This is a genomic window from Blautia sp. BCRC 81119 (genome assembly GCF_003184505.1).
In the GTDB taxonomy this organism is placed as follows: domain Bacteria; phylum Bacillota; class Clostridia; order Lachnospirales; family Lachnospiraceae; genus Blautia_A; species Blautia_A fusiformis.
The window spans coordinates 173,014-222,153 of sequence record NZ_QJHD01000003.1 but is presented as its reverse complement, the minus strand read 5'-3'; the positions used below and the strand labels follow the sequence as shown (position 1 = coordinate 222,153).

Genomic DNA, 49,140 nt, shown 5'->3' with positions numbered 1-49,140 from the left:
TGGATGATTATCTGCCTTGGAATCCTCTTGTAAAAGAATTCTGTCGATAACCGTTGACCTTTTAGTATAAAAGGCTGACGGTTATTTTTCTATACACTGTTTTATTTGACGCTTACAATTTTTCTACATCAATGATATGCGTCAATTTGCATTTAGGGCAGAAAAGAGGAAAATCTTTTAATACAGTATTATGAAATACTTGAACTCTCGTCTTTCCGTTACAAATCGGACATTTTATCCAATATTTTTTAAGCATTATATTTCACTCGTCCTTTTTACACAAAAAATGCAGGTCAATCCTCAACATGAGCATTGACCTGCATTTATAATGCACAGAGCAGTACAACAAAACTAAGGCATAGCTTGCACTATATCTATACGTCGTTAGTTTTTTGTATAGCATCCGCAAAATAAGCATGACAAAAAAGCCCATGTTGAAAATGGGAAAATCCTTTTTTTCAATGCTTATCTAATACGCATGCTATGCAACATAAACGCCGCCTCCTTTTACATAAATTTTATTTTATCAGAAAATCAGTCTACTGTCAATACACAACAGGAAGTATTTAACCTAATGATATGAATTGTGTGGACATATCCAAAAAGAAAGGTGAACTGTAAAATGTAACAGGGTGAATGAAAATGGCAAAAAGACCCGTACCATTGTACGACTTTAAGGCTTTCGGGGCAGCTATAAAAGCCGCGAGAAATGAATACGGCGAGAGCCGCAAAAAGGTAAGCGACGAGTTATATATTTCCCCGCGCTACCTTGCGAATATCGAGAACAAGGGACAACAGCCGAGTTTACAGGTATTCTATGACCTTGTAACCCGGTATCATATTTCGGTAGATCAATTTTTCTTCCCGAACAGCAATGCGGAGAAATCCACCGGGCGGCGGCAGCTTGACGCGCTGCTGGACGGTATGAGCGATAAAGGCATACGGATTGTAACCGCAACAGCAAGGGAGATAACGGAAGTCGAAAAAGCAGAGGATTAACCTCACAATATGAGAAATCGGGAGATTGCAGCGCATGGCGGCTGCAATCTTTTTTTGCGTCCAAAATCAAGGGAATGCGCAACAAATACCGCCTTTCGGTAGGGGTATGGAGTAGATAGCAAGCACAGCAAACGAGTACCCGTTTGCGAAAAATGCTTGTTGGGATAATCCCAAACCCTTATACCGAAAGGCGGCGCGGAAATGGAAAACCGAAAGAGAAATATCCAAATGAAGTTTTACGTTACGGAAGAAGAAAAGCGGCTGATCGACGAGAAGATGAAGCAGCTTCCCATAAAGCAGTATGGGGCATACTTCCGCAAAATGGCGATTGACGGGTATATCCTTGTCATTGACCGAAGCGACACGAAAGCATATATCCGGGAACTGCAAGCGGTGAGCCGGAACATCAATCAAATTGCCAAACGCGCCAACGCGACGGGGGCGGTTTACCAGCAGGACATTGAGGATATAAAAAAGGCGGTGGACGAGATATGGCGGTTACAAAGACGCACCCTATTAAATCAACCTTAAAGGCCGCAATAGACTATATCTTAAATCCCGAAAAGACAGACGGAAAGCTGCTTGCGTCCTCTTTCGGCTGCGGGCTGGAAACCGCCGATATAGAGTTTGCATGGACGCGGGAAGCTGCCGGAGATCGCGGCACACATTTAGGGCGGCACTTGATACAATCCTTTGCGGTAGGCGAAACCACGCCGGAAGAAGCGCACAAAATCGGCATGGAACTTGCGCAAGCGGTGTTAGGCGGCAAGTATGAGTTTGTTTTGACAACCCACGTCGATAAAGACCATCTGCATAATCACTTGATTTTCAACGCGGTTAGCTTCGTTGACTACAAAAAGTATCATTCCAACAAGCAAAGCTATCACGCTATCCGACGCACCAGCGACAGGATATGTAAAGAGCATGGGCTATCCGTCGTCGTGCCGGGACAGGACAAAGGGAAAAGCTATGCGGAATACACCGCCGAAAAGCAAGGAACAAGCTACAAAGCCAAGCTGAAAACGGCGATAGATACCCTCATTCCCCAAGTCAAAGATTTTGACGAACTGCTGCGCCGTTTGCAGGAAATGGGGTATGAAATCAAACAGGGCAAATATATTTCTTTCCGCGCTGCCGGACAGGAACGGTTTACCCGCGCAAAGACGCTCGGCGCGGCCTATACGGAAGAAGCCATAAAGGAGCGTATCAAGGGCGTATATATTGCCAAGTCAAAGCCGCTGCGGGAAGATAAGAAAATCCGGCTTGTCGTCGATATTGAAAACAGCATTAAAGCCCAACAATCGGCGGGCTATGAACGGTGGGCGAAAATCCATAATCTGAAACAGGCTGCAAAAAGCATGAACTTCTTGACCGAAAACAAGATTGAATATTACAGCGACCTCGAAAGCAAAATCGCGGATATTATGACCGCCCATGACGCGGCGGCAAGGGCGGTTAAGGAAGTGGAACAGCGTATGTCCGATTTATCGCTGCTTATCAAGCACACCACCACATACCGACAATTAAAACCGATTTACGAGGAATACAAGAAATCGCGGGACAAGGAAAAGTATCTGCGGGGGCATGAAAGCGAAATTATCCTGTTTGAAGCTGCGGCAAGGGCACTCCGGGAAATGCAGATAAAGAAGCTGCCCGATCTCGCCGCGCTGCGCAAGGAGTATAGCGGCTTAAACGACAGGAAAAGCAAATTGTATGAGGATTACCGCCAAGCGAAAAAGCAAATGCAGGAGTACGGCGTTGTCAAAAAGAACGTCGATAGTATTCTTTACCCGTCCCAAAGCAAGGCGCGGGAGCAGGAGCGATAAGGCGCAAAACAAGGGGTAGCAAGTGGAACATTAAGGGCTGAAAACGCCTGTGTTTCTGCGGCTTCCAGCGCGGGGAAACGGCATAGACGATACTTTATATTCAAACCCGCAAAAACAGCTTTCTAATTGTCCACGCAAGGACAAAAAAAGAACAGGGGCGCGGTGCCGGAAATCGGCAACCGCGCCCCTGTTTTCTATGGGCTATTCCTCGTCGGTCAAGATAAACTCCCGTTCGGAAAACTCGCTGTCCGTCATGGCTTGCAGCTTTTTCACCGCTGCGGCGGCAAGCTGGCGCATATCCTCGTCCATATAGGGCATGGCGGCAAGGATATTTTCAAGCGTTGTTTCCCGGCTGTCCTCGGCGTAAATCGCAATTATGTTTTCTTCCTCAATGGTAAAGCGGATATTCATACTATCAAACCTCCAAATCCTTTTTCTGCTCTTTCTGCTTGTCTTTCGGCTGCTGCGCCGCCTGTTTCTTGTACTCGTCCAGCTTCTTCAAAATGGACGGTTTCTTTTGCGGCTGCTCCCGTTTCTCGGCTTTTACCGCTTTCGCAAGGTCGGTAACGGAAATCGCTTCGCCCGCCTTTGCCCGCTGCTCCAAATCCGCGACGGTGGGCGTTTGCGGCGTATTATTGATAATCCCGTCAAAGTTGTTGTCGTTCTGCTCTACAATGTCCTCAACGTGCTTTAAGGGATTATCCCGCTGCGGCTGCTCGGCGGCTATGGCATAAGCCTGTGTGCCATTTCCCATAATGAGATACTTCCCGTCCTCCGACGCATGATGAAAACCAAAGCCCGCCGCTTCGATCTGTTCGCGGCTCATGTCGGTAATGTAAAAGTTCCCTCGCGGCGTTCTGACGGTTTCGCCCGTCATAAGGCTTTCGGGGGTCGCTTCCGGCTGCTGCTTTTCAAGCTGCCCGCCCTTGTAGGAATACCCTTGCGCCGCGATTGCTTCAAGGGTCTTGCCCGTAACGTCGCCATAAATCCGCTTGTCTGCGTCTACAAGCAGTTGCAGCGTATCTTTTACGGTATCGGATAGGGCTTGCTGCTGTTCGGGAGATAGCTTATCAAATACGGGGGTCTGCTGCGCTTGCTCCTGTAAAAACTCCGGCACCTGCTGAAAACCTATGCTGTCTACATAATGGGCGGTGTTCTCGCCGTTCTGATGAAGCACAACAATGTCGGAAACGGAAAGGCTATGCCCCTTGAAGTCGGCGGGGCGGTCGATATTAAACTTTTCCCAAATGCCGCCAAGCGTCATATCCTTTGTAAGCGGTGCGGTATAGACGAGTTCATAATTTGCCCGGTCAACGAAATGCCCCGTTGCTTGCAGACGGTCGAAAGGCTCAAAGCGCAAATCCATAGTTTCCTCTCTGCGGGCTAACTGATAAATCCCGTAGCTGTCCTCCTTGCCGTTGAGAAGCAAGGTTTCTTTTGTTTTCGCTTCCTGCTCCTGCTCGGCTTGCCGCTGCTGCTGCAATTCGGTAAAATGCCCCTCGATCTCGGTAATGAGTTCCTTTGCGGTTGCCTGTATCGTTTCAAGGGACGCTTTTAATTCGGTCATTTCCTTGCCGCTGCTCCACCCGGCAACATACCCGAAAGAGTAATCCGACGTATCAAGCCCGAAATGCTGACACACCGTATAGGCAACGCTTTCAGCCTGTACCTCGCGGCTGCGGCGGTCAACGCGGTTTTGTTCCTCCAGCGGGGCGTTTAAGTCCACGTCATGCAGCTTCGCATGGGCGATTTCGTGAATGGCGGTCTTAACCGCTTGCAGCTCGCTCACACCCTCTTTGATAGCAATTCGCTTATCGGTCAAACTGAAATATCCGTTTGCGCCGTTTGTGATCTGCTCAAAAGCAATCGGAACGGGGGACGCTTTTTCAAGGGCAGCGAAAAAGTCCTCGTACTGTTCCACATCGGCAAGCAGCGGTTTGACGGAGAGGTCGGGAAACTCCTTGCCCTCGGTCTGCGAAATGTCAAAGACGGTTACAACCTTAAAGGCGGGAACGGTAACTTCCTTTTCTTCCTTAACCGTCTTTCCCTCGCTGTCAAGTATGGGCTTTCTTGTGTCGGGGTCGATTTTATCCACCAGCTTTTTTACCTTGTAAGGTGCGGGGGCAAAGATTTTAATACCTTTCTCGCCGCTTTTCACATGGCGGTCAAACTCTTTCTGCCATTGTGAATAGCCCTTTACCAAATTGCCGCCCTGCATGGCGATTAGGATAGTGTTATTCAAGCTGTAATCGTGAAACTTTGACATAGCCGTTAAAAACTCTTTGTAGCGGTCGCTGTCAAAAATCGCTTGTATGCCCTGTTCCAGACGGGCGGTGATCTCCTTTACCTTGTCGCCGGGTTTTTCAGAAGAAAGGATAATCGGCACGACGGGGCGGGGCTGCTGCGGCTCTGCGGTCTGTACGGCTGCTTGCTGCGTTTCGGCTGCGTCCATATAGGCTTTGTCCTGTTCGCCGCGCTCCGGCTGCGGGTAACTCATAATGCGGTATTCCTCCGGCACTTCGCGCCCCTCAAACTGCCGTTCCCACTCGTCGCCGCTTTCCACGATATAGCCGTATTCGGTAAACGCGCCTTTTTCCTGCGCGGCGGCGTTCCTGCCAAAAGTAGTAAGGTCAATGCCGCCTTTCCATTCTTCGGGCATTTGTACCATGCCGGATTGATTTAAGTAATAGTCGCCCAAATCGCGGTAGGTATGTACTTCGGGAATATGGACGTAAAAATCCACGTTGTAGGTGAAGTCAATTACCTGTCCGATATTTGCAAGCCCGTTTTTCTGCTGCAAAGCTGCGTTCAGCTTGCCAACCTCGGCGGGGTCAAGCTGTTCGAGCCGCGCCGCAAGAAAATTGAGTTCGTCCACGTCGGCGGCGCATACCATTTCATAAGGCAAAGCAATATGTTTCTCTGGGTCGTCGGAATAGCCGCGAATGGAAAAATCCTGCGGGTTATCGGCGGTAATGCCGACGCTCTGCATAGCGGTCTGTAACTGCTCCTTTGTGGCGGGCATATCCAGCCAATAACCGCCGGGGTCGCCCGCTTCAAAACGGCTGCGGTTGCCAATCATAATAGAAAACTGTTCGCTCATGTGTTCACGCTCCTTTTGCTGCCCGGTAGTTTCGGGGATAGCTGCCGCCTGTGGCTGCTGCTGCGGGGGTTCCTCACCCTCAATGGTATAGCCCGGTAAAAGCATACCGTTTACTTTGAAATGCTCGGCGTACTCCTGCGGGATAGGCGGGGAGATTTCCGTAAACAGACGGTCGTATGCTTTGATACGTCCATTCAGATACTTTTCCATAGCCGCCTTATCGGAAAAAACCTTTCTGTCCTGTCCGGCAATCTTCGCTTGCCCGTTCCTGTTCGGGCTGTTGGTATAAACGCCCCATGTGAGAGAATAAGAGTAAGGGACGCTTTGCTGCTTCTCCCTGTCGTAACGGGTGTTCTCGTAAATGTGGTAGTTCATCTGATATACCCGGTTGCTGCGGGTATATCGGTCATATTCGCCTTTCTGCCACTCGTTAGAAGTGTGCTGCACAACGGTTGTCCTTGTGTATTCAATCGCTTTGTCAAGCAAAAGCGTTTTTCCCGCCTGCTGTTCCCAAGCGGCGGCGCGGGTTGAGAGATCGTTAAAAATCGCCTGTTCCGCTGCCGCGCTTTCCTCACGCATGGCGTGTAGCTGTTCCAGCGGCAAAGAAACATAGGGGGCAATATCCCCGTCCTTTGCTTCAAAATATATCCGGCGTTCTATCCGCATGGTTTCGGCGGTTTCCAATTTGTCATGGTCGTATGAAGAATACGGCATATTGTTTCATCACGTCCTTTCTCGATTTTTAAGGGTTTGGGACTATCCCAACAAGCAAAATGCCCGCGCTTCCCATAGAGCAGCGCGGGTATTTCTCGCAAACGGGTACTCGTTTGCTGTGCTTGCTATGTAGTTATTTTTATCCGTAAACGCCTGTTTCTCTCGCTTTCCGCTTTCTGCCTGCGGCGTATCTTTGCCGCACAATCGGGACAGTATTTCGCCCGATTGCTGCCCGCCGCAAACGTGCTGCCGCATACCGCGCAACGCTTCAAATCGGTTTCCCCGCTGCGGGTGATCTGTTCGCATAGCTGCCTGTCTGCGGGTAAAACCGCTTCGCGGAAATAACGGCATAACAGCGAATAGCTGATACTCTGCACACAAACGCAAGTTTCCCCGTCGTCCAATAGCAGACAGTTCCCGCAATCATTGTTGGCGCACGCGGCTCGGGCCATTTTCTTAACGGCTCGATACTGCTTTTCATCAAGCCTAATCATTTTCGGTTCTGCTCGACGCGGAAGTTTACATACTTGCCGCCTGTGTCGGCAAGCAGCACAACCCCGTCAAAGGTCTTTCCCGTTTTGGTGGAGTACATACCCTTGATTTTTACCTTTCCGTCTTTCAAAAGGGCGGCGGCAATCGCCTTTGTGAAAGTCTTTTTGCGCTGCTGAAAGAACAAGTCATTTTTCCACATGACAAAGCTGCACGCCCTGTCGGAACAGTAGTAGTTTTTCTTGCCCTCGTAAACCGCCGCGCCGCAACGGGGGCAAGTGCCGATTGCTTCCCGCTGCGGGGTAAACAGTTTTGCTTTATCCTCGGAAATCGCGGAATAGGTCTTGACAAGCCCCGCTGTCATTTCCTCAATCCCTCGCATAAAGTCGGCGGGGCTGTCGCTGCCCTTTGCAATCCCGGTAAGGCGCGTTTCCCATTCTGCCGTAAGCTGCGGGGACGTAAGGCTTTCGGGCAGAATGGCGACAAGGTTATACCCGTCCTTTGTGGGGATTAGCTTCTTGCCCTTGCGCTCGGCAAAGCCCGCTGAAATGAGCTTTTCAATGATACCCGCCCGCGTCGCGGTGGTGCCTAATCCCTTGCGTTCCGCGTCCTCCGGCGTTTCCTCCTTGCCCGCGTTCTCCATAGCGGACAGAAGCGTATCTTCGGTATATGCTTTTGGGGGCTGCGTGTAACGCTCGGAGATCTCCGCTGCGGTATTTTCAAAGGTCTGTCCCTCGGTAAGCGGGGGCAAAACCGCTTCCGGCTCTGCGTCCTCGTCCTGTTCCTCGGACGCGGCGCGGGATAATCTTTCAATCTCACGCCAACCCTCGCAAAGCGTTGTCCTGCCCTTTGCGGTAAAGGTATAGCCGCCGCAAGTGAAAACCGCCGTAACCGCTTCATACGCATAGGGCGCGGCTGCGGCGCAAAGCAGCTTTGCACACACAAGGGTCATAAGTTTTGTTTCGCTGTCGGCAAGGGAAGCAAAGCCCGCTTTCAAAAACTCGGCTGTCGGCAAAATAGCGTGGTGGTCGGTTACTTTGCTGTTGTCGCAAACCCTTATAAGGTCTGCTTGCAGCTTCACGTCCCGCATAAAGGGAAGCAGCGAACAAAGCCCGGTAATGAGTTCCTTTGTGCTGTCCTGCATATCGGAAGTGATATATTTGCTGTCGGTGCGGGGATAGGTCAAAAGCCGCTTTTCATAGAGGGCTTGCGCATAATCAAGGGTCTGTTTCGCCGTAAATCCATACAGGCGGTTAGCTTCGCGCTGTAACGCGGTAAGGTCAAACAGCTTCGGCGGGGCAACGGTCTTTTTCTCTTTTTTGAGGGAAGTACAAACGGCTTGCGATTTCTCGCAAGCCGCTTTCATCTGCTGCGCTGCCGCTTCGTCGTTCAGTCTTTCGGACAAAGCCGAAACACCGCCCGCGTCCAGACGGACAACATGATATTTTTCTTTCTTAAAGCTGCTGATCGCATAGTCGCGGTTTACCAGCATGGTAAGGGTGGGCGTTTGCACTCTGCCGACATTCAGCGTTTTGTGATAGAGGATAGAGAAAAGGCGGGTCGCGTTAATCCCGACAAGCCAATCTGCCTTTGCTCTGCAAAGCGCGGATTGATAGAGGTTGTCATAGCTGCGCCCGTCTTTGAGGTTTGAAAAGCCCTCGCGGATTGCGCTTTCTTCCATGCTGCTAATCCAAAGGCGGGAAAAGGGCTTTTTGCAATTTGCCTGTTCGTAGACAAATCGAAAAATGAGTTCTCCCTCGCGCCCGCTGTCGCACGCATTGACAATCTCGGAAACGTCGCTGCGGTGCATAAGGTCTTTGAGTACGGAAAACTGCTGCTCCTTGCCGCTGGCAACGATAAACTGCCAATCCTGCGGGACAATGGGGAGATCGTCATACTTCCATTTTCGGTACTGCTCGTTGTAGGTCGCCGCGTCCGCAAGGCTAATCAAATGCCCGATACACCAGGACACAAGGTAGCCGCTGCCCTCAAAATATCCGCTGCGCTTTTCATTCGCGCAAAGTACGGCGGCAATCGCCGCCCCGACGCTCGGTTTCTCTGCAATTACAAGTTTCATACTTCCTCGTCCTCCTGCTCGGTTTCTAATTCTTCCGCGTCCTCGTCGTCCTCGTCAAAGTCGAGATCGTCAAGGTTGCTGCTGCCTTTTGCCGCGTCCTTTTTGGGCTTCATAATCTTAAAGTAATAGAACGCGCCGCCGCCCGCTGCGGCAAGAAGCAGCACGACAAGCAGAATAGCACCGCCCATGCCGCCGCCTTTATCTTCCTCCGGCTCCGGCTGCTCGGTTTCTTCCAGCTCCGGCTCGGCTTCCTTGCCCGCGCACTCGCTCATGTTGACGCTGCAAACGGGGCAATCGGTGTTGATGCTTCCGGCAACGCATTTTTCAGTACAGCTACAAGCGGGGGTTTCGGTCTGTTCGTCCTCCATAAGCTGCAAAAGGTCTTTTTCATCAACTTGATTGAGGAAATGGACGGTGTTTTCTCCGTCCTCGGCTCGGTCAATGATGATGTAAAAATAGTTTCCGTTTTTCGTAACGACGGTAATAAACTGTTTATCGCCGGACGCTTCGCCCGTTATGTCGTCCACAAGGCTCATGTTGCCCTCCGGCGTTAAGGGCTGCGGCTCATAGCCGCCCGTCGTTTCTTCCGGCTCGGTTTCGGTTACGGGGGTAGGCGGCTCGTCGCTCACATCACCGCCGCCCGCAAAAGCGGTAACAGAAAAGCCGCCCATGAGTACAAGGGCGGCAAGCAAAGCGGTAACGCTGCGGAACAGTTTTTTATGCTTCATCTTCGGTTTCCTCCTGTTCGTCGGTATAGTCTGCGTCCGGCTGCGGCAAGGCAATTTCGCCGCTGGCGTAAGCGGAGAGGAACGCGGCAAGCTGCGCCCCGTCAAGGTGTACCGCTTTCACCATTTGAACGATCTGCGCGTTTTCTTCCTCGATTTTCTGCGCTTCAAGGTCTTTCAGCCTTTTTTGGTATTCAAGGATTTTCGCCCTCGTTTTCTCAATATCCCGTTCGATACGGTCAAGTTTCGTGTTTGCCATAGAAATTAACTCCTTTCAAAGTCAGTTGTAATGTAGCCGCCCATAGGCGTAAAAATGGGATTGCCAATAGCTTGTATCAAGTTTTGTGTATTGTATCGGGTCGCCACAATGCAGCATGACGGGGCTTCCGTCCCCGTCCTCGCCAACGTAGATACCCACATGAGATACCCCCGGCGTGTCGTATGTACCCGTAAAGAAAACCAAATCCCCCGGCTGCGGGTTGGAAACGCGGGTTGAAATGTTGTAAAGCCCCTGCGCCCCAAGTCTGCCCGTATTGTATAAGCCGCTGTTCGTCAGCACATAGCTAACAAAACCGCTGCAATCAAAAGAGGTTTCCGGGGTGCTGCCGCCCCACACATAGGGAAAGCCGACGTATTTATCCGCTTCCTCAATGAGCCGCGCAAACTTTTCATCGGAATTAAGCAGCGCGGCGGGTACTTCGTAATCGGCGGGCGGGTTTTCATAGTATTTTGACACATAGCCGGACGACGGGAACAAATCGGGGCGGTTCCCCAGCGACGACATATACATAGCGTACATGGATAGCTGTTCCTCGCCCATAATGTAGACGGGGACATGGGAAAGGTTGAAGTTTTCCAAATCCACATGAAGAATGTAATAGTTATATGGGACTTCAACCTCATATTCGTTGCCCTCGCTGTCCGTCCTCGTTTCGGTGCGGTAGCGTACCTCGACTTCCTCCGTAACGGTCAAGATATACTGTTTCTCAAAGAGCATTTCAAGGGTGCTTTGCGCTTCATCAAGGGTAAACACGCCCTCATGCAGCGCGGAAAGGATAGAGATTAGCACATAGGGGTCATGCTCGATCTCGTCTGCGTTCACCCGGTATTCGTCGTAGCCGGGGTATTCGCGCTCGATATTATTCAGCATATCCTGTAACTCTGCTTCCATATCGGTGTAAGCTGCTTCCGCGCCCGTAATATCCGCGTCCTCGGAAAGATAGGACGACGCAATCAAGCCGCTACCGCTGTTGCCGCCAAAGAGGGAGCAAGAGGACAAGCCGCCGAAAAGCAGCAGCACGATAAAGGCAATCCCGCCCACAAGCAAGCAGCCTTTCCAATGCCGGACGACAAAGAACGTCGCCCGTTTGGTTTCCTGCGCGGTTTTCTTCGCTGCCTTTGCGGTGGCTTCGGCGGTCTTTTTCACCTTGCCGCCCGCTTTCAGCGTCTTTGCATACTGCTTTTTAATGCGCTGCTTCTGCCAAAAACGGGAAATGGGGTTAGAGTGCGCAAGGGCGGGGTTATCGTGCAGCGCCTTTTGATAGAGGAAATCGGCGTTTGCCTTTACCGCCTTTCTCTCCGCTGCCGCCGCTGCCCGGTAGGGTTTCAGCTTGTGGCTGCGTATGCCGCGTTTTACCGTCCGCGCCGCCATGCCGCCCGCTTTCTCGCCCGCAAGTTCTACCCGGTGCCCGCTTTCCACACCGACGTTTTCTTTCTCTACCTCGTAGATTTTTCCATGTACGGTGCTGTTTAACTCCTGCGCCGGACGTGATAAGGGGTTATGCCGCAACTTGCCGTTTGGGGGCTTATCCGTCTTTTCAAAGGAAAGGCGCGTTTTTGCCCTGCCTTTCGCTTCGTTAAAAACGCGCTCTTTCTTGATTTTGGTATGCTTGGGGATAGCCGCCCGCGCCGCGTCTAAACGGTCTGCCGCCTTGTCCGACTTCCTAATTGCCTTTTGAAGTTCCGGCGTTGCCCGTTCCTCTGCGGAAAACTGCAAGCGGGAAGTATGGGTTTTAAGCTGCGCTGCGTCAAGGCTCTTTTTCTCCGCGCCCTTTTCTAAATGGCGGCTAACCTCTGTGCTGATACGTTGGGTCGCTTTTTCCGCTGCTCCCGCTGCGGGGGCTGAATAGTTTTCCTCCGGCGGTCTTTCGCTGATACTCGTCGTTTCGCCCGTCGTAAGGTTTTCCGCAATCGCCCCGTCGCGGGTCATTTTCTGCGTTACCTTGTCGGGGGCTTTTAATTCCTTGCTCAATGTTCATCACCTCCAATACGCTGTTTTGCAAGGGTGCAGTATTCGGGGTTGATCTCTATACCGATATAGCGGCGGGAAAGGCTTTTTGCCGCCGCTGCGGTCGTGCCGCTGCCTAAAAACGGGTCAAGCACAATCCCGCCGACAGGACAGCCCGCCAAAATGCACGTTTCCGCAAGTTTGGGCGGGAACGCTGCAAAATGCCCGCCGCGATAGGAAGTTGTGTTGATCTGCCAAACGTTGCGGCGGCTGCGGACGGGGGAAATCATTTCGTCGGTGTATGCGCCTTTCCTGCGGGGGCGGTTGATTTTCTGCGGCTGGTTTTGCCCCGGAACGGTAGCGGCATATTTGTTGCCTTTCCCAACTCCGCTTTTCAGCCGTACCGCCGTTGTGGGGGCTATCGGCTCGGCTACTGCCTGCCAATCGTAGTAATATTTCTTTGACTTGGTAAGCAGAAACACATATTCATAGCAGCGGGTCGGTCTGTCCCGCGTGCTTTCCGGCATGGCGTTTCCCTTGTGCCAAATGATAGAACTTCGCAAATACCAACCGTCGCCCCGCAAGGCAAGGGCTACAAGCCACGGAATACCGATTAGGTCTTTCGGCTTGCAGCCGGGGGCGCGGTGGTTTACCGCCACTTGCTGCCCGTTCCTGCCTTTGGGGTATTTCGGGTCTTGGTGGTCGGCTTTGCTGCCTGTGCCGCAATAAGTGTCCGCGATATTCAGCCAACAAGTACCCTCCGGCGTAAGCACCCGCTTTACCTCATGGAAAACCGCCGTAATGCGGGAAACATATTCCTCCGGCGTTGCTTCACGCCCGATCTGCCCGTCTGTGCCGTAATCGCGCAAAGCATAGTAGGGCGGGGACGTTACGCAACAATCCAAACAGTTATCCGGCAAGGTTTGAAGCACCTGCAAGCTGTCGCCGCAATAGATTTTATCCGTTTCTATCCTCATGCCGACACCTCGCCGGGCTTGGTCGTCATTACGCGGTAGAGCTCCGTATCTTTCGGAAAACGGTCAATAAAGGGCAAAATCACGTTGCCATAGAAGATAAGTCCCTCGCCCGCTTCGGAATGGGTTACATAGGTCATTTGCTGTTGTGAAATGTTAAGCTGCTTGGCAAGGATTTCCCGGTCACCCTGGGCTTGGTTGAGCATATAGACAAAATCGCTGTTTTCAAAAACATTTGAAACTTCTCTGCTCGTCAAAAGGTCTTTGACGTTCTGCGTGATACCTGTCGGAATACCGCCCCACTTCCTAAAACGCTTCCAAATCTCGACGCTGTATGCTGCGGTCTGTTCCTCTTTCAAGAGTAAATGAAATTCGTCGATGTAATACCGCGTCGCCTTGCCCTCGCTGCGGTTTACCGTTACTCTGTTCCATACTTGGTCTTGGACGATAAGCATACCGACTTTTTTAAGCTGCGTACCGAGTTCCTTAATATCAAAGCAGACAAGGCGATTATGAATGTCAACGTTTGTCCTGTGGTTAAAAATGTTCAAGCTGCCGTTTACATAGAGTTCCAATGCCGCCGCGATACGCTGCGCTTCCTTTTCCGGCTGCTTCTTGATCTCGTCGTAGAGGTCGCCCAAAATCGGCATATTCTCCGGCTTCGGGTCGGCAAGGTAGTTGCGGTACACGCTGATAACAGCGCGGTCAATCAAGGTCTTTTCGACAGCTTCCAGCCCGTTTTTACCTCCCATAATCAACTCACAAAAGGAAAGGATAAAATCGCTCTTTAAGGCTATGGGCGTGTCGCCCTCGCTGTAATTGAGGTTAATATCCATAGGGTTAATGTACTGCGTGCTGTTCTGCGAAACCTTGATAACCTGTCCTTTCAAACGTCCGACAAGGGGGTAATATTCGGCTTCGGGGTCGCAAATGATAATGTCGTCGGACGTGATAAGAAAAGCGTTTGTGATTTCGCGTTTTGCAGAAAAACTTTTGCCGCTGCCCGGTGTGCCGAGTATCAAGCCGTTGGGATTTTTCAGCTTCTTTCGGTCGCACAAAATCATGTTGTTGGAAAGGGCGTTTAAGCCGTAATACAATGCTTCGCCGCTTTGGAACAGCTCTTGCACCGTAAAGGGAACGAAAACGGCGGTGCTGCTGGTCGTCAAGCCGCGCTGGATATGGATAAGGTTTTCCCCCAACGGGATAGAGGACATAAGCCCCTGTTCCTGCCGGTAGTCAAGGCGGGTCAAAATGCAGTTGTATTTCTGCGCGATTGCCGCCGCTCCAAATACTTCGTTATCCAATTTCTGCTTGGTATCTGCAAGGTTTAAGACAAGCAGCGTAAGCAGAAACATTCTTTCGTTGCGGCTCTGCAAATCGCGGAGTAGGTTTTTTGCTTCCCCGCCGTAGGTGGCAAGGTCGGACGGAATAATATCCATGTCGTAGCCGCTGCGGATTGCTTTTTTCTGTTCCTCGATTTTCATACGGTCAAGGTCGGTAATCTTGCGCTTAATCGTCTTGATTGCTTCGTTGTGGTCGATACTCTGAATGTGCAGATTGACGATAATCCCGTTTTCCGCGTCCATGAAGTCGGCAAGCATACGGTCGGAGAGTTCCGGCGCGACGATCTGCAAAAAGGAAACTGCGCCAAACTTGCCGCCCATTTGAAACATTCGCCCGTCGCCAAATCGGAAAGAGGACGGCGCGATAAAGTCTTTGACAGAAAGACCGCTTGCGGGTAGCCATTCCCACGCAAAGTTAAAGCGTTCCCCGTCCGGGTGGAAAATCCCATGCAGCACTTCAAGACGCTGTTTCCCGTCCAATACCCGCGCCGCCGCGCCGATCACCTTAAAATGGTTGAGGGTGTCCGTTTCAATGCGGGCAAGACGCGCCCGCGCCGATCTAATGTCCTTTGCTTCAACGGTAAAGGTGAGAAACTTGGTCTTGATAAGCCCGTTGTTTCCGCGTTCAAGCTGCGTCCTAAGCATTTCGGTGTATTCTGCTCTGATACTGTCGAAGTCATCATTCTGCGGCGCAATCGTGATACTGTTCTTGAAATCGTCCTTGTTCGCATGGCGGCTGATTAGGGAAAGCTGCACGCTGATAGAAGCGTCGAACGAGTTATACATATCGCAAAGGGCTTCAAAAATGGCGGTTTTGTCGTCCGGCTGCGCAAGCTGATAGTTGATGTCCTCAAACTCAATGCACTTGGAATACCGCCCGTTTGCAAGGCGGCAAATCCCGTCCTTATACATTCGCTCAAACGGTATGCTGTCCTGCGCCGTATGGGGCTTCCCGTCGCCCTTTGCCTGTCGGATAAGGGTATCTATCTGTTTTCTTTCCTGTCGGGAAAGTTTACGCTTTTCGTTTTGGGTGTTTTTCTTTTCCTTTGACAATCGCCCGTACCTCCTTATCTAATTGCTCTTGCCGCGCAAGGGCGGCATAAAAATTGTTGGTCTGATAAGGTCGCTCTTTGGGGCGAAGAAACTTCACTTCCACAAATTGCCGAATAATCACTTCCAGCGGTTGCCCGTTTTTCTCGTACATGGCAAGCAAAAACATAGGCAGCATGGCAAGCACCATGCACAATGCCGCTGTGGTTGTTCCAACGCTGTCTTTTACCAAAAAGAACAGCGGCAGTCCGATTGCTACCGCCGCGCTGAAACAAATTAGCTGTCGTTTCGTAAGGTTGAACATTACCTTGCTTTTGATTTTTGTTAAGTCCTTTGGGACGGTTACATACGCCATTTCAAACCTCCTTTCTGCCCGGAATGTAATCTTCAAAACGGGGGACAGCATAGAAAAGCCGTTTGTTATTTACCCACCGTTGCAAATGGCGGGTAACAGGCGGGGCGGTTGGACGCTCGTAAATCATCACATACGGGTCAAAGCCCATAGCCCGCAAGGTGTTCACGCGGTATAAATCCTGTTCGTGAGTGCTGCCGTAGTTGGTAAGAACATACACGCGCCGCTGGCGGCTGCTCTTAATGGCGGTCAAATCCAAAAAACGTTGGAAATACCCGGTTAAGTCCTCGTCGGGATTATCCCATGCAAAATGTACCGCTTTTATCCGTACCCGATTTAACAGGCTGACATTATCCCTGTTCACAAGGCGAATATCCAGCCCTTGCGAAAAATCCACCCATGCGCGGCTTCGTATAAGCTGCTCAATGAGATTTTCATGGTCGGGACAGGCAAGCAGATTAGCGTCCATGATTTTTATTTCCGGCTGCCATTTCCAAAACTCGGACAAATCCGCAACCTTAACACTTTCGCGTCCCTCTTTACTGCTGACAATGCAAAACCCGCAATTTCTCGGACAACCCCGGCTTAAAAAGCCGTAGGCAATCCCGAAAAACTGCGGGTAGATAGAATAATCCGGGTAACTGTGTTCCACTTCCGGCAGCAAGCGGTTTTTCGTGTCGTAGCCCGTACCGCCGAAAATAACTTGTTCCGCGTTGGTAACGGTTATCGTGTCTTTGGAATAGGTGTCCGTAAAGACGCGGCTTTTATATACAAGGTCGTACCGCCCCTTTGCGTTCCACCATTCCACCGTATGCCCCTTTGCTTTATGATACGCGGATAGCTTCATCAAGCAGAGGTTGGGGAAATTATGGCTGTCAACGTCGATTAAACCGATTTTCAAATCATAACTCACCCCCTTAATGTGCCGAAAAGACGCTCTTTGCAAGGCTTCCCGTTTTGAAAAGCGTAAAGCACAAGAGGACGGTATAGCCCATGCAAGCCCAGATCGCGCCGGAAATGTCGTCGGTCGCTGCGATTGTTTGTATCAACACCGCATAAATGCCGACACACACCAAGATCAGAAACGCCTGAAAACCAAGCGCAAGCAAAGATTTTAAGTAATTCTGTCCCATGCTGCCCCATTCGTGATTTACCATTGTTGCCATAGGGATAGGGGCAACGCTCGTTACAAGATATATTTCAATCATGCGCCCATACACCACAAGCATAATGCAGATTGACAGGGCTTTCATGGTAAGCCCTACAAAGAGGGATTGAAACCATAACCCCAAAAGACCGCCCACGCTCATAGCGTCGAGTTTTGCTTCAATGTCGGTAATGACGGTGGTAACGTCTATGCTTGTATCGGATATGATAACCCCCGCGCTCTGATTGACGACGCTCTGCGTAACGTCGAAAACTCCCATGACGATGTTCCAAGTGTTTGTTACCAGCAGCACCGCAACAAAGGTCTTAAAAATCCATTTGAAGAAAATCCAAGTGTCGAGATCGTGCAGATTGTTTTTTTCAATTACAAGCTGGATTAGTTCATAACACATGACAAAGGTAATGATAACGCCCGCAATCGGTACAATGACGTTTTCCGAAAGGCTGCGTATCATGTTGAATATGCCCGCGTTCCACCCGGCGGGGGTCGTGCCGACTTGTGTTGCGATTTCTCCAACCTCTGTATTTACGCTGTCAAACAAGCCGGAAAGGTTCGATAAAATCCCGTCTGTCAAAATGCCGCGAAACCAATCTTCAATCATCTGCCATATCAAAAGTTAATCCCTCCTTTCCCGCGCCCTCCCGTTTCCGAGAGGGCGCGGCGGGTGGTATTTGTTTTAGGCATTATCCAAAAAGTTGAGAAAGCAGGGGAACAAGGGTGCCGCCGATCAAAGCGACGCCGCCGCCCGCCATGAGCTGCTTCATGCCCTGGCTCTTTGCGCCCGGATTGTCGTTGCCGTAACCCTCCATGAGGTTAATGGCACCCCAAATGCCAAGACCTGCGCCAAGCGCGATAACCAAAGTCTGCAATACACCAACTGCGCTGTTGAAAAACTCCATATAAACCTCGCTTTCTGCCGCTGTGCGGCTCAAAAAAAGTTGTTGAAAATGAAAATGCCGCCGTTATTCCTCGGCGGCTGCGTCCTCGTCGGACAAATCTATTTCGTATATGTCAAAGGCTTCATCGGGCTTTACGATTGCCGGACGGGTAGACATATACCGTTCCACGTCAAAAGCGTTTCTTTTGTCGAAGTCGGAAAGGTATTTGTAGTTCGGGTGTTTCGTGATGTCGTATTTGTCGCTTAAAAAGGGACGCACACCGCGTAGCTGCAAAATACATTTCCCACCGTCCATAACTGCTATTTCGTCCTGTGTCATCAGCTCCTTTCCTAATTTTTGATAAGTAAGTCCATGAGAAACCTGCGTGCCGCGATTTTCGGAAGTATTGAAACTGTCGATTGTTTCCCGTCCCAAGTTATCCGAAATATCCTTTGCATTTTTCCCACGTCCTCCCAAAAACAAGGTGCTGTCGGCATTATCAAGTATGATTTCTGCCGCGTCCTTGTAAATGGCTTTTAGTTGGCTCTGCGATTGCAGAATGATAGAAGCGGACATTTCCCTGCTGCGAATGGTCGCAATTAACTTATCAAAGCGGGGTATCTGCCCGATGTTGGCAAATTCATCAAGCAAAAACCGGACATGAATAGGCAATTTGCCGTTGTATTCGTCGTCCGCTTTATCACAAAGCAAATTGAAAAGCTGCGATTGCAGAATAGCGATAACAAAATTAAAGGTGTCGTCGGTATCGCTCATTATGAGGAAAAGCGCGGTTTTCCTGTCGCCCAATGTATCAAGTTCCAATTCATCATAGGACATGAGTTCCCGGAGTTCCTCTATATCAAAAGGGGCAAGACGCGCACCGCAAGAAATAAGGATTGACTTTGCCGTTTTGCCCGCCGCCAATTTGTATTTTTTATATTGCTTCACCGCGAAATGGTCGGGGCTGCGTTCTTCTAAATCGGCAAAGAGCAGATCAACGGGGCTTTGGTATTCCTCGTCGTCCTCGCGTGCTTCGCTTGCATTGATAAGTTCAAGCAGCGTTGTAAAGCTCATTTCCTCGGCGGGGGCTTCATACCAAATGTAGCCGATCAACGCGCAATATAATAATCTCTCGGCTTTCACCCAAAAATCTTCCGCGCTTTTTTCTCCCTCGCCTTTGGTATTGACAATAAGGGTATTGACAACCTTTAACACGTCCTTTTCGCTGCGGATATAGACAAAGGGGTTATAGTGCATACTTTTCCGAAAGTTTATCGTGTTCAGTACCTTAATGCGGTAGCCTGCCCGTTGCAGCAGCTTTCCGCACTCGATTAGGACGGTGCCTTTTGGGTCGGTCAAGACGTAGGAAGAATGAAGCTGCATTAAATTAGGCTTTACGAAAAACCTTGTCTTGCCGCTGCCGCTGCCGCCGATCACCACGACGTTTTTATTTCTCGCATATTTCGGCTGCTTCGGGCGGCTGTTCATGGTAAGGCGTTCGGTCTGCGTCAAAATGATGTTGTTCTGAAAATCCGGGTCGATGTAGGGCTTTATATCTTCGGCGTTGCCCCAACGTGCGCTGCCGTATTCTGCGCCCTTGCGGTATTTCTTTGCGTTTTTCCCTTTGACATAGACAATCAGACGAATAACCACCGCGCCGACAATGCCGATAAGCAAATCCAACGGGTGAACGCTCGGCAAGGCATTTGAAAACGCTTCGGAAAATCCCTGTGTGATATTGAGTATCTTTTCGGAAATATCCGCGCCGGGGGCAAGCCGCGTCGCCTGTCCTACTTTATCAAAGAGATAGACAAAGAACACATAGGGGATATTCGGGATTATCAGCTTTTTGTAGTTTATCTGCTTCATATCTCGCGCCCCCTGTCTATTTTCTTTACCTTGTCGCGGGCGGCGTTAAGCTGCTTCGCCTTGTCCTTTGCTGCGGCAAGGGCTTTGCGGATAGAGGGCTTTTTATCCCTGTTCAGCTTCTTTGCGGAAAACTCTTGAAACGCTGCGATCATAACGTCCGCGTCCCTGCCTTTGAAAAACACAAGGTAACGGGTCTGTTCGCCCTTAACCTTTTTCAGCGAAAAATCTATGTTGTACTTCTTCGCGGTACTCTCAAAGGCTTTGATATTGCTGTCGGTGATCTCGATGTTGGAAACACCCGCATTTTGCTTCATAAGCTGCCGCATGGTCTGTTTCCCATGCGGGGCTTTGCTTTTCTGCTCCAAAAACTTCTTGATTGCTTTTTGCAACGCCTGTTCGGTAAGCCTTGCCGCGCCTTTTCCCACATTGACGGATAGGGCAATCGTTTTTTGGGTTACTTCCTCCTGCAAGGTATCAACTCCTTTCCCGGTAAACTGCGGCTATGCTCATTTGCTGCCGTAAAAGTCGTGATTGACAAGGGCGGTATAATAGCTGTCAATGGTACTCGGCGCGTTGAACAGTACCGCTTTCAAATACTGCTTGATATTGCGCACTTTGGTTGTGTTCTCCCTCATGCAATCCAAAACAAACTCAATATGGCTGCTGTTCAGCTTCAAAAACTTTGATTTCACTAATTCGGCGGGGTAGTCGTCCCCGGCAATACGGATTGTCTTTCGCGCTGTGCAGACGGTTTCCAGCATAAGGTCAACTATCTCATTTAGGCGGTCTGCGTCAATTTTGCAGTTTTGAATGAGATGGTCGTATTCGATATTGTCCTTGATAATCTCCCTGTAAATCTCTACTGCGCTATTGCTTTTCGCTTCCGTTCTTTTCCTTTCCGGCGGCGTAGCCGCTTCGCCCTGCTCAAAGGGCAAGGGGTTTAGGGAATGGAATGGAAAGGAATGGGTACTTGATAAATCCGTAATTGATTGTTCTTTACTTGATATATCTTTATTTAATTGCGTTGGATTTTCCAACGTAGGTTTTTCCTGCGTAGGTTTTTCCAACGTTGGATTATCCAATGTTGGATTTTCCAATGTAGGTAAATCCAATATAGGCGGCTGTCCGCCGCTGGTAGCTGCTTCCGGCTCTCGCGGCTGCGGCTGCTCGTATATGACGTAATCCGCGCCCCGCAAGCGTCCCTTTTCGTCGCGCTCCCGGCTGCGCACGATATATCCGGCTTTTTCGAGTTCCTTTACCGCTTCGCGGATTGCGTCGATCTTCTCCCGGTTGATATGGGATAAGCCCGCAAGGGTATAATCCCAATCCTCCGGCAAAGACAGCATTTGCGACAACAAGCCCTTTGCCTTTAAGGACAATTCTTTGTTGCGCAAGTGGTGGTTGCTCATAACGGTATATCCCGTATTTCGCTCCACTCTGAAAACTGCCATATTTCCTCACTTCCTCTCTTGGTCTGCGTGGACAATTAGAAAGCCGTTTTCGGCGGTTTTGGTATTGCAATATGCCCTTTGCCGTTTTCGCGTCTGCAAAGCCGCATGGCACAAGGGCTTTTGCCCGTCTATTTGTCCATGCTGGCGGGCGTTTTCCGCGTCCTCTTGCCGGGGCAATAGGGACACTCTTTGAAAACGCAAAACTCATATTTCCACCCGGGGCGGTAGAAACGGCAAGTGCCGCAATCTTCATCATCTCCGGCACAACCGGATTGATAGCGGTCAAATCCCGGCTTCTGCTGCATGAGCAGTTCAAACGCCCGCTGCTTGCCCTTTGTGAAATACATTCCGGCTGCGCCTCCTTTCCTGCGGGCATAAAAAAACGCCACAACTTCTTTGAAGCTGCGGCGGCATATCCTACCCACTTAAAAACGCCATATCAAGGCTTGTCCAACCTTGCTACGGCGTTTTAGGTGTAATCATAGGGGCTGTTTAATTGTCTTTAAGATAGTGGAAAGCCGCATGGTTACGGCAATTTCCGTGTTGTGCATATATTGACGGAGCAGTAGGTCCCACAGGGCCTGGGCAGCCTCTTGCTCCACATCTGTCACATCCACAGGAACTATGATTTCCATAACAGGACATACAGGACAAATCCTCATGACTGTCCTGCTGCATTTCCATTTCCTTACGTTTTCGATGCCTGAACAGCATTCTTCGATCACCTCATAGGAAAATAACTTTCCCTACAGTATATGACAACAGCTTTTACCTGTGCATAGGATCCCCGCAAGCCTGTACCCTGCCAGGAAAATATAATAAATATGTCTTTCATTTTATGACAGACCATATTTTTCCCGGAAATATTTCTGGTCATACAATACTCCCGGATCTTCCGGCTTCAGTTCCATCGCTTTCTTATGAAAAAAGAATGCCTGCTCCGGGCATCCCATTTTATCATAACAAACGCAAAGCTGCATATATGGCACAAATCCATGACACTCAGCCATAAAAAATCCACCCTTTTTCTTATCTGAAGGCACAGTGAGCGCCTGCCCGTACCAGTAGGCAGCCTGTCTGGGAAGCTCTCTTTCCAGAAAAATCTTTCCGACCTCACAACAGATTTCCGCCCTCGGCACATCCATAGTCAGGCTGTACAGAAAAGCTTCCAGTGCGTACTTTTTTTCTCCCATTTTCCGGTAACACTGTCCAAGTACAAAACAGGCATCGATCTTATTTTCCAGCCATCCGGGCGGATTTTTCAGGAACTCCACCAACACAGCCTCTGTCTCCGGATAACGCTGATGATAATACAGTTCTCTCCCATAATAAAGCTGATGTCTGGGTTCCAGCGTTTCTCCTCCTGCCAGCATTTTTTCATAAATGCGAAGATTACGGTCCGGATCACCTTTTCCACATTTCCGGTGCCGGATCACCACATCTGAATAAATGATATTTCCCTCCGGAATCACAGTTTCATGAACTGCCCCATTCCATCTGAAATTTCTGGATGTTTTCATTATCCGCTCCCGAAAATAAGAAAATGTTGTTCTCCCGCTCTGGTCAAACCCTGCCGCATATTCCATCATTACAACATCTGTTCCGGGATCCAGAGTTTCTTTAAGACTCTTCAGTTTTTCCAGATTTTCTTCATCCAGGACATCATCCGCATCCAGCCACATCCAGTAATCGGTGCGGACTTTTTCCAGAAGAAAATTACGCGGAGCAGAAAAATCATCACACCAGGGAAAATCAAACACCTGCGACGTATACTGCTCCGCAATCTCTTTTGTTCTGTCTGAAGAACCGGTATCTGCGATCAGGATCGCATCCATCACCTGAGAAACCGGCTTTAAAATTCTCTCAAGAACTGCTTCTTCATTTTTTACGATCATACATAGACTGAGGGAAATCATATTTCAGGATCCTTCGGATTTTTATAATATTTATGCCGTTCCCGTCAGTCCTATGCCTTCTGTCAGTGTACAGCTTCTGCTTTCGGATAAAGCTGAGCTCATCCTCATATCACCAACTGTGGTATATCCTCTATATGTTCTGCAAGACGATCTGCTCCGTTCAGCTCCCCGCTCTCACCATATCCATACAGGCATCCTATAAATGGGCTTTTGCAGGCTCTGGCACATTCCAGATCCTGCCTCCTGTCTCCGACCACCAGATAAGGGCCTGTATATTCCCGGATGATTTCCTGCACAATTTCTGTCTTTGGACGGAATCCATACGATTCGCAGTCATAAAAATGATCGAACCATCGTTCCATCCCAAATTCCTTCCAGTGCGCCTCACGATAGGAAGCTTTACAGTTACTTAAGATCACAAGATGATATCCCCGGTTCTTCAAGGCTGTAAGCATCTCCTCTGCTCCCGGATACCACACTGCCTTATGCTTCCTGATCTGTCTGACCATCAGTTCTCCTACCATCCTGCTCGCCTGCTCTTTATAGCTCTGATCCAGCTCCGGCAAAAATGTATTCCACATCTCCTTACTGTTAAATCCCAGCCAGCCGGCAATTTCCGCCGAGCCTATCTCCCGTTCTTCTGCAGCCTTCTGTTCTGTCAGCCACTGATAGGTTTCACGAAATGCCGGTTCATAGATTCCAATGGTATGATGGATCGTTCCATCATAATCGAATATGATTGTTTTTGTCATCATTTATTTCCCTATCTATTAGAGCTGCTTCATCAGATTGACCATCTCGATCGCAGATAACGCACAATCATAGCCTTTATTACCTGCTTTGCTTCCTGCTCGCGCAATAGCCTGCTCGATATTCTCAGTCGTGATCACTCCGAATAAGACCGGGATCCCTGTTGCAAGTTCAACCTGTGCGATCCCCTTGGCAGATTCATTGCACACCAGATCATAATGTGAAGTATCTCCACGAATGACAGCTCCCACGCAGATAACTGCATCATATTTTCCTGACTGTGCCATTTTCTGTGCTGTAAGCGGGATCTCAAATGCTCCCGGCACCCATGCTGCAGTAATATTCTCTTCTTCTACTCCATGTCTTACCAGTCCGTCGACTGCCCCTCCCAATAATTTATTCACAATGATCTCATTGAATCTCGCTGCCACGATACCAACCTTCATTCCCTCCGGTGCTACTACTTTTCCTTCTACTAAATTGATCTGTCTCATTTTTTCTTCCTCCTGCTATTTGCTGTTTTTTATAAATTTATTTCCTTAAAAATATGACCCATCTTTTCCTGCTTCGTTTTCATATACTTCCGGTCATATTTTTGTACCGGAATCTCCAATGGTACTCTCTCATTGATCTTCAGCCCGAATTCGCCAAGCCCATAGACTTTATCCGGGTTATTGGTCAGTAATCTTAATGATTTCACACCAAGGTCTGACAGTATCTGTGCCCCAACCCAGTACTCTCTGAGATCCGGTGCAAACCCTAACTTCACATTAGCCTCCACGGTATCATATCCCTGTTCCTGAAGCGCATAGGCTTTGATCTTATTGATCAGTCCGATTCCTCTGCCTTCCTGTCTCATATACAGAATGATCCCTCTGCCTTCCGCCTCTACCTGGCGCATCGCTGTCTGCAGCTGCAGGCCGCAGTCACATCTGAGCGATCCGAATGCATCTCCTGTCAGGCACTCCGAATGTACACGGCAAAGCACATCCTCACCATCTCCTAGATCACCTTTTACCAGTGCCAGATGATGCTCTCCTGTAATGTCATTGATATAGCCATACATTTTAAAATCACCGTACTGCGTTGGGAGGTTTGCAGCTGCTTCCTCCTTTACATGCTTTTCATGTATTCTTATATAATCCTGCAGATCACGAATCGTAATAAATGTAAGGTTATGCTCTTTTGCCATTTCCCATAGCTGTGATGTACGCATCATAGTGCCATCTTCTTTCATAACTTCACAGCACACGCCGCATTCTTTCAGTCCGGCAAGTCTCATAAGATCTGTTGTTGCCTCCGTATGGCCATTTCGTACCAGAACCCCGCCTTTTCTGGAAATAAGCGGAAATACATGTCCCGGTCTTCTGAAATCCTCCGGTTTTGACTGATCATCCACACACTTCATAATGGTATAGGAGCGTTCTGCCGCAGAGATACCGGTGGTTGTATCTGCGTGATCCACTGCCACGGTAAATGCTGTGCTGTGATTGTCCGTGTTCTCAGCAACCATCGGCGGAAAATTCAATCTCGCCGCAATTTCTGCACTCATCGGTGTACAGATAAGACCCTTTGCATAAGTCGCCATGAAATTAATATTTTCCCGGGTCGCAAACTCTGCCGCACATATCAGATCTCCCTCATTTTCTCTGTCCGGATCATCTGTGACCAGAATTATTTTTCCTTCCTTAAGATCCCTAAGTGCCTCTTCAATTGTGTTGTACTGATAATTTTGTGACATACTGTATATCCTCCTGTTCTAAAACCCGAATTCTTCAAGAAACTCCATCGTAATTCCGGATTCTTTTTTCTCTTCTTCGTTTTTTCTGATGCCAAGCAATTTTTCTACATATTTTCCGATCACATCATTTTCCAGATTAACCAGATCCCCCGGCACCTTTTCCAAAAGGGTGGTTTCTTCTCCTGTATGTGGAATGACCGACACCTGAAAACCAGTTTCATCAACCCTTGCAACTGTCAGGCTGATCCCATCAATACAAACGGATCCTTTTTCCACGATCAGATGCAAGATCTGTGGCGATGTCTCAATTGATACCCAGATGGCATTTTCTTCCCGGAGCATGGAACGTATCACTCCAGTCCCATCAATATGACCGCTTACTATGTGTCCCCCGAACCTGCCATCTGCAGCCATTGCACGTTCCAGGTTTACCTGGCTTCCAGCTTTACAACTGCCAAGACTGCTTCTTCTGATCGTCTCTGCCATCACATCGGCAGTAAATCCGTCCGGCTGGATCGACGTAACTGTCAGACACACACCATTCACAGCAATACTGTCACCGATCCTTGTCCCTTCCAGGACTTTCCGGGCTTTCACTGCCAGGATCCCTGATTCTCCTGTCAGCTGTATATAACGGACTTTTCCTTTCTCTTCTACGATTCCTGTAAACATGATTCCTCCTGTTTTTTCTCACACACCTGACATCTTATCCGGATGTCCTCACCGATCTGGCAGATATCTGTATATTTCAGTTCTACTGCTTCAGACGGGAATTCAACTCCGATACCTTCTACCGGTGTCTTCCCGGCCACACCACCAAACAGCTTTGGTGCCACAAAAGCCTGTACTTCCTTTACAATTCCGGCTCGCAGGGCACTGTCATTTAACGTACCGCCTCCCTCCAGGAGGATGCTGTCAATACCCCTGTTTCCAAGATCTGTCATCAACTTTTTAAGGTCTATCTGATCCTTTTCATCCGGACAGTAAATGGTCTCAACTCCCATGGTATGTAATATTTTTATTTTTTCTTCTGTATTTTTCTGATCTGCATAAGCCACGATCGTCCGGTACTTTTCCGCACTTTTTACGATCTGACTGTCCGGCGGGATCCTGAGCTTACTGTCGCACACAATCCTGACAGGACTTTTCCAGCCTTCTACCCGGACGTTCAACATCGGATCATCTGCAAGCACAGTTCCAATACCTGCCATGATCCCCATGTACTGATGCCGCATATGCTGTACTTCTTTTCTTGCCGCTTCTCCGGTGATCCATTTTGATGCTCCTGTCTTCGTTGCGATCTTCCCATCCAGTGTCATGGCATACTTCATCACCACGTATGGGGTTTTCGTAGTAATATAATGGAAAAAAACCGGATTCAGCTGATCACATTCTTCTCTCATAAAATCTTCAACTACTGTTACACCGGCTTCCCTTAACATCTGTACACCTTTTCCTGCCACTTTCGGATTCGGATCTCGGGAACCGATCACCACTTTTCTGATCTTCTGTTCAATGATCGCTTCCGTACATGGAGGTGTTTTTCCATGATGACAGCAAGGCTCCAGCGTAACATAAATCACCGCACCTTCTGCTGATTCTGTGAGGGAAGCAATTGCATTACGTTCCGCATGAAGTTCTCCATACTTTTTATGATAGCCTTCCCCGATGATCCTTCCGTCTTTTACGATCACTGCCCCTACCATCGGATTGGGATTCGTCCAGCCTTCTCCTTTTTTGGCCAGCTGAATCGCCCGAAGCATATATTCCTGATCCGTCATTTTTATTCCTTCTTTCTTATTCCTGTTCTTTGCCTGGTGCGCCGAGGCTTTTAGACCTGTGCAATCGGATTCACAGGCAAGTGAGTGGTATATTTATTTCGAAAACGATGTGCCAAATACAAAAAAAGCCTGCAGAAATATCTGCAGGGTGGAATTGATCTGTTACATATGATCAATAAATGAATGTCTGATTATTTCCTACATAAAAAGCTCTGAAATGGATCACCATCTCAGAGCTCTGATACTACATTCATTCATACAAAAATCAACTGTACTATCATCTTCTTCCATCCAGACTATACTGTCGGCCCCGGAATCTCACCGGATCATACCTTTCGGCTCGCGGGCTCTACCGCCGGTAGGGAATCACACCCTGCCCTGAAGATATCTTTTTGTTTATTTTAATACTTTATCTGTCATTTGTAAAGCGGAATTTTTATTTTACTCATTCCATGCGGAATATTATCATTGAACGGTAACGAAACTAATCACTAATCCGCATACTATACTCATCTTTTTTTGTATATAACCAATTCAGGATTTTCACCGTCTTTCTCATATGTACATATCATAATAAAATCCATATTTGCCAGAATACCGAAGTATCTGTCCCCTCCGAATTCAGATTCCATTTGATTTCCCAGATAAGTTTTCTGGTCATCCAGAAATTTCACTTTTTGTCCATTTGGCAGTGCATATTCCAGATTTACATATTTACCTACAAGTGCATTCAGTCTGTCTACCCTTGGAAGTCCATCTATATGTAAATCATTTATTTCATTTATCAATTGCATTTTAAACTCTTCAAACTGCCCATTGTCACTAAGTTCATCATACCTTTTCCAGTAATCTAACTTTGGAAGCATTTCTTTCAGATAAGTGCGTGCCTGTTCTTCGGTAAAGCTTTCATTTACCATATTCTTTACACAAACATCAATCAATTCATCCATATCATTATATGTGTATGTTCCATCTGCATAGCACCACTTACAATACTCCTCATTTAATGTGCCATCCTTATCACGTCCCAATATGGAATCATCATCAATTGGCATCCCGCAGCACTGACAGATCAGCTTTCTGGGTTCTCCCAAAAGCGTATTGATCGATACATCAAATTCTTTCGATAAGAGCTTAAGTGTATCAGTATTCGGAACGGTATCTCCATTTTCCCAGCGTGATACAGCCTGTCTCGTTACCATGATTTTATCTGCCAGCTCGTCCTGTGACATTCCTCTTTCCGTTCTAAGTTTTAAGATTACATTTTTTGTTTCCATAGCCGTCACCTCCATTATCCTATTATAAAGATAGATCCATGTTCTGAAAAGCAACTTCCTGTTACTATAGTCTATCCATATTTTATAATGTAGTATATGAAGTGGATAATATAAGAAAAACCCTTGAAAATACTGGATTTTCAAGGGTTTTATGGATCTTATTAAAGATCTGCAGATATCAGATTATTTACCCATCTGCTTTGCAACTTCCTCAGCGAAGTTCTCTTCTTTTTTCTCAAGACCATCGCCTGTCTCGTAGCGAACGAAGCCTTTGATCTGGATCTTAGCGCCGTTCTCTTTTGCTACCTGCTCTACGTATTTAGCAACGGACTGTTTTCCGTCCTCTGCTTTTACGTATGTCTGGTCAAGAAGACAGATCTCTTTGAGCTCTTTCTTAATACGTCCTGTGATCATTCCCTCGATAACCTTAGCCGGTTTCTGGGACTCCTTCGGGTCGTTCTGAATCTGAGCCATAAGGATCTCTTTCTCATGCTCGATATAGTCAGCGCTTACTTCCTTGTCGCTTGTGTACTGCGGTTTCAGAGCTGCGATCTGCATAGCTACGTTCTTAGCCATCTCTTTAACAGCATCGTTAACAACATCTGTCTCAACGTCTACAAGAACGCCGATCTTTCCACCCATATGAGTGTAGGAAGCGATGAATCCGTTCTGCTCCTCAACCTGAGCAAATCTACGGATGTTCATGTTCTCGCCGATTACTGCGATCTGAGCTGCAAGAGCCTCTTTTACAGTCTTAGTTGTATCAAGTGCCCATGCCTCAGCAAGGAAAGCATCGATATCAGCTGCTGTTGTGTTAAGTGCCTGTGCTGCAACATCTGCAACATAGCTCTGGAATTTTTCGTTCTTTGCAACGAAGTCTGTCTCAGCATTAACCTCAACAACGACTGCTTTCTTTCCATCCTCTGTTACTAGAGTTTTGCAAAGACCCTCTGCTGCAATACGGCTTGCTTTCTTCTGTGCTGTAGCAAGACCCTTCTCACGCAGGAACTCAACTGCTTTATCCATATCACCATCTGTAGATGTAAGAGCTTTCTTACAATCCATCATTCCGGCGCCGGTCATCTCTCTTAACTCTTTTACCTGTGCTGCTGTAATAGCCATTGTTCGTTTCCTCCTGAAATATTCTGTTTATACGAATTATTCCTCTGTAGCTGCAAACTCCTCAGACTCAGCCTCGATCTCGCCATCTGCCTCAGCAGTTCCCTGCTTAGCCTCGATAACAGCGTCAGCCATCTTGGAAACGATGAGTTTTACTGCACGGATAGCATCGTCATTTCCCGGGATCACATAGTCAAGCTCTTCCGGATCACAGTTAGTATCGCAGATACCGATAAGCGGGATTCCAAGTGTATGAGCCTCCTGTACGCAGATTCTCTCTTTCTTAGGATCTACGATAAAGATAGCATCCGGGATTCTCTTCATCTCTTTGATTCCGCCAAGGTTCTTCTGAAGCTTAACAAGCTCTTTGCGAAGCTCGATAACTTCTTTCTTAGGAAGTACGTCGAATGTTCCGTCAGCTTCCATTGTCTCGATCTCTTTCAGTCTTGCGATACGGCTCTGGATTGTCTTGAAGTTTGTAAGCATACCACCAAGCCATCTCTCATTTACGAAGAACTCTCCACAACGCTCTGCCTCTGTACGGATAGCATCCTGAGCCTGTTTCTTAGTTCCTACGAAAAGGATGTGTCCACCGTTGGCAACGATATCTGCTACTGCATTGTAAGCATCGTCAACCATTCCTACAGACTGCTGAAGATCGATGATATAGATACCATTTCTCTCTGTGTAGATGTACGGAGCCATTTTAGGGTTCCATCTTCTTGTCTGATGTCCGAAATGAACACCTGCCTCTAAAAGCTGCTTCATTGAAATAACGCTCATGTCTTTTCTCCTTTTTGGTTAAATTCTTCCGCACAGGTCGCCTTCTCTCTGGACCCATCCTCACACCGTAGGGCACCATCCTTATAGAATCGCCGTGCGTGCTTATTTTTGCAACTTCTGAATTATAGCATAGAAAATCCCCTTATGTAAAGGGGATTTTTCCAATTTTTTTCTGTTTTTCAGCGGTTTCCGGCAGACTTCAGAAGCTCCAGCTCTTTTTCGGTGAGCGAACGATATTTTCCTGTCGGAAGATCTGAAGGAAGCGCCAGCGGCCCCATGGATAGTCTTTTCAAATAAGTTACTTTTTTTCCCAGTGCCTCCATCATCCGTTTTACCTGATGGAATTTTCCCTCGTGGATGGTAAGTCGGATCTCAGATTCCCAGTTCTTACCGGCTTCTGCAGATTCTGTGCCGGACTCCCAGGTAGAAAGGATCTCCAGCCTTGCCGGTCGTGTGAGATCTTTTTCCCCGATATCCACGCCTTCTGCCAGCTTCACGACATCTTCTTCTGTCACTTTCCCGGATACTTTTGCATAGTAGGTCTTATCCACATGCTTTTTCGGAGAAAGAAGCTCGTGTGCCAGAGGACCGTCATCTGTGATCAGAAGAAAGCCTTCTGTATCTTTATCCAAGCGTCCCACCGGAAAAAGACCCTTTCTTCTGTCTTTCTCTTCAATGTAGTCGAGAACCGTTTTATCTCTGAAGTCCTCCGTTGCGCTGACACAGCCTGCCGGCTTGTTAAAAAGATAGTATACATATTCCGGTGCAGCATGGAGCTCCTGCCCGTTCATAACCACCTGATCTTCTTCTGTTACCTTCAGCTCCGGTTTCTTCACAGATTTCCCGTTAACCTGCACCTGACCCTTCTGTATGTATTTTTTTACCTCGCTTCTTGTACCTGCGCCGGCATCTGCCAGAAATTTATCCAGCCGGACTGGTTTTTCCATTAATCATTTACCTCCCATTCTGTTACATGGGCTGCCTTTGCATCTGCTCTGATAAAATCCGGGATCTCACCGACAAATGTCATATAAAGTCCGGAATCCCCGCCGGTGCTCTCTTGTCCTTCCAGAACCACTTCCATTGTGGCATCTGCATTCCAGATAGTCCATCCGTTTACCAGCTGTGATGGACGGATACATTTTTTCAGGGCTTCCAGCTGTTCCTTTTTATCGTAACGGACTTTATAACCGTTCTCTGTTTCTTCAAGATCCGAAATGGGCTCAGTGTCGGAAAAAGCTTCATCATCTTCGCCGGCAGCTTCGGAGCTGAAGTAATAAACATCAATATACTCAACAGACAGCTCATCCATAGAAAGAGGATATCCTGTTTCTTCCAAAATTGCAAGTGTTCTCTTATATGACGGATACACCAGAACGGAGGTGGACACATTCTCTCCTTCCTGCACAGCCGGTACATTCATTCCCCATTCATCCATGTAGCCTTCTGACGGAATTCCCGTATAATCGAACATCAGCATTGCACATGGCTGGTCTTTTACTGTCTGACCGCCGTTTTCCAGAATGTCCTTTCTCAGTGCCTCTGCCAGTGCCTGACGCTTCTCTGCATTTTTTTCAAATAAAGAATGAATATCTCCGTCACAGAAAATACCGGTAACCTCTTTCAGATACTGTTTGTCCAGCTGGAAAAATGAATATCTGTCTTCTTTCCATGTCTGCTCATCATACAGGGCTTCCATAAGATTCTGTGCCTGTGCAGAGGATACAATATAGCCTCTGCATACACTGAATCCCTGTTTATTTATGTAGCGCACATACATGCGCCTTCCTGATTTTTTTCCTTTTTCATTCTGAAGCCTGATATCCTTCAGACTGTTATATAATGCTTTACTTTTCATCACCGGCTGATCCAGCAGACCGGAACTATTGTCTGAGGTGGCAGTATACCGGATCTTATAGATTCCGTTTTCTTTTTTTTCCACATTGCAAAGCTGCTCTGTATATGAAAGATTGCTTACATTTATCACAACTCCCTGAAGATTGTCATAAGCCGGAAAATAACTGTCATATCCCAGAAGATCCATTTTCATGGTCAGCGCACAGATTGCCACAACACCTCCAAGGATCATAAGCTGCACTTTTCTGCGGAAAAATCTGCGAAAATCCATTTCATAGATCACTTCCAGAATTCCATGGACCAGGATCGTTCCCAGTATCATTCCGAAGATCCACCATGCTGTTTTGGATGAATCTTCCGGAATCATATAAAAGATCAGACCGATCCCCAGTCCGGATGGTATTGTGAGCAGGGCACTTAAGACCGGCTCCATCCAGGTATATACCAGAGCTTTTCCGGTATTCTCTGACCTTCGTCTGCAAAATGCCATCCAGGAAAGTGCTGCCATGATAAACAGCGTGAGGATCAGTATCAGCAACTGCTTTCCAAAGCTTCCGCTGCTGTATCTATCTATAAAGCTTACGATCACCATAAGAGGAGATCCCAGATTCCGCACTGCTGCCAGAATTCCGTAACTGCCCTCGTACCAGGTATCAAAAAATAAATGTCCGCTTAACTGCAGCATCACTGCCAGAACGATACTGTAGGTAAACAGCCCTACCCATGCAAGTGCTCCCATCAACATGGTACCGGTGCAGGCGATCACCAGCACTGTGGAAAAATACACCAGAAGATACATCAGGAGATGGAGCACCAGCAGGATCAGTGCCTTTTTCATAATGGAAAGGCTGTAATATCCTCTGGCTGCCCCGATGCATACCGCAGCAAATTCCATGATCACATATGGCACCAGATAATAAAGAACAGCCAACAATACTCTGTGCAGAAACAGTGCACTTCGCTTTACCGGAAGGCTGTGATAGAAATCCACTTTTCTCGGGGAATACAGATACCAGAAGCCGCTTACTGCTGCCAAAAATGCGGTTACCGCAGCCACAGCTGCTCCCATTGTGAGAAAGTCACTGCTCCACAGGCTGGAATACAGATAGGAAAGCTGACTCTGAGTATAACTGCGCTCATTCCATTTTCCCATCAGAATAAGTTCCGCTACCGGAAATGCAAGGAGAAATGCGATCATGGCAAATGCCGGGATCCATCTTTGTCCTTTAGAAGAGGATTTCATATACTCACTGGAATAAATTTTTGACTTCATAGCCTGCCACCTCCGTTTCGCTGATAAATATTTCTTCCAGAGTCAGTGGGAGCACTTCGCAGAAAAGAGGATTTTTTGCCTGTATCTTCTCCATGATCTCTCTTCTTGTTCCCCTTGCAGTAATAAGCAACAGGGAGCCCTGATGCTCTGTTTTCAAAACCTCCAGCTCTTTCTTTAATTCTTCTTCTTTCTTTTTGTCAGTAAGTACACACTGGATCTTATGGATGTGGAATTTCATATCCTCCAGATCTCTGGAAAGGAGAATTCCTCCCTGATGAAGAAGCCCGATGTGATCGCAGATATCTTCCAGCTCACGGAGATTATGGGAAGCGATCACCGGCGTAAATTCACGACTCATGATCTCCGATGCAAAAATACTTTTTACTGCCTGGCGCATTACCGGGTCCAGGCCATCAAAGGTTTCATCACAAAACAGATATTTCGTTCCTGTACTGATTCCCAGGATCACCAGAAGCTGTTTCTTCATTCCCTTGGAAAAAGTGCTGATTTTTCGTTTTCCATCCAGATGAAACTGCTTCATCATTGTCTCAAAACGCGCCTGCTGAAATCCCGGATAAATACAACGGTAAAATTCTGCCATGTCCAGAGCATTGTAATTTGCCGGAATATATGCATCGTCCGGGATGTAGAAAAAATGCTCTTTGATCCTTTCATTTTCAAAAACCGGTTCTTCATCCATCAGCACCTCTCCTCTGTCCTGACGGATGATCCCGGCCATGATACGGAGCAGAGTACTTTTTCCCGCACCGTTGGAGCCAATCAGTCCAAAAACCTCCCGTTCCCCGATATCCATGGTGACCTTATTTACTGCCTGTATCTTACCAAAAGCTTTGCTGCAGTTTTTTATCTCAATCATTGTTTCCCTCCTTATAGCATAAGCGGATCACACCGATCATTTCTTCCTCCCCTACTCCCAGAGCCATTCCCTTTTCTGTGATCTTTTTCAGCTCACTTAAGGTTTCTTCCATACCGATCTGCCTGATCCTGCCGCTGTCTGTGACAAAACTGCCTTTTCCCTTCACCGGACAGATCAGCCCCTGCTGCTCCAGTTCCATATATGCCCGCTGGATGGTATTGGGATTGATGGATAATTCCACGGCCAGCTGCCGCACAGACGGCATCTTGGAAGATGGCTCCACAGCTCCTGACAGGATCAGCATCCGGAATTTCTCTACGATCTGCTCGTAAATGGGACGTCTGTCCTGATAGTCCAAGAATAACATACGACGCTCCTTTCTCTGTAATCTGTGTATTAAGTGTATTAATTCTTTTAATACACTTATGATAGCACACGATACAAAGGTACGCAAGAAATGGTCTCTTAAATAAATATAAAATCTATATAAATTTACCGGCAGCAAAAGATTCCGGCATATTTTTATAAAAAAAATCTGTAATGGCATCCTTATACTATGATTCCACTACAGATTCTCTGTAAAGCAAATATTCATCTATCACTCTGCCTGATCCAGTAGCAGGCAGATATTCGTGATCCACATTGGATCAAACAGCCCGGTAGCCACGTTTTTCTCCCCGGCGCGCAAAATACTGATATCCTCCGATCATCGCTGCCGCAAAAACACCATAGATCATCAGAAGGCTTCCTGCTCCGGCTTTTTCCACCAGAGTCTGGGCGTATTCACTGAAAATAAGTATCCAGGTATTGGCTCCGATGTGCATCAGCACACTGGTCCACTTATTACCGCCCATCTCCAGAAACCACGCAGAAATCCCTCCCAGAACAAACGCATACACAGCCTGCAGGACATTTCCGTGATAAATTCCGAAAAACGCCGCAGAGATCACAGCGGAAACCAGCACTGAAAAGTGATCCCGAAGTCGCAGATAGATCAGCCAGCGAAAGATCATTTCTTCTGCAACGGGCGCTATGATCCCCATCCAAAAGATCATCATAAACAAACTCTTTCCTGAGGTGATCTTCGTCATCGTCTCTCCATAGCTGGATGAGATCCAGTTCTGCAGAATCGCCACCAGCACATTGGCATACTGGGCAAATCCGGCTCCAGCAGCAAGAAGAAGCAGCATTTCAGGAATAGATAGCCTTTGTTCCTCAACGGAAGTCAAACCGCCGATCAGCCTTCCTATACGATCCTTCCGGTAAAAATATACTGCCGGAAACATAACCAGCACTCCGGTAAGTCCGGTGATCACCAGCGTATAACTATAGTACCTTTCCTGTGCGTTGCCGACATGCCCTGCCAGCCAGAGAAGCACGGCGCTTCCGAGGATCTGTCCGATAAGATAATGGATTCCTGCCGGATAAAGCTCCCTCCACACTATTTGAAAAATATTCTGTTTGTGCAGAGGGGTCAGACGAAAAAATTCAGAAGTTCATCTGCGGAAGCTACGATCTGAAGAGGCTGTGCCTTTTCCAGTTCTTCTATGCTTCCATATCCGTAAGATACAGCCACACACTGGATCCCGCATCGTCTGGCTCCAAGAATGTCATGTTCTCTGTCACCCACCATGATCACCTGGTCACGGTGGTCAGAAAGGCTCATTCTTTCCAGAGCTTCCTCGATCACCTGAGATTTGGTTACTTTCGGTCCATTGAGGTCCGTCCCGGCGATCACCTCAAAATACCGGCTCAGATTAAAATGGTCCATGATCTGTGTTACGTAAAAGGTCGGTTTCGCAGACGCCACAGCCATTCTGTAGCCACGACGTTTCAGTTCTGCCAGAGTGTTTTCCACGCCCGGATAAACGGTATTCTCATACATTCCTTTTTCTGAATACCGCTCTCTGTAATATTCGATTCCCTTCTGCGCTGTCTCTTTATCAAATCCCGCATATTTCATAAACTGTTCCAGAAGCGGCGGACCCACAAAAACCTTCAATGGCTCCAGCTCCGGTGCCGAAACTCCAAGCTTCTCCAGTGCATACTGTACAGATTTCGTAATCCCCTCTCCGGATTCTGTCAGTGTTCCGTCCAGATCAAAAAAGATTGCCTTATACATAAATTCCTCCTGTTGTATAAAATAATCAGTAAGTATGCCTATTGTATCACTGTTTTTCTGGTAAGTCCATGGTTTCATAGTACAGCTTCCCGGATTTCACAAAACCCATGAGTTCTGCTTTCCAGGGATTTCTGCTTTTTTTCGGTAATTCCGCCAGAAGCTTTTTTCCCTGCCAGTAAAAATCACATTCTTTTCCATTGATCCGAAATGAAAGGATCTGGAACGGAATATCCGGACTGATCTCTATCCGGATCCTGTTACCGTCTGTTTTCATTCGGATCACCGGTTTTTGCTCTTTTTCTTTTTTCCTATCCGACGTTCCTGTTGGTTCTGTCCGATAGTAAGATAATGCCGGATTTTGCTTCTTCTCCCTCTTTGATGCATCTGTCACTGACTTTCGAACTGGTTTTTGAGTCAACGTTACAGATGGACTTGCTGTCACTGTCTGTATGGGGATTGGTTGTTCAGTCAGTATTGGCAGTTTTGTTGGTATCGGCGTTTCCGTCAGTTTTTCCGCAAGCGTATCAGCTATCTCTGCTTCTTTCGGAATAGTTATCCCCGGATTTTCATCTTGTCTGATATCCGGTTCCTGAACTTCATAGCCTTCTCCCCCGACCCCCGGATCTTCTCCATTTTCCATAAAGCTTTCTTCCTGAGAACGTACCTCATCTGTCTGAAAATCTAAATTCCATTGTGCAGACTCCTCCTGATCATTCTCTGATTCTGCCCAGGCAGCGGAATACTCCTCAGTATTTCCTTCTTCTCTGTTCCAATTACTATCATCACTTCCTTCTCCTGCATAGCTTTCTTCCCAGTCTTCCGGTAGCTGTCCGGTTCCTTCTCCCACATTCATATCAAATCCGCCGGTATCAAAACTATCCATTCCTGACACATCAAATCCATAGACAGCAATGGAAGGGATCATCCATCTGCATAAGACCAGCAGAAACAAAACAATAAAACAGGTTTTCCTACTAGTAATTTTCATTTCTTTTGGTTTTTTCTGATCACTTTCTCTTCTTTTTCTCATTAATCTCCTCCCAAAGCTGCAGATTTCTGCTTTCACTGTCATCCAGTAATTCCGCTTTTTCTTTCTTTTTATAATCTTCCCACAGCTTTCTGCTGGCCTCTTTCTGCCCGGTCCGAATAAGAAACATCCCATATTCTCCGTAAGCCACAGGATATTCTGCATCATACAGAAGAAGATTTTCATAATATAAAGCCGCTTTTTCCGGTTCACACAAAAGCTCCGCATTCCATGCCAGCAATAGCTCAATACGACGCTGCTGTTCTTTTTCCCCATAATTTCTACTTAACCTCTGGAGTCTCTTTTCCGCTGCCATACAGCACTTTTCCCGATCTTTTGAGTCTTCCGGATACTGTCTGGCTTCGTAATACAAATCTGTTACTTCTGAGATCGCCACAGAAAATTCTTCCGTTTTCAGCAATCCTGCTATCAAGATCAGTGTTCCTATCAGAATCCCTGCAGCTGCCGCTTCCAGAAATCGTTTTCTCCAAGTGATCATCCGATATCTGTTTTCCAGCTTTTGGATTTTCTTCTGAACCACTGACATATCCGAATATCTGTATTTTTCCTGTTTTCTGGTACATCGGAACAGAAGCCAGAAAAAATCCGGATATAAAATCCACTGCCATTTCTTTTTTCCGCAAAGCTTTTCCAGGGTCTTCCCCAGAGCATAAATATCACTTCCCGGTCTTAAGTAGCCCTGATACTGCTCCGGCGCCGCATAGCCTTTCGTTCCTTCACAGATCTGTTTTCTTTTTCCATGATCGAACATGGCACTTCCAAGATCTATCAGATACAGATGCCCGGTTTCAGAAAACATAAGATTATCCGGTTTCAGGTCCCCGTAACAGACCGGTGGCTTCCGACTGTGAAGATATTCCAATACTCTGGCAATCTCCTTTCCCAGAGCAAGGATTTCCCGTAAAGAAAACCGTTTTCCTGAACGGAGAAGTTCTCCCAGCGACTGACCCTTGATATATTCCATGATCAGATAACAGTACTCCCCTGTTTCCACATAATCGATAATCTTCGGTATTGCAGGATATTCCAGATGCTGCATGAGTCTGGCTTCTTTTTTCTTTGCGATCGGTATCTCTTTCACTGCACGGCAGATACCAAGTTCCATATCTTTTGCCAGATAAAGGCTTCCACCTCCGCCATGTCCAATTTGTTCTACAATACAATAACGTTCTTTCAGAACATTTCCGATCAGACAGATCACCTTCCTCTCATTTCTGTCAGACAATATTTATGCTTACATTTCTTATTGATTTGGGATAATCCGGTGAATTCCGGTTTGAAAAAACAGATAACTTATAGTCAGGCAGATATTCGTGATCTGCCCTCGTTTAGGATAAGTCCTATTATAGCACGTCCTGTTCTTTTTGCAAAGAACTTTCTATATAAAAAAGTCCGCCGGATATAGCAGACAAAAATATCTCTTTATCCGGCGGTCTGTCATTATTCATAGTGTTTGTATCTGCAAAGCTATACCTTACATACGATCCGGTGCAGAGAATCCAAGAAGATCGATGCTTGTCTCAAGCACTCTTCTTGTAAGCTGGAGCAGCTGAAGGAAGGATTCCTTCTGTGCCTGATCCTCTTCGCTTAAGATCTTGGTCTCATGGTAAAAGCTGTTAAATGCATTGGATACCTCATAGATATATGCACAGATCTTATGTGGTGCTTTTTCTTCAAAAGCGTTCTCAACCATTGCCGCAAAGCCGGAAAGCTGAAGCATCAGGTTCTTCTCACTGACATTGACTGCCGGAAGGATCTTACCTGTACTTAAATCTCCTCCCTCCTGTACATAACGGTTCAGGATTGACTTAATACGAACGATAGTATAAAGGATATACGGACCTGTATTTCCCTCAAAGGATGTAAAGCGGTCAACATCAAAGATGTAATCCTTGGTCGCCTGGTTGGAAAGATCTCCGTATTTGATTGCGGAAAGTCCTACGATCTTGGCAGTATCCTTTGCATCTTTATCTTTTACACTGCGATTCTCCACGATCTTACGATACATTTCCTCATCAATATCTGCGATCAGGTTCTCCAGACGCATAACACCGCCTTCTCTTGTCTTAAACGGTTTACCGTCTTTTCCATTCATGGTACCGAAACCAAGGAAGGAAAGCTTGGTCTCCGGATTTACAAGACCGGTTTTTCTTGCGCAGCGGAATACCTGGATAAAATGCAGCTCCTGACGCTTGTCAACAACATAAAGGATCTCATCCGGCTGAAAGAGTTTCATACGCTCTACGATAGTAGCAAGGTCTGTGGTCGTATAGAGAGAAGCTCCGTCTGATTTCAGAAGCATACATGGAGGGATCTCCTTGGTATCACTCTCTTCTTTTACATCTACAACAAGAGCACCCTGGTCCTCATAGGCAAATCCTCGCTTCTTCATATCCTCTACCATATCCGGAATATATGGCTGTGCATCGGATTCTTTTTTCCAGAGGTCAAAATCTACGTTCAGATTCGCGTAGTTTCTCTTAAGGTCTGTTACAGATACATTCATGATGTGGTTCCAGAGAGCCATGTATCCGGGTTTACCCTGCTGAAGAAGGTGGGTTGCCTCCAGTGCCTCATTACGGTAAGCCTCATCCTCTTTGGACTTCCCACTGGCACATGGATAGATCTCTTCCAGCTCGCTGATGGTAAACGGTGCTTCTGCCGGATATTCACCGGTAAAGCTGTCATCAAAATATACCAGCTCCGGTTTCCGGTGTTTCAGCTCGGTGATGATCAGTCCCATCTGAAGGCCCCAGTCTCCAAGATGTACATCACCGATCACCTTATGTCCTACAAAACGTCCGATACGCTTGATGCTCTCACCGATGATCGCAGAACGGAGATGTCCTACGTGAAGCGGCTTGGCAACGTTTGGTCCGCCATAGTCGATAATGATCGTCTTCGGATTCTTGGCAGTCTCAACAGAAAGCTTCTCGTCCTCTGCCATCTTATTCATGTATTCTGCAACAAATTCCGGTTTCACATCCAGGTTGATAAATCCAGGCTTTACAACTTCTGCTCTGGAAAAGATCCGGCTGTCTGACAGCTGTGCTACCACATCATCAGCGATCATAAACGGTGCCTTGTGATATGCTTTGGCTCCTGCCATAGCACCGTTACACTGATACTCACATAAGTCCGGTCTGTTGGAAACAGTAACTTTTCCGTAAGACGGATCATAACCTGCTTTTTCAAATGCTGCGGAAAGTTCTTCCGCCATCTGTTCCATAATCTTCTTCATGTTTCAAACTCCTCATATCTTTGTTTCTGTATTTTATGCTTATAATGTCACTTTTCTTGAACATGCGACTGCAAGGGCACCATAACCGATATGGCAGGCAACACTTAAAGAAAGGGGATCCATATGTATCTCCATTCCCGGAAATACCTCCTGGATCTCTTTTTTAAATTCTTCTGCTTCTTCCAGATTTCCTGTATAAGCAGCCTGAAGACACATCTCACCGTCAGATGCGTATTCCTTAAAACGTGTTTCCCAATCATTCTTCATTGCCTTCAGCATGGCACGTTTGGCCTGCTTCTTGCCACGGACCTTGGCGTAGGCATCCAGCTTCTCTCCCTGGATCTGAAGTACAGGCTTCAGGTTCAGAACCGTTCCGATGGCTGCTGCTGCCGGTGTGATCCTGCCACCTTTTTTCAGATATTTCAGGGTGTCAAGTGTGATATAAATACTGGAATCGAGTTTCTGATCTGTAAGGATCTTCTTGATCTCTGCAGCACTTTTTCCTGCCTCGGCAAGCATCTTAGCATCCATTACAGACTGTCTCTGTGTTACGGAAATCCGCTGATTGTCCACTACCTGAACACGACCATTATAATCAATAGCAAGTCCCATTGCAGTAGAACAGGATGCACTCAGTCCGCTTGACATCGGAATATGAACGATTTCCTCATAATCTCTCAGAAGCTTGTCCCACAGATCACAGAGATCAGCCGGACTTGGCTGAGATGTGGAGATCGGTTCATCCTTCTTAAGCTTCTCATAAAACTCTTCCTGTGTGAGAGTTACACCTTCAAGATACATTTTTTCATTAATATAAAACGGCATCGGTATCACATAAACGCCAAGCTCTTCGGCCTGGGCCTGTGTGATACCGCTGTTGCTGTCTGTTACAATGGCAATTTTGCCCATTCTTTTCTCTCCTCCTGGTCTGTTATCTCACAGTTCAAAGAATTAATGCATCAGCCCCTGATGGACTAATTCTTTGAACTGCTGTAGAAATCCATGATGTTAGTGTATCATATTTTTTTCTATACCACAATTGGAAATTTTCTGTGACCTTCGCTCATAAAAAACACCTCGCGGAATATTACCAGTGAACAGTAACTAAAAAAAACAGCTGCCATACAAATATTTATGCACAACAGCTGTCACACTATTTATCAAAAATATCCTTATCTATTTATGATCTGTGTCTTATTTCATTTCTCTTACGATCTTTCGAACCGGAAGAACAAATGTCGGAGATACGGACAACTCATCCAGTCCCATCTCTACAAATCTCTCAGTAAGTGTAGTGTCCGCACCAAGCTCACCACAGATTCCGGCCCAGATACCTTCTTTGTGTGCATTATCCACAACCATCTGGATCATACGGAGAACTGCCTCATGATGGGAATCATAAATGTTGTCAAGCTTTGCATTCTGACGGTCAATAGCCAGTGTATACTGGGTCAGATCATTGGTTCCGATACTGAAGAAATCAACCTCTTTTGCAAGAAGATCACTGATCATAACAGCTGCCGGAGTCTCGATCATGATACCCTGCTCCACGTCATCACGGAACGGGATCCCCTGTTCCTTAAGCTCTGCTTTTACTTCTGCTACAATAGCCTTGATCTGCTTCACCTCTGTTACAGAGATGATCATCGGATACATGATGGAAATATTTCCGAACATGCTTGCACGGAAAAGCGCTCTCAACTGTGTCTTAAATACTTCCGGACGGTCCAGACAGATACGGATCGCACGATATCCCATTGCAGGGTTCTCCTCATGCGCCATATTAAAATAATCGATCTGCTTGTCCGCTCCGATATCCAGAGTACGAATGATAACTTTTTTGCCGGCCATATTCTGAGCTACGGTCTTGTAAACCTGGAACTGCTCTTCCTCTGTAGGATAGTCTTCTTTTTCCAGGTATACGAACTCACTTCGGAAAAGTCCGATGCCTTCCGCATCATTGGCAAGTACATTCGCAACATCACCTGTACTTCCGATGTTGGCATAAAGGTGGAGCTTACGACCGCTCTTGGTAACAGTTTCTTTACCTTTCAGCTCTTTGAGCATTGCACGCTGTGCAAGTTCATCGGCACGCATATCCTCATATTTTTTAAGGGTCTCTGCATCCGGCTCAACGATCAGATTTCCGCTCTTTCCGTCTACGACTGCCATCTTACCGTCCATGGACTCATCGTATTCAATATTGATCAGCGCCGGAATATTCATGGTTCTCGCAAGAATCGCAGTATGTGAGTTAGAAGAACCTTTTCTTGTGACAAAAGCAAGAACCTTGCTCTTATCCATCTGTACAGTCTCACTTGGTGCAAGATCCTCTGCAACTACGATCACCGGCTCGGATGCTTCAAGCTCTCCATCTCCATGGCCGGAAAGCACACGTACCAGACGGTCTGAGATATCCTTTACATCAGCTGCTCTCGCTTTCATATAATCGTCGTCCATCTGTGCGAACATTGATGAGAAGTTATCACCAGTTGTTGCAACCGCATATTCTGCATTTACAGACTCTGTACGGATAATGTTGTGGATGGAATCCAGATAGTCATCATCATCCAGCATCATCTGATGAACCTCAAAGATTGCCGCTCCGGACTCTCCAACTTCCTGAAGAGCCTTGTCATAAAGCTTCTGAAGCTGTGCCACAGCCTGCTCTCTGGCTGCCTCCACACGCTTTACCTCTTCTTCCGGATCCTCCACGTGAACACGTTTAACACTGGCGTCAACTTTCTGGAGGATCGAGATCTTACCGATCGCAATACCGGAAAATACAGATTTACCTTCCAAAACCTTCATGAAATTATCTCCTTCTGTTTTTATATTTGCCCACTTATGATGTATTATATCATACTATCCAAAGATTCTGCCACGATTTTTTTATGATCTCTAAAAAACCTGTAAAAACTCTATTTATACTTTCTTTTTTTGTCATATATACAGCAAAAGTGACAAAATAAAGACCGCAGAGCTTCATAAAACCTGAACAATACTTTCAGATATAAAAATAAGCATCTGCCGCCGGAATCCTTCCGGCAATTGCAGATGCTATATGTATGTATATCTTTTTATTCACTGCGAAGGGCATCGATCGGATTAAGATTAGCTGCCTTTACAGATGGGAGAAGTCCGAAGATCAGACCGATCAGCATGGAAAATACCACAGAGCCGATGATAGCCGGAACGCTGATGGCTGTTGGTGCTCCTGACACCTGAGACACCATTTTTGACAGGATGATTCCAAGGACCACACCAATGATTCCTCCGATACTGGTCAGCACCGAAGCTTCCGTCAGAAACTGTCCCAGGATCACTTTTTTTCTTGCTCCGATAGCTTTTTTCAGTCCGATCTCGCTGGTACGTTCTGTGACAGATACAAGCATGATATTCATAACACCGATACCACCAACAAGCAGGGAGATACTTGCGATCCAGATCAGCTGCTGATTGGTACTTTCGCTGAGCTTCTGGAGATTCTTAACCTTCTCCATAATGTCTTCCGCTTTATATTTAAAGTTCGATTTGTTTTTTTCATTCTGGATCCCTGTATTCAGAATATCCTCTGCTGCTTTTCCTACAGAACTCATATTATCTGTGCTGTCTGCACGGACTGTCACATTTTGCGGCTGATCAAATTTAAATGCAACAGGCCAGGTAGTATCCGGGATCATCACGCTTCCCATGATCGTCTGCGAATATTCCTCGTATTCAGAAATCGTATTGATCTTCGGCATGCTGTCCTCACTCTGAGTGATCACACCTACAATGATATACGGTTCTGATCCCACCTCAATGGTTTTCCCTACAGGGCTCTCACTTCCGAAAATATTCTGTGCAGCATTGGAATCCACAAGAGCAACCTTTCGGTAGCTGTCATAATCTTTTTGTACAAATCCCCGCCCGGACTGGACCAGGTATCCCATCGTTTTCAGATAATTGCTGTCGATCCCGTACACGGTTCCGCCCTGAAAGCTTGTGTTTTTATAATAAACACTGGCAGACTGGCTACTGTAATAAAATGTAGAACTGATCACATGATCCAAATCTCCGATCGCCGTTTTCTGGGAATCAGAAATAACCGGCGGTGTGGCCGAGCTTCCGTAAGAACCATAATCCATATCGTATGTACTGTCTCCGTCATAGAGCATAACCTGTACGGTATTGTTTCCGGACCCGATCAGATCTTCCTTGATCTGCTCACTGGTACCTTTGATCGTAGATACAATTGCAATAATAGATGCAATACCAATAATAATACCCAGCATGGTCAGAAAGGATCTCATCTTATGTGACCATATTCCCTGAAAAGCCAGGCGTATATTTTCAAACATGAAATTTCTCCTTCCTGTTATTTATTCATTGTACATATCATCCAAAGTCACTTCTTTTGTCTTGGCTCCCTCCTTCACGGCATCACCATATGGGAAAGCAAGAAGATCATCGGATTTCAGACCTGAAGTTACAACTGCATAATATCCGCTGTTTACAATGCTTCCCACTGTGATCTGCTGCTTTTTCAGTGTTCCCTTCACGTCTTTGTATACATAGCTGGTTCCATTTTCCGTACGGATAAATGCCTTCATCACAACCATACTGCCTTCGGCAAGTTTATTTGACTTCAGAGATACCGTCACATAATCCTGGTCGGTAAACTGCAATGAACGATCTGTGATCTCTGCATTAAAGGTGTAATACGATACATTGGGATTAGAATCTCCACCATAATAAGCATTTGAAGAATCCACCGGGTAATCGGATACATTCAGTACCTTCGCCTCAAAGCTGCCGGAATTATAACTGGTACACTGAAGAAGTGTTCCCTCCTTCATCTGATCCAGCATCAGTTCGCTGACCGTTCCGGTAACATAAAAACCATCCTTACTTTTTACTTTCAGAAAAGCATCTCCATTATAAGAACCTGTGACTTCATCTCCGATGTAAGCAACCGTTCCATCCAGTTTGCTTGTTATCAGCTTGTTTTTTATTTTGTTCTCCAGCTTAGTGATTTTCAGATTATTTTCCTCAATATCCAGTTTCAAACTTGCGATCTTGTTTTTCTGGATCTTGATCGCATCCTCTCTTGACATGGTTGTGCCATCAGTACCGTCATCTCCATCACCGCTGTCATCCGGTATCTCATCATCATTTTTGTCATATTTGGAAGCCTCGTCCAGTGTAAATTCTGTTTCCGCATACATATATACCGGATTTTCAAGAAGACTTCCATCGATCAGATAATATCCTGTACAGGAAAGTGTTCTGTCCTGAAAATCAGCAATGGTATCATTCTCATGAAACTCCAGCTGGAACCAGCTGCCGCCTTTCTGGACCACTTTGGTTCCATCCTCACTGTATCCCGCCATTCTGTTAAAGAAGGATCCCATCACCGTAACTTTGCCTTTGGCACTGCTTACAAGAAAAACATAGGGATCTTCTTCCGTACCGGTTCCTGTAAACGGCTGAGAAGTATAATCCAGCTTCTGATAAAATTCCGGTTCACCATCTGTGATCCCCGGAATTTCCGGTTCTGTTATATTGGGATCAGGAAGCTCATTGGGTCCCAGTGTGGGAGTCGGTGTCGGAGATACCGTTGGGGTGTCATCTTCTCCGGAACCCCAGTCCGTAGTCTCTCCGTCTGTAATATCATTGGCAGTAGGATCCTGGTAGGTCGGATCCATGATCAGATCCTCATCGGATGCAGTTGTATCCTCTTCCATATCCGCTGTGTCATCTCCGGTCATCTGCTCTGTTTCACTGTCCGTCGTTTCTCCGGACGGCATTTCTTCGGTAACTTCCTCTGCAGAATCTTCAAGATCTCCTTCTGTATCTGTAAAGGCACTGAGAAGTAATGGCCTGGAGGAAGCCGCTGCAAGATAGCTACCATCTGTAGTAGCCGCGGAACCGGTAGTTGACTGCATATCCTCGTCTCCGTCACTTCCGGAAGGTGTATCGGTATTTGTCATTTCTCCGTCACCTCCTGTATCACCACCTGTAAGATTCAGGTCCGTATCATCAGTACTGTCTGTACTGTCTTCGATGGGACCTCCATTCTGAAGACTTGTCAGACGGTTCTGTGCTTTGGTCAGATCCTGCTCCTGCTTCTGCTGTTTCAGCTTTGCAATATTCAGTTCCATCTCTACAAGTGTCATATCAAAGGAGATCAGATTATCGCCTTTTTTTACATCATCACCCTGGGATACATATATTTTCTCGATGATCATATCTTTATCCATATTTACATTCTGAGAAACATTCGTGGTGATGGTTCCATCCAGTGTTGTCTCTGAATACCAGTCCGTCTGAAGATTGCTGACGCTGGTTACCGGCACCTCTGTTACCTTGGATTCTTTCACATGCATAAGCCCTGTGTAGATTCCTCCGGCTGCCAATGCCGCAACCAGTACACCAACGATCACTCTCTTCACCACTTTCATTCTATCACCTCTTTTCCTGCAGCTCACCGTCACGGATCATAACAACCCGTTTGGCATGTGCCGCGATCTCCGGGTCATGTGTGATCATCAGCACAGAAACTCCCTCATCGTTCAGCTTCTGAAACAGTTCCATAACCTGTGCTCCCGATTTCGTATCCAGTGCCCCGGTAGGCTCATCTGCAAGCAAAAGCTTGGGATTGTTTACGATCGCTCTTGCAATAGCCACTCTCTGCATCTGTCCTCCGGAAAGCTGGTTGGGCTTAAAATCCACCCTGTCGGCAAGGCCTACACGCTCCAGAGCTTTTCGTGCACGTTCCCGGCGCTCCTTTTTGGGAACCCTTGCATAATTCAGCGGCAGTTCCACATTTGTCAGCGCACTCTGCCTTGGAAGGAGATGAAAGCTCTGAAATACAAATCCGATCGTTTTCAGACGGATATCTGACATCTCATTCTCTGTACATTTGGCAATATCTTCTCCATTCAGGAGAAAAGTTCCCTTGGTAGGTTTGTCCAGGCATCCGATAATATTCATCAGTGTAGTCTTTCCGGAACCAGAAGGTCCCATGATCGCCACATATTCTCCCTCCTCCATGGAAAAATCTACATCTTTCAATACAGGTACCGTCATTTTCCCCTGTTGATAATCCTTATATATTCCTTTTAAATCCAAAATCATTCTGTCGGCGCTCCTTCCATCGGAACAAGGTCATCTCCCGAAGAAATATCGTCTGTCGCATCCATCATATCACTGTCTACAGCTCCATCTTCGATCATTTCAGGCTCTGAGCCATCACTTTCCGTGTACGCAGAATCATCAATACTTTCATCATCCTCGGAATCATCCCACATCGCCGCTGTAGTCTGATCTGCAGTACCTTCTGTGACAGACATACCTTCTTTCAGCTCATCTGTCGGAAATGCGATCTTATCTTTTTCAGAAAGTCCGTCTGCGATCTCATATTCCCCAAGATCTTCATCATACTGTCCTAATATGACATCTCTCTTCTCCAGCTTGTTCTGACCGTTTGCGATCCAGACATATGGGCTGTCTGTATCCGCATCCACGATAAAATAATCGTTCAGCCAGATACCGGACTTCTTCTCATCCTGTCCTTCGTCCGGTTCAATATACACATGCTGCCCCAGCATCAGACCCTCAGATGAATCCAGATTCACATAAAACGGATAGGTACTGGATGATGTCTGATCATCACTGGCACTGGACATTCCGAACATTGCCATATCCGAACTGCTGTTGCTGGTAGAATTATCCAGGTCAACAGAGCCCATGGTGCCCTTCCAGGTTTTTGAAGAATCCACCCTGGAACGAATGATCACAGGAGTTCCCTCTATGATCGAATCACGGTTTATTTCGTTTACCGTTCCCTTTACACGATAAGCACCTGTACTCAGGAGCGTGATAAATGCATTGCCGGAGCTGTTTCCGGAACTGGAATCTGTGGAATCCGTCGTGCCTTCTGTCAGCGTATCCTCCACGCCCTCAGAATCATCACCGCCCATCTTGGAGGTATCGATCTTCTGGATCACTCCATCGATCTCACTACGCACCTCGGTATTCTGCGTTGCCTGGGAAAGCTTATCGATCTCTGCCTGTTTGCTTTTCTGATCATATTCATTCTTCTTAAGATTCATTTTCTGTGTTTCGA

General features: G+C 47.1%; 45 protein-coding genes and 1 riboswitch (1 of these 46 only partly in view). Of the genes, 3 read left to right on the top strand and 42 right to left on the bottom strand.

The genetic code is table 11. The features are described from left to right. Positions 1–112 precede the first annotated feature (112 nt). Positions 113–256, bottom strand: coding sequence for a cysteine-rich KTR domain-containing protein (locus tag DMI82_RS03170; protein WP_110102470.1), 144 nt, complete (start codon positions 254–256; stop codon positions 113–115). Positions 257–642: 386 nt separating this feature from the next. On the opposite strand from DMI82_RS03170, the gene DMI82_RS03165 reads away from it, so the two are divergent. From DMI82_RS03165 to DMI82_RS03155, 3 genes are all read left to right on the top strand, one after another. Further along, positions 643–999, top strand: coding sequence for a helix-turn-helix transcriptional regulator (locus tag DMI82_RS03165; protein WP_002584957.1), 357 nt, complete (start codon positions 643–645; stop codon positions 997–999). 201 nt (positions 1,000–1,200) lie between these two features. After that, positions 1,201–1,530, top strand: coding sequence for a plasmid mobilization protein (locus DMI82_RS03160; RefSeq protein WP_008979758.1), 330 nt, complete (start codon positions 1,201–1,203; stop codon positions 1,528–1,530). Next, on the top strand, positions 1,491–2,825 hold the full coding sequence (locus DMI82_RS03155; protein ID WP_008979757.1) for a relaxase/mobilization nuclease domain-containing protein: 1,335 nt from the start codon (positions 1,491–1,493) through the stop codon (positions 2,823–2,825). The genes DMI82_RS03160 and DMI82_RS03155 overlap by 40 nt, the downstream gene beginning before the upstream one ends. Before the next feature lie 201 nt (positions 2,826–3,026). Here the strand turns inward: DMI82_RS03155 and DMI82_RS03150 are convergent, their stop codons facing one another. The 41 genes from DMI82_RS03150 to DMI82_RS02945 form a co-directional block, all read right to left on the bottom strand. Further along, a complete protein-coding gene (locus DMI82_RS03150) occupies positions 3,027–3,236 on the bottom strand; it encodes a transposon-transfer assisting family protein (RefSeq protein WP_008979756.1) in 210 nt (69 codons plus the stop codon). A gap of 4 nt (positions 3,237–3,240) precedes the next feature. Beyond that, positions 3,241–6,639: a YodL domain-containing protein gene (locus DMI82_RS03145; RefSeq protein WP_008979755.1), complete on the bottom strand. Its 3,399-nt coding sequence runs from the start codon at positions 6,637–6,639 to the stop codon at positions 3,241–3,243. Between the two features lie 125 nt (positions 6,640–6,764). Then, the gene (locus DMI82_RS03140; RefSeq protein ID WP_044492000.1) at positions 6,765–7,133 is read right to left on the bottom strand and encodes a cysteine-rich VLP domain-containing protein; all 369 of its coding nucleotides are present in this window, start codon (positions 7,131–7,133) and stop codon (positions 6,765–6,767) included. Then, positions 7,130–9,205, bottom strand: a complete 2,076-nt coding sequence (locus DMI82_RS03135; RefSeq protein WP_008979754.1) for a type IA DNA topoisomerase — start codon at positions 9,203–9,205, stop codon at positions 7,130–7,132. Before DMI82_RS03135 ends, DMI82_RS03140 begins: the two co-directional genes overlap by 4 nt. Further along, positions 9,202–9,933, bottom strand: a complete 732-nt coding sequence (locus DMI82_RS03130; RefSeq protein ID WP_008979753.1) for a DUF4366 domain-containing protein — start codon at positions 9,931–9,933, stop codon at positions 9,202–9,204. Before DMI82_RS03130 ends, DMI82_RS03135 begins: the two co-directional genes overlap by 4 nt. Beyond that, positions 9,923–10,189 (bottom strand): DUF4315 family protein, encoded by a 267-nt coding sequence (locus DMI82_RS03125; protein WP_003508256.1) that lies wholly within the window; start codon positions 10,187–10,189, stop codon positions 9,923–9,925. Before DMI82_RS03125 ends, DMI82_RS03130 begins: the two co-directional genes overlap by 11 nt. Positions 10,190–10,210: 21 nt before the next feature. Beyond that, positions 10,211–12,181: a C40 family peptidase gene (locus tag DMI82_RS03120; RefSeq protein WP_008979752.1), complete on the bottom strand. Its 1,971-nt coding sequence runs from the start codon at positions 12,179–12,181 to the stop codon at positions 10,211–10,213. Then, positions 12,178–13,134 carry a DNA-methyltransferase gene (locus DMI82_RS03115; RefSeq protein ID WP_044491998.1) on the bottom strand — a complete coding sequence of 319 codons (957 nt, stop codon included), beginning with the start codon at positions 13,132–13,134 and terminating at the stop codon, positions 12,178–12,180. The genes DMI82_RS03120 and DMI82_RS03115 overlap by 4 nt, the downstream gene beginning before the upstream one ends. After that, positions 13,131–15,527, bottom strand: a complete 2,397-nt coding sequence (locus DMI82_RS03110) for a VirB4-like conjugal transfer ATPase, CD1110 family (RefSeq protein ID WP_003431228.1) — start codon at positions 15,525–15,527, stop codon at positions 13,131–13,133. The genes DMI82_RS03115 and DMI82_RS03110 overlap by 4 nt, the downstream gene beginning before the upstream one ends. Then, entirely contained in the window at positions 15,487–15,879 is a 393-nt protein-coding gene (locus DMI82_RS03105; RefSeq protein ID WP_007860207.1) for a PrgI family protein, read from the bottom strand. Before DMI82_RS03105 ends, DMI82_RS03110 begins: the two co-directional genes overlap by 41 nt. Position 15,880: 1 nt before the next feature. Next, on the bottom strand, positions 15,881–16,777 hold the full coding sequence (locus DMI82_RS03100; RefSeq protein WP_171902963.1) for a radical SAM protein: 897 nt from the start codon (positions 16,775–16,777) through the stop codon (positions 15,881–15,883). 16 nt (positions 16,778–16,793) lie between these two features. Beyond that, positions 16,794–17,645, bottom strand: a complete 852-nt coding sequence (locus tag DMI82_RS03095) for a VirB6/TrbL-like conjugal transfer protein, CD1112 family (RefSeq protein WP_003431220.1) — start codon at positions 17,643–17,645, stop codon at positions 16,794–16,796. A gap of 82 nt (positions 17,646–17,727) precedes the next feature. Then, positions 17,728–17,943, bottom strand: coding sequence for a Maff2 family mobile element protein (locus tag DMI82_RS03090; protein ID WP_003431213.1), 216 nt, complete (start codon positions 17,941–17,943; stop codon positions 17,728–17,730). Positions 17,944–18,006: 63 nt separating this feature from the next. Continuing rightward, positions 18,007–19,791: a VirD4-like conjugal transfer protein, CD1115 family gene (locus DMI82_RS03085; RefSeq protein ID WP_008979749.1), complete on the bottom strand. Its 1,785-nt coding sequence runs from the start codon at positions 19,789–19,791 to the stop codon at positions 18,007–18,009. Further along, positions 19,788–20,261 carry a PcfB family protein gene (locus DMI82_RS03080; RefSeq protein WP_008979748.1) on the bottom strand — a complete coding sequence of 158 codons (474 nt, stop codon included), beginning with the start codon at positions 20,259–20,261 and terminating at the stop codon, positions 19,788–19,790. Before DMI82_RS03080 ends, DMI82_RS03085 begins: the two co-directional genes overlap by 4 nt. Before the next feature lie 36 nt (positions 20,262–20,297). Continuing rightward, a complete protein-coding gene (locus tag DMI82_RS03075) occupies positions 20,298–21,242 on the bottom strand; it encodes a DUF6017 domain-containing protein (protein WP_008979747.1) in 945 nt (314 codons plus the stop codon). A 128-nt stretch (positions 21,243–21,370) separates the two neighbouring features. Beyond that, a complete protein-coding gene (locus DMI82_RS03070) occupies positions 21,371–21,589 on the bottom strand; it encodes a hypothetical protein (RefSeq protein ID WP_008979746.1) in 219 nt (72 codons plus the stop codon). Between the two features lie 489 nt (positions 21,590–22,078). Continuing rightward, entirely contained in the window at positions 22,079–23,158 is a 1,080-nt protein-coding gene (locus tag DMI82_RS03060; protein ID WP_044960686.1) for a tetratricopeptide repeat-containing glycosyltransferase family 2 protein, read from the bottom strand. 104 nt (positions 23,159–23,262) lie between these two features. Continuing rightward, complete coding sequence (locus tag DMI82_RS03055) at positions 23,263–23,913, bottom strand: HAD family hydrolase (RefSeq protein WP_021650403.1); 651 nt, start codon at positions 23,911–23,913, stop codon at positions 23,263–23,265. Between the two features lie 15 nt (positions 23,914–23,928). Beyond that, the gene (gene ribH, locus DMI82_RS03050) at positions 23,929–24,402 is read right to left on the bottom strand and encodes a 6,7-dimethyl-8-ribityllumazine synthase (RefSeq protein WP_006427673.1); all 474 of its coding nucleotides are present in this window, start codon (positions 24,400–24,402) and stop codon (positions 23,929–23,931) included. Positions 24,403–24,431: 29 nt separating this feature from the next. Beyond that, complete coding sequence (locus DMI82_RS03045; protein ID WP_015524672.1) at positions 24,432–25,649, bottom strand: bifunctional 3,4-dihydroxy-2-butanone-4-phosphate synthase/GTP cyclohydrolase II; 1,218 nt, start codon at positions 25,647–25,649, stop codon at positions 24,432–24,434. Between the two features lie 18 nt (positions 25,650–25,667). After that, a complete protein-coding gene (gene ribE, locus DMI82_RS03040; RefSeq protein WP_021650402.1) occupies positions 25,668–26,321 on the bottom strand; it encodes a riboflavin synthase in 654 nt (217 codons plus the stop codon). Then, on the bottom strand, positions 26,303–27,430 hold the full coding sequence (ribD, locus tag DMI82_RS03035) for a bifunctional diaminohydroxyphosphoribosylaminopyrimidine deaminase/5-amino-6-(5-phosphoribosylamino)uracil reductase RibD (protein WP_110102469.1): 1,128 nt from the start codon (positions 27,428–27,430) through the stop codon (positions 26,303–26,305). The genes ribE and ribD overlap by 19 nt, the downstream gene beginning before the upstream one ends. A gap of 275 nt (positions 27,431–27,705) precedes the next feature. Continuing rightward, positions 27,706–27,820: riboswitch (FMN riboswitch) on the bottom strand. Positions 27,821–27,939: 119 nt separating this feature from the next. Next, positions 27,940–28,707 carry a zinc ribbon domain-containing protein gene (locus DMI82_RS03030; RefSeq protein WP_110102468.1) on the bottom strand — a complete coding sequence of 256 codons (768 nt, stop codon included), beginning with the start codon at positions 28,705–28,707 and terminating at the stop codon, positions 27,940–27,942. Positions 28,708–28,890: 183 nt separating this feature from the next. After that, on the bottom strand, positions 28,891–29,829 hold the full coding sequence (gene tsf / locus DMI82_RS03025) for a translation elongation factor Ts (protein ID WP_110102467.1): 939 nt from the start codon (positions 29,827–29,829) through the stop codon (positions 28,891–28,893). Positions 29,830–29,865: 36 nt separating this feature from the next. Next, positions 29,866–30,609 (bottom strand): 30S ribosomal protein S2, encoded by a 744-nt coding sequence (gene rpsB, locus DMI82_RS03020; RefSeq protein WP_044960678.1) that lies wholly within the window; start codon positions 30,607–30,609, stop codon positions 29,866–29,868. Positions 30,610–30,788: 179 nt separating this feature from the next. Then, positions 30,789–31,556, bottom strand: a complete 768-nt coding sequence (locus tag DMI82_RS03015; protein ID WP_110102466.1) for a pseudouridine synthase — start codon at positions 31,554–31,556, stop codon at positions 30,789–30,791. Further along, a complete protein-coding gene (locus tag DMI82_RS03010) occupies positions 31,556–33,739 on the bottom strand; it encodes a DUF6449 domain-containing protein (RefSeq protein ID WP_110102465.1) in 2,184 nt (727 codons plus the stop codon). Before DMI82_RS03010 ends, DMI82_RS03015 begins: the two co-directional genes overlap by 1 nt. After that, positions 33,714–34,616: an ABC transporter ATP-binding protein gene (locus DMI82_RS03005; protein WP_059085567.1), complete on the bottom strand. Its 903-nt coding sequence runs from the start codon at positions 34,614–34,616 to the stop codon at positions 33,714–33,716. Before DMI82_RS03005 ends, DMI82_RS03010 begins: the two co-directional genes overlap by 26 nt. Next, the gene (locus DMI82_RS03000; RefSeq protein ID WP_092068887.1) at positions 34,609–34,983 is read right to left on the bottom strand and encodes a GntR family transcriptional regulator; all 375 of its coding nucleotides are present in this window, start codon (positions 34,981–34,983) and stop codon (positions 34,609–34,611) included. The genes DMI82_RS03005 and DMI82_RS03000 overlap by 8 nt, the downstream gene beginning before the upstream one ends. A gap of 280 nt (positions 34,984–35,263) precedes the next feature. Beyond that, entirely contained in the window at positions 35,264–36,058 is a 795-nt protein-coding gene (locus DMI82_RS02995; protein WP_022427116.1) for a CPBP family intramembrane glutamic endopeptidase, read from the bottom strand. A gap of 32 nt (positions 36,059–36,090) precedes the next feature. After that, positions 36,091–36,738, bottom strand: a complete 648-nt coding sequence (locus tag DMI82_RS02990) for an HAD family hydrolase (protein WP_110102464.1) — start codon at positions 36,736–36,738, stop codon at positions 36,091–36,093. Positions 36,739–36,784: 46 nt separating this feature from the next. Beyond that, positions 36,785–37,768 (bottom strand): hypothetical protein, encoded by a 984-nt coding sequence (locus DMI82_RS02985; protein ID WP_021650393.1) that lies wholly within the window; start codon positions 37,766–37,768, stop codon positions 36,785–36,787. Next, positions 37,746–39,011 (bottom strand): serine/threonine protein kinase, encoded by a 1,266-nt coding sequence (locus tag DMI82_RS02980; RefSeq protein ID WP_021650392.1) that lies wholly within the window; start codon positions 39,009–39,011, stop codon positions 37,746–37,748. The genes DMI82_RS02985 and DMI82_RS02980 overlap by 23 nt, the downstream gene beginning before the upstream one ends. Positions 39,012–39,260: 249 nt before the next feature. Then, positions 39,261–41,027: an arginine--tRNA ligase gene (gene argS / locus DMI82_RS02975; protein ID WP_110102463.1), complete on the bottom strand. Its 1,767-nt coding sequence runs from the start codon at positions 41,025–41,027 to the stop codon at positions 39,261–39,263. 39 nt (positions 41,028–41,066) lie between these two features. Continuing rightward, the gene (locus DMI82_RS02970) at positions 41,067–41,936 is read right to left on the bottom strand and encodes a DegV family protein (protein ID WP_015524658.1); all 870 of its coding nucleotides are present in this window, start codon (positions 41,934–41,936) and stop codon (positions 41,067–41,069) included. Positions 41,937–42,221: 285 nt separating this feature from the next. Next, the gene (gene ptsP, locus DMI82_RS02965; protein ID WP_015524657.1) at positions 42,222–43,838 is read right to left on the bottom strand and encodes a phosphoenolpyruvate--protein phosphotransferase; all 1,617 of its coding nucleotides are present in this window, start codon (positions 43,836–43,838) and stop codon (positions 42,222–42,224) included. Positions 43,839–44,107: 269 nt separating this feature from the next. Then, complete coding sequence (locus DMI82_RS02960; protein WP_021650388.1) at positions 44,108–45,370, bottom strand: ABC transporter permease; 1,263 nt, start codon at positions 45,368–45,370, stop codon at positions 44,108–44,110. A 21-nt stretch (positions 45,371–45,391) separates the two neighbouring features. Beyond that, entirely contained in the window at positions 45,392–47,473 is a 2,082-nt protein-coding gene (locus DMI82_RS02955; protein WP_110102462.1) for a hypothetical protein, read from the bottom strand. A gap of 4 nt (positions 47,474–47,477) precedes the next feature. After that, positions 47,478–48,149: an ABC transporter ATP-binding protein gene (locus DMI82_RS02950; protein ID WP_015524653.1), complete on the bottom strand. Its 672-nt coding sequence runs from the start codon at positions 48,147–48,149 to the stop codon at positions 47,478–47,480. Then, positions 48,146–49,140 carry the 3' portion of an efflux RND transporter periplasmic adaptor subunit gene (locus DMI82_RS02945; protein ID WP_110102461.1) on the bottom strand. 448 nt of this gene lie beyond the right edge of the window, so the window shows 995 of its 1,443 coding nt (coding positions 449–1,443); the start codon falls outside the window, past its right edge; it ends in the stop codon at positions 48,146–48,148. Before DMI82_RS02945 ends, DMI82_RS02950 begins: the two co-directional genes overlap by 4 nt.

What these genes read in the sequence shown, in the direction of transcription:
- DMI82_RS03170 (WP_110102470.1), bottom strand. Translation starts at nt 256, where the DNA reads ATGCTTAAAAAATATTGGATAAAATGTCCGATTTGTAACGGAAAGACG.
- DMI82_RS03165 (WP_002584957.1), top strand. Translation starts at nt 643, where the DNA reads ATGGCAAAAAGACCCGTACCATTGTACGACTTTAAGGCTTTCGGGGCA.
- DMI82_RS03160 (WP_008979758.1), top strand. Translation starts at nt 1,201, where the DNA reads ATGGAAAACCGAAAGAGAAATATCCAAATGAAGTTTTACGTTACGGAA.
- DMI82_RS03155 (WP_008979757.1), top strand. Translation starts at nt 1,491, where the DNA reads ATGGCGGTTACAAAGACGCACCCTATTAAATCAACCTTAAAGGCCGCA.
- DMI82_RS03150 (WP_008979756.1), bottom strand. Translation starts at nt 3,236, where the DNA reads ATGAATATCCGCTTTACCATTGAGGAAGAAAACATAATTGCGATTTAC.
- DMI82_RS03145 (WP_008979755.1), bottom strand. Translation starts at nt 6,639, where the DNA reads ATGCCGTATTCTTCATACGACCATGACAAATTGGAAACCGCCGAAACC.
- DMI82_RS03140 (WP_044492000.1), bottom strand. Translation starts at nt 7,133, where the DNA reads ATGATTAGGCTTGATGAAAAGCAGTATCGAGCCGTTAAGAAAATGGCC.
- DMI82_RS03135 (WP_008979754.1), bottom strand. Translation starts at nt 9,205, where the DNA reads ATGAAACTTGTAATTGCAGAGAAACCGAGCGTCGGGGCGGCGATTGCC.
- DMI82_RS03130 (WP_008979753.1), bottom strand. Translation starts at nt 9,933, where the DNA reads ATGAAGCATAAAAAACTGTTCCGCAGCGTTACCGCTTTGCTTGCCGCC.
- DMI82_RS03125 (WP_003508256.1), bottom strand. Translation starts at nt 10,189, where the DNA reads ATGGCAAACACGAAACTTGACCGTATCGAACGGGATATTGAGAAAACG.
- DMI82_RS03115 (WP_044491998.1), bottom strand. Translation starts at nt 13,134, where the DNA reads ATGAGGATAGAAACGGATAAAATCTATTGCGGCGACAGCTTGCAGGTG.
- DMI82_RS03105 (WP_007860207.1), bottom strand. Translation starts at nt 15,879, where the DNA reads ATGGCGTATGTAACCGTCCCAAAGGACTTAACAAAAATCAAAAGCAAG.
- DMI82_RS03095 (WP_003431220.1), bottom strand. Translation starts at nt 17,645, where the DNA reads ATGATTGAAGATTGGTTTCGCGGCATTTTGACAGACGGGATTTTATCG.
- DMI82_RS03090 (WP_003431213.1), bottom strand. Translation starts at nt 17,943, where the DNA reads ATGGAGTTTTTCAACAGCGCAGTTGGTGTATTGCAGACTTTGGTTATC.
- DMI82_RS03085 (WP_008979749.1), bottom strand. Translation starts at nt 19,791, where the DNA reads ATGAAGCAGATAAACTACAAAAAGCTGATAATCCCGAATATCCCCTAT.
- DMI82_RS03075 (WP_008979747.1), bottom strand. Translation starts at nt 21,242, where the DNA reads ATGGCAGTTTTCAGAGTGGAGCGAAATACGGGATATACCGTTATGAGC.
- DMI82_RS03070 (WP_008979746.1), bottom strand. Translation starts at nt 21,589, where the DNA reads ATGTATTTCACAAAGGGCAAGCAGCGGGCGTTTGAACTGCTCATGCAG.
- DMI82_RS03060 (WP_044960686.1), bottom strand. Translation starts at nt 23,158, where the DNA reads ATGATTTCCCTCAGTCTATGTATGATCGTAAAAAATGAAGAAGCAGTT.
- DMI82_RS03055 (WP_021650403.1), bottom strand. Translation starts at nt 23,913, where the DNA reads ATGATGACAAAAACAATCATATTCGATTATGATGGAACGATCCATCAT.
- ribH (WP_006427673.1), bottom strand. Translation starts at nt 24,402, where the DNA reads ATGAGACAGATCAATTTAGTAGAAGGAAAAGTAGTAGCACCGGAGGGA.
- DMI82_RS03045 (WP_015524672.1), bottom strand. Translation starts at nt 25,649, where the DNA reads ATGTCACAAAATTATCAGTACAACACAATTGAAGAGGCACTTAGGGAT.
- ribE (WP_021650402.1), bottom strand. Translation starts at nt 26,321, where the DNA reads ATGTTTACAGGAATCGTAGAAGAGAAAGGAAAAGTCCGTTATATACAG.
- ribD (WP_110102469.1), bottom strand. Translation starts at nt 27,430, where the DNA reads ATGACGGATCAGGAATATATGCTTCGGGCGATTCAGCTGGCCAAAAAA.
- DMI82_RS03030 (WP_110102468.1), bottom strand. Translation starts at nt 28,707, where the DNA reads ATGGAAACAAAAAATGTAATCTTAAAACTTAGAACGGAAAGAGGAATG.
- tsf (WP_110102467.1), bottom strand. Translation starts at nt 29,829, where the DNA reads ATGGCTATTACAGCAGCACAGGTAAAAGAGTTAAGAGAGATGACCGGC.
- rpsB (WP_044960678.1), bottom strand. Translation starts at nt 30,609, where the DNA reads ATGAGCGTTATTTCAATGAAGCAGCTTTTAGAGGCAGGTGTTCATTTC.
- DMI82_RS03015 (WP_110102466.1), bottom strand. Translation starts at nt 31,556, where the DNA reads ATGGAAAAACCAGTCCGGCTGGATAAATTTCTGGCAGATGCCGGCGCA.
- DMI82_RS03010 (WP_110102465.1), bottom strand. Translation starts at nt 33,739, where the DNA reads ATGAAGTCAAAAATTTATTCCAGTGAGTATATGAAATCCTCTTCTAAA.
- DMI82_RS03005 (WP_059085567.1), bottom strand. Translation starts at nt 34,616, where the DNA reads ATGATTGAGATAAAAAACTGCAGCAAAGCTTTTGGTAAGATACAGGCA.
- DMI82_RS03000 (WP_092068887.1), bottom strand. Translation starts at nt 34,983, where the DNA reads ATGTTATTCTTGGACTATCAGGACAGACGTCCCATTTACGAGCAGATC.
- DMI82_RS02990 (WP_110102464.1), bottom strand. Translation starts at nt 36,738, where the DNA reads ATGTATAAGGCAATCTTTTTTGATCTGGACGGAACACTGACAGAATCC.
- DMI82_RS02985 (WP_021650393.1), bottom strand. Translation starts at nt 37,768, where the DNA reads ATGAGAAAAAGAAGAGAAAGTGATCAGAAAAAACCAAAAGAAATGAAA.
- argS (WP_110102463.1), bottom strand. Translation starts at nt 41,027, where the DNA reads ATGAAGAAGATTATGGAACAGATGGCGGAAGAACTTTCCGCAGCATTT.
- DMI82_RS02970 (WP_015524658.1), bottom strand. Translation starts at nt 41,936, where the DNA reads ATGGGCAAAATTGCCATTGTAACAGACAGCAACAGCGGTATCACACAG.
- ptsP (WP_015524657.1), bottom strand. Translation starts at nt 43,838, where the DNA reads ATGAAGGTTTTGGAAGGTAAATCTGTATTTTCCGGTATTGCGATCGGT.
- DMI82_RS02960 (WP_021650388.1), bottom strand. Translation starts at nt 45,370, where the DNA reads ATGTTTGAAAATATACGCCTGGCTTTTCAGGGAATATGGTCACATAAG.
- DMI82_RS02955 (WP_110102462.1), bottom strand. Translation starts at nt 47,473, where the DNA reads ATGAAAGTGGTGAAGAGAGTGATCGTTGGTGTACTGGTTGCGGCATTG.
- DMI82_RS02950 (WP_015524653.1), bottom strand. Translation starts at nt 48,149, where the DNA reads ATGATTTTGGATTTAAAAGGAATATATAAGGATTATCAACAGGGGAAA.